The organism is Variovorax paradoxus NBRC 15149, from assembly GCF_001591365.1.
Taxonomy (GTDB): domain Bacteria; phylum Pseudomonadota; class Gammaproteobacteria; order Burkholderiales; family Burkholderiaceae_C; genus Variovorax; species Variovorax paradoxus.
The window spans coordinates 277,772-333,842 of record NZ_BCUT01000001.1 but is presented as its reverse complement, the minus strand read 5'-3'; the positions used below and the strand labels follow the sequence as shown (position 1 = coordinate 333,842).

Annotated in this window: 55 protein-coding genes (2 of these 55 cut by a window edge); 44 read left to right on the top strand and 11 right to left on the bottom strand. The window is 67.1% G+C overall.

The window, feature by feature from the left end; all coding sequences use genetic code 11:
- On the top strand, positions 1-1,609 hold the 3' portion of the coding sequence (gene lpdA / locus VPA02S_RS01565; protein ID WP_062361652.1) for a dihydrolipoyl dehydrogenase. Its footprint begins 218 nt before the window's first position; 1,609 of the gene's 1,827 nt are visible here — the last part of the coding sequence; the start codon falls outside the window, past its left edge; the stop codon is at positions 1,607-1,609.
- Positions 1,610-1,698: 89 nt separating this feature from the next.
- On the opposite strand, the gene VPA02S_RS01560 is transcribed toward lpdA (VPA02S_RS01565), so the two are convergent.
- Positions 1,699-2,283 carry a C40 family peptidase gene (locus VPA02S_RS01560; RefSeq protein ID WP_012747285.1) on the bottom strand — a complete coding sequence of 195 codons (585 nt, stop codon included), beginning with the start codon at positions 2,281-2,283 and terminating at the stop codon, positions 1,699-1,701.
- A 241-nt stretch (positions 2,284-2,524) separates the two neighbouring features.
- Between VPA02S_RS01560 and VPA02S_RS01555 the strand changes: the two genes are divergently transcribed.
- Positions 2,525-3,658 (top strand): PQQ-dependent sugar dehydrogenase, encoded by a 1,134-nt coding sequence (locus VPA02S_RS01555; RefSeq protein ID WP_062361650.1) that lies wholly within the window; start codon positions 2,525-2,527, stop codon positions 3,656-3,658.
- A 16-nt stretch (positions 3,659-3,674) separates the two neighbouring features.
- Here VPA02S_RS01555 and VPA02S_RS01550 read toward each other — a convergent pair whose 3' ends face one another.
- Entirely contained in the window at positions 3,675-4,472 is a 798-nt protein-coding gene (locus VPA02S_RS01550) for an alpha/beta fold hydrolase (RefSeq protein WP_062361647.1), read from the bottom strand.
- Between the two features lie 83 nt (positions 4,473-4,555).
- On the opposite strand from VPA02S_RS01550, the gene VPA02S_RS01545 reads away from it, so the two are divergent.
- The gene (locus tag VPA02S_RS01545) at positions 4,556-5,158 is read left to right on the top strand and encodes an isochorismatase family protein (protein WP_062361644.1); all 603 of its coding nucleotides are present in this window, start codon (positions 4,556-4,558) and stop codon (positions 5,156-5,158) included.
- A 394-nt stretch (positions 5,159-5,552) separates the two neighbouring features.
- Here VPA02S_RS01545 and VPA02S_RS01540 read toward each other — a convergent pair whose 3' ends face one another.
- Positions 5,553-5,864, bottom strand: a complete 312-nt coding sequence (locus VPA02S_RS01540) for a LysR substrate-binding domain-containing protein (protein WP_244883324.1) — start codon at positions 5,862-5,864, stop codon at positions 5,553-5,555.
- A 203-nt stretch (positions 5,865-6,067) separates the two neighbouring features.
- Here VPA02S_RS01540 and VPA02S_RS31630 point away from each other — a divergent pair, with 203 nt between their 5' ends.
- Together VPA02S_RS31630 and VPA02S_RS01525 are read left to right on the top strand one after the other, a co-directional pair.
- Complete coding sequence (locus VPA02S_RS31630; protein ID WP_155247779.1) at positions 6,068-6,406, top strand: hypothetical protein; 339 nt, start codon at positions 6,068-6,070, stop codon at positions 6,404-6,406.
- A gap of 15 nt (positions 6,407-6,421) precedes the next feature.
- Positions 6,422-6,946, top strand: coding sequence for a hypothetical protein (locus VPA02S_RS01525; protein WP_155247778.1), 525 nt, complete (start codon positions 6,422-6,424; stop codon positions 6,944-6,946).
- A gap of 236 nt (positions 6,947-7,182) precedes the next feature.
- Here VPA02S_RS01525 and VPA02S_RS01520 read toward each other — a convergent pair whose 3' ends face one another.
- Positions 7,183-8,064 (bottom strand): LysR substrate-binding domain-containing protein, encoded by an 882-nt coding sequence (locus VPA02S_RS01520; protein ID WP_018902803.1) that lies wholly within the window; start codon positions 8,062-8,064, stop codon positions 7,183-7,185.
- A gap of 288 nt (positions 8,065-8,352) precedes the next feature.
- Between VPA02S_RS01520 and psrA the strand changes: the two genes are divergently transcribed.
- The 10 genes from psrA to VPA02S_RS01470 all read left to right on the top strand — a co-directional run bounded on the left by psrA (position 8,353) and on the right by VPA02S_RS01470 (position 23,308).
- Positions 8,353-9,456 (top strand): iron-containing alcohol dehydrogenase PsrA, encoded by a 1,104-nt coding sequence (psrA, locus tag VPA02S_RS01515; RefSeq protein WP_018902802.1) that lies wholly within the window; start codon positions 8,353-8,355, stop codon positions 9,454-9,456.
- 114 nt (positions 9,457-9,570) lie between these two features.
- Positions 9,571-10,887, top strand: coding sequence for an MFS transporter (locus tag VPA02S_RS01510; protein ID WP_018902801.1), 1,317 nt, complete (start codon positions 9,571-9,573; stop codon positions 10,885-10,887).
- 50 nt (positions 10,888-10,937) lie between these two features.
- Complete coding sequence (gene phnA, locus VPA02S_RS01505) at positions 10,938-12,164, top strand: phosphonoacetate hydrolase (RefSeq protein WP_062361637.1); 1,227 nt, start codon at positions 10,938-10,940, stop codon at positions 12,162-12,164.
- 30 nt (positions 12,165-12,194) lie between these two features.
- On the top strand, positions 12,195-13,643 hold the full coding sequence (gene phnY, locus VPA02S_RS01500; protein WP_062361633.1) for a phosphonoacetaldehyde dehydrogenase: 1,449 nt from the start codon (positions 12,195-12,197) through the stop codon (positions 13,641-13,643).
- A gap of 110 nt (positions 13,644-13,753) precedes the next feature.
- Complete coding sequence (locus tag VPA02S_RS01495) at positions 13,754-15,721, top strand: propionate--CoA ligase (protein ID WP_259347636.1); 1,968 nt, start codon at positions 13,754-13,756, stop codon at positions 15,719-15,721.
- A 177-nt stretch (positions 15,722-15,898) separates the two neighbouring features.
- Positions 15,899-18,775: a 2-oxoglutarate dehydrogenase E1 component gene (locus VPA02S_RS01490; protein WP_062361628.1), complete on the top strand. Its 2,877-nt coding sequence runs from the start codon at positions 15,899-15,901 to the stop codon at positions 18,773-18,775.
- A 55-nt stretch (positions 18,776-18,830) separates the two neighbouring features.
- A complete protein-coding gene (odhB, locus tag VPA02S_RS01485) occupies positions 18,831-20,090 on the top strand; it encodes a 2-oxoglutarate dehydrogenase complex dihydrolipoyllysine-residue succinyltransferase (protein WP_012747291.1) in 1,260 nt (419 codons plus the stop codon).
- Between the two features lie 14 nt (positions 20,091-20,104).
- Positions 20,105-21,535, top strand: coding sequence for a dihydrolipoyl dehydrogenase (lpdA, locus tag VPA02S_RS01480; protein WP_062361626.1), 1,431 nt, complete (start codon positions 20,105-20,107; stop codon positions 21,533-21,535).
- A gap of 4 nt (positions 21,536-21,539) precedes the next feature.
- Positions 21,540-22,640 carry a cell division protein ZapE gene (gene zapE / locus VPA02S_RS01475; RefSeq protein ID WP_012747293.1) on the top strand — a complete coding sequence of 367 codons (1,101 nt, stop codon included), beginning with the start codon at positions 21,540-21,542 and terminating at the stop codon, positions 22,638-22,640.
- Entirely contained in the window at positions 22,637-23,308 is a 672-nt protein-coding gene (locus tag VPA02S_RS01470) for a hypothetical protein (protein WP_062361624.1), read from the top strand. Before zapE ends, VPA02S_RS01470 begins: the two co-directional genes overlap by 4 nt.
- Before the next feature lie 34 nt (positions 23,309-23,342).
- Here the strand turns inward: VPA02S_RS01470 and VPA02S_RS01465 are convergent, their stop codons facing one another.
- Positions 23,343-24,110 (bottom strand): PP2C family protein-serine/threonine phosphatase, encoded by a 768-nt coding sequence (locus tag VPA02S_RS01465; RefSeq protein WP_012747295.1) that lies wholly within the window; start codon positions 24,108-24,110, stop codon positions 23,343-23,345.
- Positions 24,111-24,218: 108 nt separating this feature from the next.
- Between VPA02S_RS01465 and VPA02S_RS01460 the strand changes: the two genes are divergently transcribed.
- Together VPA02S_RS01460 and yoaA are read left to right on the top strand one after the other, a co-directional pair.
- On the top strand, positions 24,219-24,422 hold the full coding sequence (locus VPA02S_RS01460; protein WP_012747296.1) for a YdcH family protein: 204 nt from the start codon (positions 24,219-24,221) through the stop codon (positions 24,420-24,422).
- On the top strand, positions 24,419-26,476 hold the full coding sequence (yoaA, locus tag VPA02S_RS01455) for a DNA repair helicase YoaA (protein WP_018902792.1): 2,058 nt from the start codon (positions 24,419-24,421) through the stop codon (positions 26,474-26,476). The genes VPA02S_RS01460 and yoaA overlap by 4 nt, the downstream gene beginning before the upstream one ends.
- 51 nt (positions 26,477-26,527) lie before the next feature.
- Here the strand turns inward: yoaA and VPA02S_RS01450 are convergent, their stop codons facing one another.
- Complete coding sequence (locus VPA02S_RS01450) at positions 26,528-27,334, bottom strand: outer membrane protein assembly factor BamD (RefSeq protein ID WP_012747298.1); 807 nt, start codon at positions 27,332-27,334, stop codon at positions 26,528-26,530.
- Between the two features lie 56 nt (positions 27,335-27,390).
- Here VPA02S_RS01450 and VPA02S_RS01445 point away from each other — a divergent pair, with 56 nt between their 5' ends.
- From VPA02S_RS01445 to VPA02S_RS01345, 21 genes are all read left to right on the top strand, one after another.
- Entirely contained in the window at positions 27,391-28,374 is a 984-nt protein-coding gene (locus VPA02S_RS01445) for an RluA family pseudouridine synthase (RefSeq protein WP_081247469.1), read from the top strand.
- Positions 28,375-28,501: 127 nt separating this feature from the next.
- A complete protein-coding gene (gene scpB / locus VPA02S_RS01440; RefSeq protein ID WP_062361621.1) occupies positions 28,502-29,344 on the top strand; it encodes an SMC-Scp complex subunit ScpB in 843 nt (280 codons plus the stop codon).
- A complete protein-coding gene (locus tag VPA02S_RS01435) occupies positions 29,341-31,161 on the top strand; it encodes a pseudouridine synthase (protein ID WP_062361619.1) in 1,821 nt (606 codons plus the stop codon). Before scpB ends, VPA02S_RS01435 begins: the two co-directional genes overlap by 4 nt.
- Positions 31,162-31,312: 151 nt before the next feature.
- Positions 31,313-31,738, top strand: coding sequence for a nucleoside-diphosphate kinase (gene ndk / locus VPA02S_RS01430; RefSeq protein WP_012747302.1), 426 nt, complete (start codon positions 31,313-31,315; stop codon positions 31,736-31,738).
- 21 nt (positions 31,739-31,759) lie between these two features.
- Entirely contained in the window at positions 31,760-32,908 is a 1,149-nt protein-coding gene (gene rlmN, locus VPA02S_RS01425; protein WP_062361617.1) for a dual-specificity RNA methyltransferase RlmN, read from the top strand.
- 4 nt (positions 32,909-32,912) lie between these two features.
- The gene (pilW, locus tag VPA02S_RS01420; protein WP_012747304.1) at positions 32,913-33,770 is read left to right on the top strand and encodes a type IV pilus biogenesis/stability protein PilW; all 858 of its coding nucleotides are present in this window, start codon (positions 32,913-32,915) and stop codon (positions 33,768-33,770) included.
- A complete protein-coding gene (locus VPA02S_RS01415) occupies positions 33,763-34,731 on the top strand; it encodes a helix-turn-helix domain-containing protein (protein WP_062361614.1) in 969 nt (322 codons plus the stop codon). The genes pilW and VPA02S_RS01415 overlap by 8 nt, the downstream gene beginning before the upstream one ends.
- Positions 34,728-36,008 (top strand): flavodoxin-dependent (E)-4-hydroxy-3-methylbut-2-enyl-diphosphate synthase, encoded by a 1,281-nt coding sequence (gene ispG / locus VPA02S_RS01410; protein ID WP_062361611.1) that lies wholly within the window; start codon positions 34,728-34,730, stop codon positions 36,006-36,008. The genes VPA02S_RS01415 and ispG overlap by 4 nt, the downstream gene beginning before the upstream one ends.
- Positions 36,009-36,020: 12 nt before the next feature.
- Positions 36,021-37,343 carry a histidine--tRNA ligase gene (hisS, locus tag VPA02S_RS01405; RefSeq protein ID WP_062361609.1) on the top strand — a complete coding sequence of 441 codons (1,323 nt, stop codon included), beginning with the start codon at positions 36,021-36,023 and terminating at the stop codon, positions 37,341-37,343.
- Positions 37,344-37,348: 5 nt separating this feature from the next.
- Positions 37,349-38,041, top strand: a complete 693-nt coding sequence (locus VPA02S_RS01400) for a YfgM family protein (RefSeq protein ID WP_012747308.1) — start codon at positions 37,349-37,351, stop codon at positions 38,039-38,041.
- Positions 38,042-38,048: 7 nt separating this feature from the next.
- Positions 38,049-39,191, top strand: coding sequence for an outer membrane protein assembly factor BamB (gene bamB, locus VPA02S_RS01395; RefSeq protein WP_062361606.1), 1,143 nt, complete (start codon positions 38,049-38,051; stop codon positions 39,189-39,191).
- 48 nt (positions 39,192-39,239) lie between these two features.
- Positions 39,240-40,583 (top strand): ribosome biogenesis GTPase Der, encoded by a 1,344-nt coding sequence (gene der, locus VPA02S_RS01390; protein WP_062361604.1) that lies wholly within the window; start codon positions 39,240-39,242, stop codon positions 40,581-40,583.
- A gap of 164 nt (positions 40,584-40,747) precedes the next feature.
- The gene (hfq, locus tag VPA02S_RS01385; RefSeq protein ID WP_012747311.1) at positions 40,748-40,993 is read left to right on the top strand and encodes an RNA chaperone Hfq; all 246 of its coding nucleotides are present in this window, start codon (positions 40,748-40,750) and stop codon (positions 40,991-40,993) included.
- A gap of 52 nt (positions 40,994-41,045) precedes the next feature.
- Positions 41,046-42,215 carry a GTPase HflX gene (gene hflX / locus VPA02S_RS01380; RefSeq protein ID WP_018902783.1) on the top strand — a complete coding sequence of 390 codons (1,170 nt, stop codon included), beginning with the start codon at positions 41,046-41,048 and terminating at the stop codon, positions 42,213-42,215.
- Positions 42,216-42,289: 74 nt separating this feature from the next.
- Entirely contained in the window at positions 42,290-43,660 is a 1,371-nt protein-coding gene (hflK, locus tag VPA02S_RS01375; RefSeq protein WP_018902782.1) for an FtsH protease activity modulator HflK, read from the top strand.
- A gap of 16 nt (positions 43,661-43,676) precedes the next feature.
- Positions 43,677-44,582: a protease modulator HflC gene (hflC, locus tag VPA02S_RS01370; RefSeq protein ID WP_012747314.1), complete on the top strand. Its 906-nt coding sequence runs from the start codon at positions 43,677-43,679 to the stop codon at positions 44,580-44,582.
- A 20-nt stretch (positions 44,583-44,602) separates the two neighbouring features.
- Positions 44,603-44,791, top strand: a complete 189-nt coding sequence (locus VPA02S_RS01365; protein WP_012747315.1) for a DUF2065 domain-containing protein — start codon at positions 44,603-44,605, stop codon at positions 44,789-44,791.
- 43 nt (positions 44,792-44,834) lie between these two features.
- Positions 44,835-45,995 carry an ATP phosphoribosyltransferase regulatory subunit gene (locus VPA02S_RS01360; protein ID WP_012747316.1) on the top strand — a complete coding sequence of 387 codons (1,161 nt, stop codon included), beginning with the start codon at positions 44,835-44,837 and terminating at the stop codon, positions 45,993-45,995.
- A gap of 23 nt (positions 45,996-46,018) precedes the next feature.
- Positions 46,019-47,350, top strand: a complete 1,332-nt coding sequence (locus tag VPA02S_RS01355) for an adenylosuccinate synthase (RefSeq protein WP_012747317.1) — start codon at positions 46,019-46,021, stop codon at positions 47,348-47,350.
- Between the two features lie 19 nt (positions 47,351-47,369).
- Positions 47,370-47,894, top strand: coding sequence for a phosphoribosyltransferase (locus VPA02S_RS01350; RefSeq protein WP_012747318.1), 525 nt, complete (start codon positions 47,370-47,372; stop codon positions 47,892-47,894).
- Between the two features lie 183 nt (positions 47,895-48,077).
- Positions 48,078-48,632, top strand: coding sequence for a hemerythrin domain-containing protein (locus VPA02S_RS01345; RefSeq protein WP_062361601.1), 555 nt, complete (start codon positions 48,078-48,080; stop codon positions 48,630-48,632).
- Positions 48,633-48,651: 19 nt separating this feature from the next.
- Here the strand turns inward: VPA02S_RS01345 and VPA02S_RS01340 are convergent, their stop codons facing one another.
- Both VPA02S_RS01340 and VPA02S_RS01335 read right to left on the bottom strand, forming a co-directional pair.
- Positions 48,652-49,104, bottom strand: coding sequence for a VOC family protein (locus tag VPA02S_RS01340; RefSeq protein ID WP_012747320.1), 453 nt, complete (start codon positions 49,102-49,104; stop codon positions 48,652-48,654).
- Between the two features lie 65 nt (positions 49,105-49,169).
- Entirely contained in the window at positions 49,170-50,033 is an 864-nt protein-coding gene (locus tag VPA02S_RS01335; RefSeq protein WP_062361598.1) for a helix-turn-helix domain-containing protein, read from the bottom strand.
- 75 nt (positions 50,034-50,108) lie between these two features.
- Here VPA02S_RS01335 and VPA02S_RS01330 point away from each other — a divergent pair, with 75 nt between their 5' ends.
- Together VPA02S_RS01330 and VPA02S_RS01325 are read left to right on the top strand one after the other, a co-directional pair.
- Positions 50,109-51,302, top strand: a complete 1,194-nt coding sequence (locus tag VPA02S_RS01330; protein WP_062361595.1) for a PLP-dependent transferase — start codon at positions 50,109-50,111, stop codon at positions 51,300-51,302.
- A 113-nt stretch (positions 51,303-51,415) separates the two neighbouring features.
- Positions 51,416-51,619, top strand: coding sequence for a hypothetical protein (locus VPA02S_RS01325; RefSeq protein ID WP_012747323.1), 204 nt, complete (start codon positions 51,416-51,418; stop codon positions 51,617-51,619).
- A 75-nt stretch (positions 51,620-51,694) separates the two neighbouring features.
- Here VPA02S_RS01325 and VPA02S_RS01320 read toward each other — a convergent pair whose 3' ends face one another.
- On the bottom strand, positions 51,695-52,375 hold the full coding sequence (locus VPA02S_RS01320; RefSeq protein ID WP_041945476.1) for an arylesterase: 681 nt from the start codon (positions 52,373-52,375) through the stop codon (positions 51,695-51,697).
- On the opposite strand from VPA02S_RS01320, the gene VPA02S_RS01315 reads away from it, so the two are divergent.
- Genes VPA02S_RS01315 through rlmB form a run of 3 tightly spaced genes read left to right on the top strand, consistent with a single transcriptional unit; the run spans position 52,374 to position 54,853 of the window.
- Positions 52,374-53,096 carry an ABC transporter ATP-binding protein gene (locus tag VPA02S_RS01315; RefSeq protein ID WP_012747325.1) on the top strand — a complete coding sequence of 241 codons (723 nt, stop codon included), beginning with the start codon at positions 52,374-52,376 and terminating at the stop codon, positions 53,094-53,096. The two genes, VPA02S_RS01320 and VPA02S_RS01315, sit on opposite strands and share 2 nt — an antisense overlap.
- On the top strand, positions 53,093-54,073 hold the full coding sequence (locus VPA02S_RS01310; RefSeq protein WP_018902778.1) for a hypothetical protein: 981 nt from the start codon (positions 53,093-53,095) through the stop codon (positions 54,071-54,073). Before VPA02S_RS01315 ends, VPA02S_RS01310 begins: the two co-directional genes overlap by 4 nt.
- Positions 54,074-54,106: 33 nt before the next feature.
- Complete coding sequence (gene rlmB, locus VPA02S_RS01305; RefSeq protein WP_012747327.1) at positions 54,107-54,853, top strand: 23S rRNA (guanosine(2251)-2'-O)-methyltransferase RlmB; 747 nt, start codon at positions 54,107-54,109, stop codon at positions 54,851-54,853.
- A gap of 30 nt (positions 54,854-54,883) precedes the next feature.
- On the opposite strand, the gene VPA02S_RS31920 is transcribed toward rlmB, so the two are convergent.
- Both VPA02S_RS31920 and VPA02S_RS01300 read right to left on the bottom strand, forming a co-directional pair.
- Positions 54,884-55,054 (bottom strand): hypothetical protein, encoded by a 171-nt coding sequence (locus VPA02S_RS31920; RefSeq protein WP_018902777.1) that lies wholly within the window; start codon positions 55,052-55,054, stop codon positions 54,884-54,886.
- Positions 55,055-55,164: 110 nt separating this feature from the next.
- The gene (locus VPA02S_RS01300; protein ID WP_062361591.1) at positions 55,165-55,752 is read right to left on the bottom strand and encodes a helix-turn-helix domain-containing protein; all 588 of its coding nucleotides are present in this window, start codon (positions 55,750-55,752) and stop codon (positions 55,165-55,167) included.
- A 61-nt stretch (positions 55,753-55,813) separates the two neighbouring features.
- Between VPA02S_RS01300 and VPA02S_RS01295 the strand changes: the two genes are divergently transcribed.
- Positions 55,814-56,071: the 5' portion of a GNAT family N-acetyltransferase gene (locus VPA02S_RS01295; protein WP_062361589.1), read on the top strand. 264 nt of this gene lie beyond the right edge of the window; 258 of the gene's 522 nt are visible here — the first part of the coding sequence; it begins with the start codon at positions 55,814-55,816; its stop codon lies off the right edge, out of view.

The window sequence follows — 56,071 nt, the reverse complement described above, 5'->3', positions numbered from 1 at the left end:
GCTGACGCTCGAGGTGGACGGCGCCGCGGCGCCCGCACCGGCAGCGGCCGCGCCTGCACCCGCCGCAGCGGCCCCCGCGCCCAAGGCCGCTGCTCCGGCCGCAGCCCCAGTCGCCGCGCCCGCGGCCTCCAGCTACGGCGGCAAGGTCGACGTCGAATGCGACGTGATCGTGCTGGGCGCCGGCCCCGGCGGCTACTCGGCCGCCTTCCGCGCGGCCGACCTGGGCCTGAAGGTCGTGCTGATCGAGCGCTACGCCACGCTCGGCGGCGTGTGCCTGAACGTCGGCTGCATTCCTTCCAAGGCGCTGCTGCACGTCGCCTCCGTCATGGACGAGGTGAAGCACTTCGCCGACCTCGGCGTGAGCTTTGCCGCGCCCACGATCGACCGTGCCAAGCTGCTCGGCCACAAGAACAAGGTGGTGGGCAAGCTCACCGGCGGCCTCACGGCCATGGCCAAGATGCGCAAGGTGACGGTGCTGCGCGGCGTCGGCAACTTCATCGACCCGTACCACCTCGAGGTGGAAGAAACCTCGGGCACCAGTTGGGACACCACCGGCAAGAAGCAGACCGTCAAGTTCCGCAATGCGATCATCGCGGCCGGCTCGCAGTCCGTGAGCCTGCCGTTCATGCCCAAGGACCCGCGCGTGGTCGATTCCACCGGCGCGCTCGAGATGGGCACCGACCCCAAGCGCATGCTGGTCCTGGGCGGCGGCATCATCGGCCTCGAAATGGGCACGGTGTATTCGACGCTGGGCGCGCGCCTGGACGTGGTCGAGATGCTCGACGGCCTGATGCAGGGCGCCGACCGCGACCTGGTGAAGGTCTGGCAGAAGATGAACGCGCCGCGCTTCGACAACATCATGCTCAAGACCAAGACGGTGGGCGCCGAGGCCACGAAGGAGGGCATCAAGGTGACCTTCGAGGGCGAGCAGGCGCCGAAGGAACCGCAGGTCTACGACCTGGTGCTGCAGGCCGTGGGCCGCAGCCCGAACGGCAAGAAGATCGGCGCCGAGAAGGCCGGCGTCGCGGTGAGCGACCGGGGCTTCATTCCGGTCGACATCCAGATGCGCACCAACGTGCCGCACATCTTTGCCATCGGCGACATCGTCGGCCAGCCGATGCTGGCGCACAAGGCAGTGCACGAGGCGCATGTGGCGGCCGAGGTGATTGCCGGCGAACAGAAGGGCGACAAGGAATTGTCGAGCGCCGCCTTCAACGCCCGCGTGATCCCGAGCGTGGCCTACACCGACCCCGAGGTGGCGTGGGTGGGTCTCACCGAAGACCAGGCCAAGGCCGAAGGCATCAAGATCAAGAAGGGCCATTTTCCGTGGACCGCTTCGGGCCGCGCCATTGCCAACGGCCGCGACGAAGGCTTCACCAAGCTGCTGTTCGACGCCCAGACGCACCGCATCCTGGGCGGCGGCATCGTCGGCACGCATGCCGGCGACATGATCGGGGAGATTGCGCTGGCCATCGAGATGGGCGCCGACGAGATCGACATCGGCAAGACCATCCATCCGCATCCGACGCTGGGCGAGAGCATCGGCATGGCGGCCGAGGTGGCGCACGGAACCTGTACCGACCTGCCGCCGGCCAAGAAGGCGGCCTGACCAACGAGGTTCGACCGGCCACAAAAAATCCCGCCGCGGCGGGATTTTTTTCGTCCTGATGGAGGACGCGGGATTCGGGGGGGGCGGGCTCAGTTGCCGGTGTGGGTTGCAGCAGTTGCCGCGGCCTTGATCTCGTCGTTCTGGGCACCGCCGAGCACGCGGCGTGCGCCGTCGAAGCGGCGGCTCCAGTAGCTGCCGTTCATGTCTTCCACACGCACCTGGGCGCCGGTGCGCGGCGAGTGGATGAACTTGCCTTCGCCCACATAGATGCCGACATGGCTGAAGGCGCGGCGCATGGTGTTGAAGAAGACGAGGTCGCCGGGCTTGAGCTGGCTGGGATCGATCTTCTCGGTGGCGGCGGCCTGTTCTTCGGCGCGGCGCGGGAGCACGTGGCCGAGCGTCTGGTTGTACATCGCGCGAACGAAGCCGCTGCAGTCGAAACCGGATTCGGCCGAATTGCCGCCGCGGCGATAGGGAACACCGAGGAAGCCGATGGCGGTCACCACCAGGTCGGAGGTTCGTTCAGCGACGGTTTGGCGAACCTGCCTGAGTTGGCCGATGATGCCCTTGTCGGCCAGCAACCGGGCCAGTTCGTCGTCGGTTCGATCCTGTTGGGGGGCGGCTTGGACTGCGACGGCAAACAGGAGGGACGCGGGTAGGACAAAAAAACGCATGGCGCGTAGGATATTGATGACGCCCGGTTATGTCAACCTCATCCGAATTGGTGAATGTATCTTCAAGTCTTTGATTTGTTTGATTTTTTTTGATTCGACCGAAGAAAAAATGTAACGGCTGATCTTTATGAACCATAAGCGATTGGCCGAAAGCGAACTTTTGTACTCGCATTGAAGAGGCAAACAGCCTGGATTCGGCCCGCATTTCGCGTCAAGATCGCGCCAACTACCCGGAAAAGACATGAACCTGCGAATTCAGGAAGCTGGGCGCCTCCTAGGAAGGGCGGCCATTGTGGCGGGCTTGGCCGTCTGGGGTGCCGCCATGGCGCAGATACGGCCGGAAACCATTTCGACCGGCCTCGAGAACCCATGGGGGGTGGCTTTTCTGCCGGGCGGCCGTTTCGTGGTCACGGAGCGGGCCGGGCGGTTGCGGCTGATCGCTGCGGACGGCAAGATCGGCGCGCCCATCACTGGCCTGCCCCCCATCGCGGCCGGCGGCCAGGGCGGCTTGCTCGACGTGCTGGCCGATTCGGGCTTCGACAAGAACCGCACGCTGTATTTCTGCTTCTCGGAACCCGCAGCCGGTGGTGGTTCGGGCAACGGCACGGCATTGGCCAGCACGCAGCTTTCGGCCGACGGCACGCGGCTGGAGAACCTCAAAATCATCTTCAGCCAGCAGCCCAAGGTGGCCAGCCGCAACCATTTCGGCTGCCGCATCGTCGAGGCGCGCGACGGCACGCTGTTTCTCACGCTGGGCGACCGGTTCAGCCGCAAGGAAGATGCGCAGAAGCTCGACAACCACCTGGGCAAGGTGGTGCGCATCGCCAAGGACGGATCGGCGCCCAAGGACAACCCCTTCGTCGGCCGGGCGGGTGCGCTGCCCGAGATCTGGAGCTATGGCCACCGCAACGGGCAGGGCGCGACGCTCGCGCCCGATGGCCGCTTCTGGATGACCGAGCACGGCCCGCAGGGCGGCGACGAGATCAACATCCCGCAGGCCGGCCGCAACTACGGCTGGCCGGTGATCACCTATGGCGAGAACTACGGCGGCGGAAAAATCGGCGAGGGCATCACCGAAAGGGACGGCATGGAACAGCCGCTGCACTACTGGGTGCCGTCGATCGCGCCCTCGGGCATGGCTTTTCTCACCAGCGACCGCTACGGCGCGGCATGGAAGGGCAACCTGTTCGTGGGTTCGCTCAAGTTCGGCTATCTCGACCGCATCGAGCTGAAGGACGGCAAGGTGGCGGCCGAGCACAAGCTGCTGGCCGACGACCGGGCCCGCATTCGCGATGTGAAGCAAGGGCCGGACGGCCTGCTCTACGTGCTGACCGACGAATCCGACGGCAAGCTGCTGCGCCTGCGTCCGAATTGAGGCCCGCCTTCTGCCTTCAGCCGGGGCAGCCCGGCAGCGGCAATGTCGGCAGCATGCGGCGCCAGAGCCGCGTCCACTCGGGCCAGTCGTGGCCGCCTTCGGTCGTGAAGACACGGCTGGCGGGCAGCGCGGCCGCCAGCAGCCGATGGCTGAAGGCAAAGCGGTCGTCGACGCCATAGCCCAGGTAGAGCGGCGGCCGCGCGCCGAAGGTGGCGGTGGCGCCGACGTAGCCGCGCAGCCACTGCCACAGCTGGGTTTCGTTCGGTATTCGCGGGTCGCTGCCCGGCGGATCGCCCAGCGGGCCGGTCCAGCGGGCGAGGCCGCCGGCATTGGCGATGTCGGCGCCGAGCGCGCGTTCCCCGAGATAGGGCGCAATGGCCACGAGGCCCGCAAGCTCGCCGGGATGGGTCTGCGCGTAGAGCAGTCCACCGAAGCCGCCGACCGAGATGCCGACGATCCAGATGGCCTTGTAGCCCTGGCCGCGCGCCGGCGCGATCACGTCCTGGTGCAGGCGCTCGAGGATGGTCCTGGCGTTGTAGTAGCCCAGGTGGGCGTCGACCCGCATCACGTCCACCGCGAGCCTGTTGTCGTTCAGCGCCTTGACGAAGCCTTCGCGCTCGAATTCGTCGGGGTGCGAGTACGCGCCGGGCAGCATCACGATCAGCGTGTCGGCATTCGGCGTGCAGCTGCTCTTCTCGAGCGTGCGGTCCAGCGGCGCCTTGGCGGTGCGCAGGCCGCCGCATCCGGTCACCACCAGCGCCGCGCCAAGGGCCAGAATCGGCAAATGGCGCCGGGCCGAAAAGAAGATCCGCATCCGCCCGGAGTCTAGAGAGATACGCGCCGTTTCGGTGGTACGGTCTGGCCCCATCAATTCCATCTGAATGAAAGAACCGGTTCATGCTGCTCGATGCCTCGCTTTCCCAACTCGTCCTGGTCGACTACCAGGCGCGGCTGATGCCGTCGATCTTCGAGGGCGAAGCGGTCGCACAGAACGCGGTGCGGCTCGGCAAGATGGCCCAGTTGTTCCAGGTACCGGTGTGGGGTACCGAGCACAACCCCTCCAAGCTCGGCGAGAACATGCCCGAGATCCGCGCGCTGTGCCAGCGCACCCTGTCGAAGATGCACTTCAGCGGCGTGGAAGAGGGCCTCGGCGAATGGCTGCGCGTGCCGGCGAAGGCGCCGCAGGGCAATGCCCGCAGCCTGCCCAAGCACCTGCAGAAGCCCGCGGCGGCTGCCGAAGAGCGCAATTCCATCGTGATCGCCGGCTGCGAAGCCCACGTCTGCCTGCTGCAGACCGCGCTCGACCTGCTGGAGGACGAGTTCGAGGTCTGGGTCGTCACCGACGCCTGCAGCTCGCGCACCGAGCGCAACCGCGACGCCGCCTTCGACCGGCTGGCCGGCGCCGGGGCCGAGCTCGTGACCACCGAGATGGTCGGCTTCGAATGGCTGCGCACCGCGGAGCACCCCGCGTTTTCCGAGCTGCTCGCCCTGGTCCGATAGCCGGATCCTGTGGCGATGGCAGGGCGCGTCCGGATGGTCACGCGAAATGGCGAAACGACGGATTTCCGGCAGCTTTGCGCACCCCTGTCGGAATAGAGCGTAGAAATTTCTATTCGGACGGCGCTATGTTGGATTTGGCTGCGCGAGCGGAGCGACCAGTTGCCGCATGAGCGGCACTGACGCGATCAGGGAGACTGGACAGAGATCGGTGGAGTCCGTCTGACTATCTTGCGAACAGGATTAGGGAATCGCCTCATCCCGCTTGGCTGTGCAACGGGTCTTGGTTAGGGATACTGTGCCGCGCACTCAAGCAGCCCCTTCAGGAACTCGAGCAAATGCTTGGGCTTGTCGGAGTCCAGCGGCAAGAGCGCGAAATAGGTGTCGCCGGGAATCTCTATGTCGGGAAAGACGCGCGCGATGCGGCCAGTCGCTCGTCCGATGACAACGTGGAAAAGGTGCCGATGCCCATGCCCACGCCGTCCACCACCGCCTGTAACGTGACGAAGAAGTGGTCGAAGCGCAACTGCCGCAGGGGGCGCAGGTCACCACATCCGGCCGCGCCCAGCCATGCTTCCCAGTCGCCCGGACGGGTCTCGGTGGAAAGAAGGACGGTCTTCAGCAGCTCGACCGGTCGCCGGGGCTTGTCCTTCGCGAGTAGCGTCGGGCTGGCGATGACGGTGCTCGATTCCGCAAACAGGGGCATCACCTCGAATTGGCTCTGGTCGCCCGGGGCGCGCCGGATGGACAGGTCGAAACCGCCCTGGACATCGGGTCGCTGCTCAAGGCCGTGGACACCCGCACCTCGGTGCCGGGCTTGCGCTCGCGAAACTCGGCGAGACGCGGCGCGGACATCGGCACCAGCCTGGTCGCACTCGCGCTGTCGCTCGACCTGTCGTGGCTGTCGCCGCTTTGCATACTGGTGGGCGTGGTCATGACGGTGGCCGGCGCCAGGGCGAACTGGGCCGCATCTTCGTGGGCCTGGGACTCGTTATGCTGGCGCTCAAGCTGGTGCGCGCCTCGACGATGGAGCTCACGCACATGAGCGCGCTGCAAGGCCTGCTCGCCGGCTTGGGCTGCGACGTGACGCTGGCCGTCACGGTCGGTGCCGCGTTGACGCTGCCGGCCTATTCAAGCCTTGCCGTCGTGCTGCTCACCGCCGTGCTCGCGACCGCCGACCTCCTGCCGGCAAGCGCCGCACTGGGCCTGGTGCTTGTGCCAATGTGGGTAGCGGACTGCTGGGTGTTCTGACCACGGCGTCCAGCGATGCCTGCCTTCTCCCACCGCGCCGCAGGAAGGCGCCCGCACGCCGCACCTCGCCGCCACCGCGCTGTCGACGCCGCACCCGGCGCTTTCGTGCGCGGTCAGGGGGCGGTGTACCAGGCCGATGTGGTGGAGACCATGCTGCGTGGCATCCCAGCGGCGCTGCAGGATAACGACCTCGGCCTGCGGCGGCGCGGAGAAATCCTGGCGTTCGCGATCAATATGGAGCAGGTGGCCGACATCGCAGAACGCGTTCTGCTGGATGTCGAGGAGCGCAAGATCCGACCAGGACGGCGCATGTCCGCCGCTGGCCCCACCGAGATAAGCGAACTGCATGCGAGGCTGATGCCCACCCTGAGCTTGAGCCGGGCGTATTCCCTGGCCGGCAGCAACGCGACGCGCGCGAACTGGTTGATGAGGAAGGCCGCTTCCGGGAACTCGAGCGAACTTTCGCGAACACGCACTTGCTGCCTTACGCGGAGAACACACGTGAAAGCGTGGACAGGAGCGGGCTCCATCTGGACCTGATCAGCGAACTCCAGCGTCCACTCACACCTGTGCGCAATCGGCTATGCCGTACTGAAAGAGAGGGACGCACAGTTCGGCCTCGCCCTGGGCTCCCTGGAGCCATAAATTAAAAGACTTCGAGGTCGGTGAATATTTATTGGAGCGAATCTGGACGGCTGAGCCGATAGCTGTGCGCACGCACTGGTCCGGGAACTCGCTGCTGTATCGACGCAGCCTTTCCTAGACCTCGAACTCGACTATTCAGCGCTTCTCCGTTGGAGTGCCGCCGTAAACAAGGAGCTGATTAACGGCTTATCCCTTCGCACCGAAAGACAGCATAGCGAGTAGCTGATCGACAGCTCCTCGTCATCGATCAGGACCGCCGCGAGTCCGGGCAAGGGAATGAATTCGACCTGTGTCACGAAGCCAATGCCCATGCCGTTGGCTACCGCGTGCAGGATGGCCTCCCGGCTGTTGATTTCCATGACGCAGTGCATGAGCACGTTGTTCTGCCGGCATGCGCGCTCGACGCGCTGGCGGGTCTTCGAGCCGGGCTCTCGAAGGATGACCATTTCGCCTTCGATATCTTGCGTGGCGATTGACGCACGCCGCGTCCATGGATGTTCCGCGGGAACCACTGCAATGATTCGCTCGTTCCGGAAGGGAACACTATGCAAGCCTTTGATGGGCGGCGGCTCGACCACGATGCCGGCATCGATGTCGAAGTCCTGGAGCCCGCGCAGGGTCGATTCTTCCGACCCGATGGAAATCGTCAGCTCAAGTGATGCATGCGCGCGCTTGAAGTTGCGGGCCAGCTCCAGCGCGATCGGCGGGGACACCGCACCGACGCGCACCAGCCCGGCTTCGAGCTTGTGCGCGTTCTGCAGGAACTGGACGGCTTCTTCTTCCTGGCCGAAGAGGCCCTGGGTGATGCCATAGAGCCGCTCGCCGGTCGCAGTCAGCCGCACGGTGCGCCCGCCGCGAACGAACAGCTCCACGTTGAAGCGCTCTTCCAGCGCCTTGACCTGATCGGTCACCGTGGGCTGGCCGATGTGCAGGTAGTGCGCCGCCGAAGTGAAGCCGCCCGTCTTGGCGACGGCGTGAAAGCATCGGATCCACTTGTAGTACTGGTGAAACATGGGCGAGTCTCGAACGAAAGGCGGTGGCGCGTGACCGCACGGAGCCTCTCACATCCGGGCGCGGCGCGGCATGAGCGCTTTCCCCGGGTAACCCGTGAATCATTCCGCCCGCGCGTGAACATGAGGGCGAATGCGATCTATCGGTTTCCGACCATGCCGGCGTCGGAAATGCGATTGGACGGTACACCGGCCGGCCTTGACACTTGCATCCACCCAAGAGAGAGAACGCGCGGTACAGCGCGATGCAAGGACAAACAAGCAAACAAACAACCACGCGAGACAAACCTCATGCCCCAAGCTTTTCACAACCCTGTTTCCATCCATTGCGGACGGGGAAGCCTCGAGCAGCTGCCGTCGATCCTGGCCGGCCGCCGTATCGCCGTCGTCACCTTTCCCGAGGCCCGGGCGCTGGGCCTTGTCGCTCGCCTCGAAGCGCTCCTTGGAGACGCACTGGTGACGGTGATCGACGACGTGTGCCCCAACCCCGATGTCGCGCATCTGTCGGCGCTCTACAACCGCTTCTGGCAGGAAGATGCCCAGAGCCACGCCCGGTGCGACGCCGTCGTCGCGGTGGGCGGCGGTAGCGCCATCGACACCGCCAAGGCCTTGGTAGTGGGCACGGCCAGCGGACAGTTCGATGAACTCGTCGGCCTGCTCGCTACAGGAAAGCCCTTTGCCCCCGCCCGCGTCAAGCCGCTGATCGCGGTGCCGACGACCGCGGGCACGGGCAGCGAGGTGACGCCGTGGGCCACCATTTGGGACACCGCCAACCAGAAGAAGTATTCGCTGCATCTGGATGCCACCTGGCCCGAAGCGGCCATCGTCGACCCCGAACTGATGTTGTCGGTGCCCGCGGCAGTCACGGTGTCGACGGGGCTCGATGCACTTTCCCATGCGCTGGAGTCGGTGTGGAACGTGAACGCGAATCCCATCTCCGACACTTTCGCGGTGTCCGCGGTGCAGGACATCTTCGAGTGCCTGCCGGCCCTGATGGCCGACCTGGGCAGCATCGATCTGCGCGAGCGCATGTCGCTCGCCGCGCTCAAGGCGGGCATGGCGTTCTCCAACACGAAGACGGCGCTGGCCCATTCGATCTCGTACGAGATGACGCTGCGCCACGGATTGCCGCATGGCATTGCGTGCTCCTTCACCCTGCCGCTGGTTCTCGAGAAGGCCTGGGCCCGGTCGCCCGACCGCGACCGCACTCTGCAGCAACTGTTTGGCCCGGACCAGTCGACCGGAACGCGACGCTTGCGTGATTTTCTGCAAGGCCTTGGTGTGAAGACCGAGTTCGCCGACTACGGGGTGGCGGACGGCGAAGCGGCGGCCATGATCGCGCGTGCCATGGACGGTGCGCGCGGCAAGAATTTCATCGGAGCGGTGCACGCCTAGATGACTGGAGTGCCGGGCGCAGTCGGTATGCGGCCGGCCGAGACTTGAAAAACAGATGCCGGCCTTCGAGCCGGTCCCACGGGCCCCACGCCCGTCAAGAAATGGAGACAAACCATGCAAGCGGTCAACCAAACCCTGCCGGCGGGCACCTACGTATCACCTCTCGAAAACTCGTTCAGGAAGGCGCAGTGGCGGATGCTGCTGGCCGCCATGTTCTGCTACTTTTTCTTCTACACGGGGCGGCAGACTTTCGGCTTCGCCATTCCGGGCATCCAGAAGGAATTCGGCCTCTCGAAGGAGTTCCTCGGGTGGGCCTCGACGAGCCTTCTCTGGTGCTATGCCATCGGGCAAGCCATCAACGGCAACCTCGGCGACAAGTTCGGCGGCCGTCGGGTCATGACAGCCGGCGCCATTCTTTCGTGCGCGGCCAACTGGGTGGTGAGCTTCGCTGTCGGGTTCAAGTCGCTGGCGATCCCGTGGGGCATCAACGGCTATTTCCAGGCCTTGGGCTGGGCACCCGGAAGTCGCCTGCTGTCGAACTGGTGGGGCTCGGAAGAGCGCGGAAAAGTCTACGGCTTCTATGTCTTTGCCGCGGGCTGTGCGTCGGTGCTGTCCTTTGTGACTTCCATCCTGGTGGTGAACGTGTTTCACCTCGACTGGCGCTGGATCTTCCGCCTCCCCGTGCTGCTGATGCTGGTGGGTGGCATCACCTTCTATCTGATCGCTCGCGAACGTCCGGAGGATCTTGGCTTCAAGTCGCCCGAGACCGGCGTTGCCGACGAGAAGGATGCGAAAGACGCGAAGCTCGTTCATGCCGGACATGAGCCCGAAGAAAGCTCGTGGTCGCGCTACAAGGCCGTTCTCGGCAACCCCAGGCTGATGATCGCAGCGCTGGCGATCGGCTTCCAGAATGCCGCACGCTATGGGCTGATCGTCTGGGTGCCGGTGCACTTCCTCGGCAAGGACTGGGCAAAGGCCGCCGACGGCATGATCGACCCGGCCTGGATCTCCGTCGCGCTGCCGGTTGGCATGGCCTTCGGCGCGCTCACCAATGGCTGGATCTCCGACAAGGTCTTCGGATCGAAGCGCTACAAGGCCATCGTGCTGTACATGCTGCTCGGCGCGGTCGCCTCGATGGGCATGTACCTGCTGCCCACCAGCATCCTGGGCCTGGCGCTGCTTTTCCTTGCGGGCTTCTTCGTCTACGGACCGGCCTCGTCGTTCTGGGCCCTGTGTCCCGACCTTGTCGGCGCAAAGCGTGCGGGAACGGCCACCGGTGTCATGAACTTCTTTTCGTACCTGCTGGCCGGTCTGGGCGAACCGCTGATTGGCCGGATGCTGGACCACTCGGGCAACACCTCGCTGGTGTTTCCGATCGTTGCGGCCAGCTGCCTGATCAGTGCGTTCATTGCCGTGTTCATCCGTCGCTGAGTCCGTGTCCCGGGCTGTCACACATCAACAAACCAAGGAGTACCCACTTAATGAAAATCGATTCGCTTGAAGTCAATAGTCGCAGCTACCGCTGGATGGTGCGACCCGTCGTGGTCGTCTGTGTGGACGGCTGCGAGCCGGCGTACCTTGACGCAGCCGTGGCGGCCGGCGTGGCCCCGTACCTGGGCCGCATCATGAAGTCGGGCGCCAGCCTGCTCGCCGACTGCGTCGTGCCGTCCTTCACCAACCCCAACAACCTGTCGATCGTCACCGGCGTGCCGCCCGCGGTGCACGGAATCTGCGGCAACTACTTCTTCGACCGCGAGCTGGGCCAGGAAGTGATGATGAACGACCCCAAGTACCTGCGTGCCGGCACCGTGCTGGCTGCGTTCGCCAATGCGGGCGCCAAGCTCGCCGTGGTCACCGCCAAGGACAAGCTGCGCAAGCTGCTGGGCCACCAGATGAAGGGCATCTGCTTCTCGTCAGAGAAGTCGGACCAGGTGACGATGGAAGAGAACGGCATCGACAACGTGCTCGACATGGTCGGTATGCCGGTGCCTTCGGTGTACAGCGCCGAGTTGTCGGAGTTCGTGTTCGCCGCCGGCGTCAAGCTCATGGAGTCGCGCCGTCCCGACCTCATGTACCTGTCGACCACCGACTACGTGCAGCACAAGGCCGCTCCAGGCAGCCCGCAGGCCAACGCCTTCTACGCGATGATGGACCGCTATCTCGCCCAGCTCGACGCGCTGGGCGCCACCATCGTCCTCACGGCCGACCACGGCATGAACGACAAGCACGGCGCCGACGGCTCGCCCAACGTCATCTACCTGCAGGACGTGCTCGACGGCTGGTTCGGCGCCGAAGAAGCCCGCGTGATCCTGCCGATCACCGATCCGTACGTGGTGCACCACGGTGCGCTCGGCTCCTTCGCCACGGTGTACGCCCCCAACGAGGCCAGCGTGCCGGGCTGGATCGACCGCATCAAGGGCATCCCGGGCATGGAACTCGTGCTCTCGCGTGCCGAGGCCGCGAAGCGCTTCGAGCTGCCGCCGGACCGCATCGGCGACATCGTGGTGGTCAGCGAGCAGAGCACGGTCATCGGCACCTCGGCCAGCCGCCATGACCTGTCGGCACTCGAGGTTCCGCTGCGCTCGCACGGCGGTGTGTCGGAGCAGCGCGTGCCGCTGATCTGCAACCGCCCGGTCGCCGGCATCGCCCCCGGCCGGCGCCTGCGCAACTTCGATGCGCTCGATATCGCGCTGAACCACGCCCAGTAACCCCCGACCAGACGTCCCCGGAGCACTCCCATGAGCCAAGCCACCCTGAAGCCAGGCACCGTTCACCGCGAGGCCTTGCGCATCGCCGGAGAAAAAGTCCATCGCGACCGCACGATCGAGGTGACCTACCCCTACACCGGCGAAGTGATCGCCACCGTGCCCAAGGCCACGCTGGACGACGTGCGCCAGGCCCTGCGCATCGCGCGCGACTACAAGCCCACGCTCACGCGCTACGAGCGCTACAAGATCCTGATGCGCGCGGGCGAGCTCATCGCCGCGCGCCTGGACGAGATATCGCGTGTGATCACGATGGAGTCGGGCCTGTGCCGCAAGGACTCGCTGTACGAAGTGGGGCGCGCCTCCGACGTGCTGCTGTTCGCGGCCAACCAGGCGCTGGTGGACGACGGCCAGGTGTTCTCCTGCGACCTCACGCACCACGGCAAGAGCCGCAAGGTCTACACCCTGCGGGAACCCCTGCTGGGCGCCATCACCGCCATCACGCCGTTCAACCATCCGCTGAACCAGGTGATCCACAAGGTGGCGCCGGCCATTGCCACCAACAACCGCATCGTGCTCAAGCCCAGCGAGAAGACGCCGCTGGCGGCCTTCCTGCTGGCCGACATCCTGTACGAAGCGGGACTGCCGCCGCAGATGCTGTCGGTCATCACCGGCGACCCGAAGGAGATCGCCGACGAACTGCTGACCAACGCGGATGTCGACCTTGTCACCTTCACCGGCGGCGTGCCCATCGGCAAGTACATCGCCGGCAAGGCCGCCTACAAGCGCCAGATCCTGGAGCTGGGCGGCAACGACCCGATCATCGTGATGGAAGACGCCGACATCGAGGAGGCGGCCACGCTTGCAGCCAGCGGGTCGTACAAGAACTCGGGCCAGCGCTGCACGGCCGTCAAGCGCATGCTGGTGCACGAGGCGGTCGCCGACCAGTTCGTCGAGTTGCTGGTAGCGAAGACCAAAGCGCTGAAGTACGGCGACCCGATGGACCCCGCCACCGACATGGGCACCGTCATCGACGAGGCGGCGGCCAAGCAGTTCGAGGCGGTGGTCAACGAGGCCATCGCGGCCGGCGCCAAGCTGCTGTACGGCAACGAACGCCAAGGCGCGCTGTACTCGCCGACGGTGCTGGACCATGTGGACCCCGAGATGACGGTGGCCAAGCAGGAGACCTTCGGGCCGGTGTCGCCGGTGATCCGCTTCAAGAACATCGAGGAGGCGATCCGCATCTCCAACGGCACGGCCTACGGCCTGTCGTCGTCGATCTGCACCAACCGGCTGGACTACATCACGCGCTTCATCCGCGAGCTGAACGTGGGCAGCGTCAATGTGCGTGAGGTGCCGGGCTACCGGCTGGAGCTGACGCCTTTCGGCGGCATCAAGGACTCGGGCCTGGGCTATAAGGAAGGCGTGCTGGAGGCCATGAAAAGTTTCACCAACTGCAAGACCTACTCGCTGCCGTGGTAACGCCGGCTCGCCCCAGTTGAATGGTCCGGCCGGCGCGGCCGGATGATATTCGGTGGCATCCAACAGTTCCAGCCGTCAGCTTGCTGCAAGATCAGTCTCCATAATTATGAATTCAGTTTTGGCGATGCCGCCAGGGCCGAACGAATAAACGGAGACATATCCAGATGAGCCGCTACGAAGAGTTCTATCGCCAGTCCGTCGATGCGCCCGAGGCCTTCTGGGCCGAGCAGGCGAAGCTGATCGACTGGCAGGCCCCCGCCAAGCAGATCCTCGACGCCAGCCAGCCGCCTTTTGCGCGCTGGTTCGTGGGCGGCACCACCAACCTGTGCCACAACGCGGTCGACCGGCACCTGGCCGCGCGCGGCGGCCAGCCCGCGCTGATCTTTGTTTCCACCGAAACCGGCGTTGAAAAGAGCTACAGCTTCAGCGAACTGCACGCCGAGGTGCAGCGCACCGCCGCCAGCCTGGTGGAACTGGGCGTGGGGAAGGGCGATCGCGTGCTCATCTACATGCCGATGATTCCCGAGGCCGCCTTCGCGATGCTGGCCTGCGCGCGCATCGGCGCCATCCACTGCGTGGTGTTCGGCGGCTTCGCGAGCGGCTCGCTGGCCACGCGCATCGAGGATGCCGAGCCCAAGGTGGTGGTGAGCGCCGACGCCGGCTCGCGCGGCGGCAAGGTCATTGCGTACAAGCCGCTGCTCGACGAGGCGATCCGGCTGTCGAAGTACAAGCCGGCCGCGGTGCTGCTCACCGACCGCGGCCTCGCGCCCATGGAGCTGACGGCCGGCCGCGACCACCTGGCGGCCGAATTGCGGCAGAAGCACCTCGACGCCGAGGTGCCCTGCACCTGGCTGGCCGCCACCGACATCAGCTACACCATCTACACCAGCGGCACCACCGGCAAGCCCAAGGGCGTGCAGCGCGACGTCGGCGGCTATGCCGTGGCGCTGGCCGCGAGCATGAAGCACATCTTCGACGGCCGCGCCGGCGAAACCTACTTCTCGACCAGCGACATCGGCTGGGTGGTCGGCCACAGCTACATCGTCTACGGCCCGCTGATCGCCGGCATGGCCACCCTCATGTACGAGGGCCTGCCCACGCAAGGCATCGACCGGCAGCCGGACGGCGGCATCTGGTGGCGCCTGGTCGAAAAGTACAAGGTGACGGTGATGTTCAGCGCGCCCACCGCGGTGCGCGTGCTCAAGAAGCAGGACCCGGCGCTGCTGAAGAAATACGACCTGTCGAGCCTGCGCGCGCTGTTCCTGGCGGGCGAGCCGCTCGACGAACCCACCGCGCGCTGGATCAGCGAAGGCCTGGGCGTGCCCATCATCGACAACTACTGGCAGACCGAATCGGGCTGGCCGATGATCACCATTGCCAATGGCGTCGAGGCCAAGCCCAGCAAGTTCGGCAGCCCCGGTGTTCCGATGTACGGCTACCGCATCAAGATCCTGCACGAATCGACCGGCGAGGAATTGACCGCCCCCAATGAAAAGGGCGTGGTTGTGGTCGAAGGCCCGACCCCGCCCGGCTTCATGCAGACCGTATGGAAGGACGACGCGCGCTTCGTCGGCACCTACTGGAAGAGCGTGCCGGGCAAGATGGTCTATTCGACCTTCGACTGGGGCATTCGCGACGAGGACGGCTATTTCTACATCCTCGGGCGCACCGACGACGTGATCAACGTGGCCGGCCACCGCCTGGGCACCCGCGAGATCGAGGAGAGCATCTCGGGCCACGCCAACGTGGCCGAGGTCGCGGTGGTGGGCGTGGCCGATGCGCTCAAGGGCCAGGTGGCAATGGCTTTCGTGGTGCCGAAGGACGGCATCGCCGTGACCGACGCCGACGCGGCGCTGAGGCTCGAAGGCGAGATCATGAAGGTGGTGGCCGACCAGCTCGGCGCCCTGGCGCGGCCTGCCCGGGTGCGCTTCGTCTCGGGCCTGCCCAAAACCCGCAGCGGCAAGCTGCTGCGGCGCGCCATCCAGGCCGTGTGCGAGCAGCGCGATCCGGGCGACCTGACCACCATCGACGACCCCGCCACCCTGCAGCAGATCAGGCAGCTGGTTTCTTCGGCCTGAGTGAGCAAACCGGCCTTGCGAAGCCGCGCCGCGCCGTCATATGTTTGACGTGGCACAATGCGAAGGTACTCAGGCCCTTCCCCAGCCACAGTCGCATCCGCCAACCGGTTCAGCCGTGTCGCGGAAGGTTTCTTAACCAGCTAGTGCTTCCTTCAGGGAAGCGAAGGTCAGCGGATCATGAGCGATTCCTCCAAGCCCACGGCGTATGCCGCGTATCAGGGCAACACGTACCTCTTCGGTGGCAATGCGCCCTATGTCGAAGAGATGTACGAAAACTACCTCTCCAATCCCGGCAGCGTGCCTGACAACTGGCGGTCGTACTTCGACGCCCTGCAGAACGTGCCCGCGGTCGATGGCTCCAACACCCGAGACGTCCCGCACCAGCCGGTGATCAACGCTTTCGCCGAACGCGCGAAGCAGGGCACCACCAAGGTCGTGCAGGCCAGCGGCGCGGATTCGGAGCTCGGCCGCAAGCGCACCGCCGTCCAGCAGCTGATTGCCGCTTACCGCAACGTCGGCGCCCGCTGGGCCGACCTGGACCCCCTCAAGCGCGCCGAGCGCCCGGCCATTCCGGAACTCGAGCCCTCGTTCTACGGCTTCACCGATGCCGACCTCGAGACGGTGTTCAACACCAGCAACACCTTCTTCGGCAAGGAGACCATGTCGCTGCGCGACCTGCTCAATGCCTTGCGCGAAACGTACTGCGGCACCATCGGCGCCGAGTACATGTACACCACCGACCAGAACCACAAGCGCTGGTGGCAGCAGAAGCTCGAAAGCGCCCGCACCAACCCGCAGCTCAATGCGGACCAGAAGAAGCACGTGCTCAACCGCCTGACCGCGGCCGAAGGCCTCGAGCGCTTCCTGCACACCAAGTACGTCGGCCAGAAGCGCTTCTCGCTCGAAGGCGGCGAAAGCTTCATCGTCTCGATGGACGAGCTGATCAACCAGGCGGGCATCAAGGGCGTGCAGGAGATCGTGATCGGCATGGCCCACCGCGGCCGCCTCAACGTGCTGGTCAATTCGCTCGGCAAGATGCCGGCCGACCTGTTCGCCGAGTTCGACCACACCGCGCCTGAAGACCTGCCCAGCGGCGACGTCAAGTACCACCAGGGCTTCAGCTCGGACGTGACCACGCCCGGCGGCCCGGTGCACCTGAGCCTGGCGTTCAACCCCTCGCACCTCGAGATCGTGAACCCCGTGGTCGAAGGCTCGGTGCGCGCCCGCATGGACCGCCGCGCCGACCCGCAGGGCAAGCAGGTGCTGCCCGTGCTGGTGCACGGCGACGCCGCCTTCGCGGGCCAGGGCGTCGTGATGGAAACGCTGGCGCTGGCCGAAACCCGTGGCTACTTCACGGGCGGCACGGTGCACATCGTCATCAACAACCAGATCGGCTTCACCACCAGCGACCCGCGCGACAGCCGCTCGACGCTGTACTGCACGGACATCGTCAAGATGATCGAGGCGCCGGTGCTGCACGTGAACGGCGACGATCCCGAAGCCGTGGTGCTCGCCACCCAGCTCGCCCTTGAATTCCGCATGGAGTTCCAGAAGGACGTGGTGGTCGACATCATCTGCTTCCGCAAGCTGGGCCACAACGAGCAGGACACCCCCTCGCTCACGCAGCCGCTCATGTACAAGAAGATCGCCCAGCACCCCGGCACGCGCAAGCTGTACGCCGACAAGCTGGCGACGCAAGGCCTGGGCGCCACGCTCGGCGACGACATGGTCAAGGCCCAGCGCGCCGCCTTCGACGAAGGCCGCAACACGGTCGACCCGGTGCTCACGAACTTCAAGAGCAAGTACGCCGTCGACTGGAATCCCTACCTCAACAAGAAGTGGACCGACGCCGGCGACACCGCCATTCCGTCCAGCGAGTGGAAGCGCCTGGCCGAGAAGATCACCACGGTGCCGGCCGGCTTCACGGTGCACCCGCTCGTGAAGAAGGTGCTGGACGACCGCGCCGCCATGGGCCGCGGCGACGTCAACGTCGACTGGGGCATGGGCGAGCACATGGCCTTTGCCTCGCTGGTGGCCAGCGGCTACCCGGTGCGCCTGTCGGGCGAAGACTCGGGCCGCGGCACGTTCACGCACCGCCACGCCGTGCTGCACGACCAGAACCGCGAGAAGTTCGACGAAGGCACCTACACGCCGCTGCAGAACGTGGCTGAGAACCAGGCACCGTTCGTCGTCATCGACTCGATCCTGTCGGAAGAAGCGGTGCTCGCGTTCGAATACGGCTACGCCTCGAACGATCCGAACACGCTCGTGATCTGGGAAGCCCAGTTCGGCGACTTCGTGAACGGCGCGCAGGTGGTGATCGACCAGTTCATCGCCTCGGGCGAAGTGAAGTGGGGCCGCGTCAACGGCCTCACGATGATGCTGCCGCACGGCTACGAAGGCCAGGGCCCCGAGCACAGCTCGGCCCGCCTGGAGCGCTTCATGCAGCTGAGCGCCGACACCAACATGCAGGTGGTGCAGCCCACCACGGCCAGCCAGATCTTCCACGTGCTGCGCCGCCAGATGGTGCGCAACCTGCGCAAGCCTTTGATCATCATGACGCCGAAGTCGCTGCTGCGTAACAAGGACGCGACCTCGCCGCTGTCCGAGTTCACCAAGGGCGGCTTCCAGACGGTCATTCCGGACAGCAAGGGCCTGAAGGCCGAGAAGGTCAAGCGCCTGATCGCCTGCTCGGGCAAGGTCTACTACGACCTGGCCAAGAAGCGCGAGGAACAGGGCAGCGACGACGTGGCGATCATCCGCGTCGAGCAGCTCTATCCGTTCCCGCACAAGGCGTTCGCGGCCGAGATCAAGAAGTACCCGAACCTCGCCGACGTGGTGTGGTGCCAGGACGAGCCGCAGAACCAGGGCGCCTGGTTCTTCGTGCAGCACTACATCCACGAGAACATGCAGGAAGGCCAGAAGCTCGGCTACTCCGGCCGTGCCGCTTCGGCATCGCCTGCAGTCGGCTACTCGCACCTGCACCAGGAACAGCAGAAGGCGCTGGTCGATGGCGCATTTGGCAAGCTCAAGGGCTTCGTGCTGACCAAGTAATTCCAAGCCTCTTTTTCACACGAACACCTGAAGAACAAAACGGAGCTCACTCCAAATGTCTATCGTAGAAGTCAAAGTCCCCCAGCTTTCCGAATCCGTGGCCGAAGCCACCATGCTCACCTGGAAGAAGAAGGCCGGCGAAGCCGTCGCCGTCGATGAAATCCTGATCGAGATCGAGACCGACAAGGTCGTGCTCGAGGTGCCCGCGCCCTCGGCTGGCGTGCTGGCCGAGATCGTGCAGCCCGATGGCGCCACCGTGGTGGCCGACCAGCTGATCGCCAAGATCGACACCGAAGGCAAGGCAAGCGCTGCAGCGCCTGCAGCAGCGGCACCCGCCGCCGCGCCGGCCCCGGCAGCTGCGCCCGCAGCGGCTGCGGCCGCCACCGGCGGTTCGAAGTCCGACGTTGCCATGCCCGCCGCCGCCAAGCTGCTGGCCGACAACAACCTGAAGACCAGCGACGTGGCCGGCAGCGGCAAGGACGGCCGCGTCACCAAGGGCGACGTGCTCGGCGCCGTGGCCTCGGGCGCCAAGCCCGCGCCCGCCGTGGCCGCACCGGCTGCCAAGCCGGCGCTGCCGCAAGTCGCCGCGCCTGCGGGTGCGCCCGACCTGGGCGAGCGCCCCGAGCAGCGCGTGCCGATGAGCCGCCTGCGCGCCCGCATCGCCGAGCGCCTGATCCAGTCGCAATCGACCAACGCCATCCTGACGACCTTCAATGAAGTCAACATGGCGCCCGTCATGGAGCTGCGCAAGCGCTTCCAGGACAGCTTTACCAAGGAGCATGGCGTGAAGCTCGGCTTCATGAGCTTCTTCGTGAAGGCCGCGGTGCATGCGCTCAAGAAGTACCCGGTGATCAACGCCTCGGTCGACGGCAACGACATCCTGTACCACGGCTACTTCGACATCGGCATTGCCGTCGGTTCGCCGCGCGGCCTGGTGGTGCCGATCCTGCGCAACGCCGACCAGATGAGCTTTGCCGACATCGAGAAGAAGATCGCCGAATACGGCAAGAAGGCACAGGACGGCAAGCTCGGCATCGAAGAGATGACCGGCGGCACCTTCTCCATCTCGAACGGCGGCACCTTCGGCTCGATGCTCTCGACGCCGATCATCAACCCGCCCCAGTCGGCCATCCTCGGCGTGCACGCCACCAAGGACCGCGCCGTGGTCGAGAACGGCCAGATCGTGGTTCGCCCGATGAACTACCTTGCCATGAGCTACGACCACCGCATCATCGACGGCCGCGAAGCCGTGCTGGGCCTGGTGGCCATGAAGGAAGCGCTCGAAGACCCGTCGCGCCTCCTGTTCGACATCTGAGGAGAAAGAATCAGATGGCCAACAAACAATTCGACGTCATCGTCATCGGCGGCGGCCCCGGCGGCTACATCGCCGCGATCCGCGCAGCGCAGCTGGGCTTCAACGTGGCCTGCATCGACGAGTGGAAGAACAGCAAGGGCGGTCCCGCACCGGGCGGCACCTGCACCAACGTCGGCTGCATTCCGTCGAAGGCGCTGCTGCAATCGTCGGAGCACTTCGACCAGGCCGGCCACCACTTTGCCGACCACGGCATCAAGGTCGAAGGCCTGGGGCTGGACCTCGACAAGATGCTGGCCCGCAAGGACCAGGTCGTGAAGCAGAACAACGACGGCATCCTGTACCTGTTCAAGAAGAACAAGATCACCTTCTTCCATGGCCGCGGCTCGTTCGTGAAGGCGGGCGAAGCCGGCTACGAGATCAAGGTGGCGGGCGCTGCCGAAGAGTCGATCGAGGGCAAGCACATCATCGTGGCCACGGGCTCCAACGCCCGCGCGCTTCCGGGCGCGCCGTTCGACGAGGAGAACATCCTCTCGAACGACGGCGCGCTGCGCATCGGCGCGGTGCCCAAGAAGCTGGGCCTGATCGGCTCGGGCGTCATCGGGCTTGAAATGGGTTCTGTGTGGCGCCGCCTCGGCGCCGAAGTCACGGTGCTCGAAGCGCTGCCGACCTTCCTCGGCGCGGTCGACGAGCAGATCGCCAAGGAAGCCAAGAAGGCCTTCGACAAGCAGAAGCTCAAGATCGAACTCGGCGTGAAGGTCGGCGAGATCAAGTCGTCCAAGAAGGGCGTGAGCGTGGCCTGGACCAACGCCAAGGGCGAAGCCCAGACGCTGGAGGTCGACAAGCTGATCGTCTCGATCGGCCGCGTGCCCAACACCATCGGCCTGAACGCCGAAGCCGTGGGCCTGAAGCTCGACGAGCGCGGCGCCATTGCCGTGGACGACGACTGCAAGACCAGCCTGCCCAACGTCTGGGCCATCGGCGACGTGGTGCGCGGCCCGATGCTCGCGCACAAGGCCGAGGAAGAGGGCGTTGCCGTGGCGGAGCGCATTGCGGGCCAGCACGGCCACGTCAACTTCAACACCGTGCCGTGGGTGATCTACACCAACCCCGAGATCGCGTGGGTCGGCCAGACCGAGCAGCAGCTCAAGGCCGCGGGCCGCGCCTACAAGGCCGGCACCTTCCCGTTCCTCGCGAACGGCCGCGCACGCGCGCTGGGCGACACGACCGGCATGGTCAAGTTCCTGGCCGACGCGGCCACGGACGAGATCCTGGGCGTGCACATCGTGGGCCCGCAGGCCAGCGAGCTGATCTCCGAAGCCGTGGTGGCGATGGAGTTCAAGGCCAGCGCCGAAGACATCGCGCGCATCTGCCATGCGCACCCGTCGCTGTCGGAAGCCACGAAGGAAGCGGCACTTGCCGTGGACAAGCGCACGCTGAACTTCTGATCCTTTGACCAGCGTCAAACAGGCCTATGAGGCGGAACTCGCTGTGCGCGGGTTCCAGAGCGATCCCGCGCAACTGCGCGCCGTGGAAGCGCTGGATCGCTGCGCGCGGGAGTGGGGCGAGTACAAGGCCCAGCGCTCCAACGCGCTGAAGAAGTTCATCAACCGGCCCGAGCTGCCGCGCGGCGTCTACATGTACGGTGGCGTCGGGCGGGGCAAGAGCTTCCTGATGGACCTGTTCTTCAACGCGGTGCCGCTCAGGCGCAAGACCCGGCTGCACTTCCACGAGTTCATGCGCGAGGTGCACCGCGAACTGCGCGAGCTGCAGGGCACGGTCAACCCGCTCGACGAACTCGGGCTGCGCATCTCCAAGCGCTACAAGCTGATCTGCTTCGACGAGTTCCACGTGGCGGACATCACCGACGCGATGATCCTTCACCGCCTGCTGGTGGCGCTGTTCGAGAACGGCGTGGGCTTTGTCACCACCTCCAATTTCAGGCCCGACGACCTCTACCCCGGCGGGCTGCACCGCGACCGCATCCTGCCCGCGATCGCGCTGCTCAACCAGAAGCTCGAGGTGCTGAGCGTGGACAACGGCACCGACTACCGGCGCCGCACGCTCGAGCAGCTGCGCATGTACCTGACGCCCAACGATGCCTCGGCCGAAAAGGAGATGCGCAAGGCCTTCGACAGGTTGGCCGAAACGGCCGACGAGAACCCGGTCCTGCACATCGAGCAGCGCGAGATCCGCGCCAGGCGCAAGGCCGGCGGCGTGGTCTGGTTCGACTTCAAGACGCTGTGCGGCGGACCGCGCTCGCAGAACGACTATCTCGAGATCGCGAGCCAGTTCCACACCGTGCTGCTGTCCGACGTGCCGCACATGCCGGTGCGCATGGCCTCCGAAGCACGCCGTTTCACCTGGCTGGTCGACGTCTTGTACGACCGGCGCGTCAAGCTCATCATGTCGGCCGAGGTACCGCCGGAGGCGTTGTACACCGAGGGGCCGCTCGCGCACGAATTCCCGCGGACGGTTTCCAGGCTCACCGAAATGCAATCGAGCGAGTTCCTCTCCCTGGAACGCCGCATCGTGGACACTCGACTGACATGAAAAAAATTGTTCTCGCCATGCTGATGGCCTTGGGCAGCCTGCCGCTCTGGGCACAGTCCAACGCGGCTGCGGGCAATGCGAACTTCGAAGCGGAGCGCAGCCGGCTGGCCGCCGAGCGCGCGGCCATCGACGCGCGCTTCGAGAAGGAGCGCGCCGCCTGCTACCAGAAGTTCGCGGTCGAGGACTGCCTGCGCGACAGCCGCAAGCGCCGCCGCGTCGAGACCGACCACATCAAGCGCCAGGAAACGGCCATCAACGACATCGAGCGCCAGCGCCGTGGTGCGGCCGAACTCGAGAAGCTCGACCAGAAGGCCGCCACGCGGCGCCCGCAGGACACGCCCGAGAAGCAGGAAGAGGCTAAAAAAGCCCAGCAGGACCGCGAGCAGCGCGCGGCCGATCATGCGGCGAGCCGCGCCGCGACGGCGGCCGAGGCCGACGAGCGCCGGCGCCAGCTCGAAGCCAAGCAGAAGGCCCACGCCGACGAGCAGGCCAAGGCCGCCCAGCGGCGCGCCGAGGCGCCGGCGGCGGTCGAACGCTTCGAGAGCAAGCAGCAAAAGGCGGCCGAGCACCGGGCCAGCCGCGAGCGGCAGAACGCCGAGCGCACCAAGCCGCGCGGGGCGCCCTTGCCCCCGCCGCCGGCATCGCCGGCTTCGGCGCCCAGCCACTGAGCCCACCTCGCCGGGCGAGCGCCAGTGGCAGCGCTCAGTCTTGAGGAAGCGCTTCGAGCTTCAGCACCACGATCGAAATGTTGTCGCCCGTGCCGCGCGCCCGGCGGCGCGCTTCTCCCACCAGGATTTCCACCGCTTCGCGCGGCGGCTCCGCGTACAGCACGCTGGCCAGCTCCTCGGGGCTGAAGTAGTGCCAGAGCCCGTCGCTGCAGGCCATGAGCAGGTCGCCCGGCTGCATCGCGGGGATGTAGTGCGGCTCGATGGGCGGAGGCGTCGTGGTCATGCCCAGGCATCCGAGGAGGATGTTGCCCTTGGGATGGACATTGGCCTCGGCCTCGGTGATTTCGCCGCGGTCGATGAGCACCTGGACATAGGAATGGTCGCGCGTGCGCGTGACGAGCTCGCCGTTCTGGAAGTGGTAGATGCGCGAGTCGCCGGCATGGATCCAGGCGCAGTCGCCCTTGGGGTTCATCAGAAAGGCCGCCAGCGTGCTGTGCGGTTCCTGCTCGCTCGACAGGGCCGTGAGCTTGATGACCGTGTGCGCATCCTCCAGCAGCTGGCGCAGCACGGCCGCGGAGCTGTCGCGGTCGGGGTGGTAGCGCGTGAACAGCTGGCGCGCGGTCATCAGCACCTGGTCGGAGGCCTTGCGCCCGCCGCTGCGCCCGCCCATGCCGTCGGCAATGATGCCCAGCATGCAGCCGGGCACGCGCGGATGGCTCATCATCAGGACCTGGTCCTGCTGATAGGGGCGGTCTCCCTTGTGGAGACCGGTGGCGGCGGCAAGCCGAAAGCCTTGTGTCATGAGCGCAAATGCGCCTGCGGCGCGCCTTCTGTCTTCTCGTGGATTCGTACCAGGACGTATTATCGAGTGAACACGAGCTGCGGGCGGAATACGTTCGCAGCGCCAACGTTGGACTCCAATCTTCACTCCCTTTCCCGCCAATTGATCGAGCTGCGCATCGAACACGCCGACCTCGACGCCACCATCGACCGCCTGGCCGAAGCTTCGCCGCAGGACGAGCTGCTGCTGCGCCGTCTGAAGAAGCGCCGGCTTGCGCTGCGCGACCAGATCACGCGGCTCGAGAACGTGCTCGATCCGAAAGAACCCGCGTGAGCGAAACACTCGAGGACAAGGTGCGCGACGCCTTCGCGCAGGGCGGCGTCCTGTCGCGTGCGGCAGAACAGTTCCGCGAGCGCTCGGGGCAGACCGAAATGGCGCTGGCCGTCGCCCGCACCATCGAGGACGGCGGCGTGCTGGTGGTCGAGGCCGGCACCGGCGTGGGCAAGACTTTCTCGTATCTCGTGCCGGCGTTGCTGAGCGGCGAGCGCGTGCTGCTGTCGACCGCCACCAAGACCCTGCAGGACCAGTTGTTCGGCCGCGACCTGCCGCGGCTGGTCGAGGCGCTCGAGCTGCCGGTGCGCACGGCGCTGCTCAAGGGGCGCGCGAGCTACCTGTGCCTGCACCGGCTCGACCTCGCGCGCCACGATGCCTCGCTGCCCGAACGCGGCAGCCTGCGCACGCTCGCCAAGATCGAGCAGTGGTCCAAGGCCACGCGAACCGGCGACCTGGCCGAGCTGCCCGGGCTGGACGAGCGCTCGCCGCTCATTCCGCTCATCACTTCCACGCGCGAGAACTGCCTGGGCGCGCAGTGCCCGCAGTTCAAGCCCTGCCACGTCAACCTGGCGCGGCGCGAGGCGCTGGCGGCCGATGTGGTGGTCATCAACCATCACCTGTTCTTCGCCGATCTTGCAGTGCGCGAGACCGGCATGGCGGAACTGCTGCCGACCGTGAGCGTGGTGGTGTTCGACGAGGCCCACCAGCTCAACGAAACCGGCGTGCAGTTCCTCGGCGCGCAGCTCGGCAGCGGGCAGGCCCTGGACTTTGCGCGCGACCTGCTCGGAGCCGGCTTGCAGCATGCGCGCGGGCTGGTCGACTGGCAGCAGCTGGTGGCGGCCGTCGAACGCGCCGCGCGCGAGCTGCGCCTTGCGGTCGGCAAGCAGTGGCCCGGCACCAAGCTGCGCTGGGTGGGCCCGTCGCCGGAAGGCATCGACGCGCAGGCCTGGCAGGACGCGCTCGAAGCCCTGCAGCACGCCTTTGAAATGGCTGCCGAAGGGCTCGATACCGTCAGCGAGATATCGCCCGATTTCGTGCGCCTGTATGAGCGGGCGCAGCAGCTCGCCAAGCGCGCGGCACGCTTTGCGCTGCCCTGCGAAACCGACTCGGTGCGCTGGGTGGACGTGGGCACGCAGCTGCGGCTGGTCGAATCGCCGCTCGACATTGCCGAGGCCATGCGCACGCGCGTGCTCAAGATCGGCAGCGGCGCGGCCCCCGACGACGGCGATGAACACGAAGCCCGCGCGGCGCCCGAAGACAGCGGACGCGCCTGGGTCTTCACCTCCGCCACGCTGGGCGACGAACCCACGCTGCGCTGGTTCACCGAGCCGTGCGGCCTGGGCGACGCCGAGGTGCTGCGGGTGCAGAGCCCCTTCGACTATGCCGCGCAGGCCGGGCTCTATGTGCCGCGTGCCTTTCCCAAGCCCAACGACGCCGCCCACAGCGCACGCGTGGCGCAGCTGGCCGCACGCGGCGCCGCCGAACTGGGCGGACGGACCCTGGTGCTGACCACCACGCTGCGCGCGCTGCGCGCCATCGGCGACGAGATGAAGCAGCAGTTCGAACGGCTCGAGGCCGACGTGCGGCCCGAGGTGCTGGTGCAGGGCGAGCTGCCCAAGCGCGTGCTCATGGACCGCTTTCGCGAAGGCGCGGAGGGCGGGCGCGCCGGCTGCGTGCTGGTGGCGTCGGCATCGTTCTGGGAAGGCTTCGATGCGCCCGGCGATGCATTGCAGCTGGTGGTGATCGACAAGCTGCCGTTCCCTCCGCCCAACGATCCGCTGGTCGAGGCGCGCTCGCAGCGCCTCGAAGCCCAGGGCCGCAGCTCGTTCAGCGACTATTCGCTGCCCGAGGCGGCCGTGGCGCTCAAGCAGGGAGCGGGGCGGCTGATTCGCCGCGAAACCGACTGCGGCGTGCTTGCCATTTGCGACACCCGCCTGGTCGCCATGGGCTATGGCCGGCGGCTCCTGGCCGCGCTGCCGCCGATGCGCAGGCTGGAAAGCGAAGCGGACTTCGAGGCGGCGATCGGCGAACTCAGGAACTCGCTCTCGGCCTGAAGGGCGCAGACGAAGAAAAAGCCCCGAAGGGCTTTTTGTCGTTCCAGCGGATTACCAGACCTTCCACCACGGATCGTCCTTGCCCTTGAAGCCGCGCGCGAGGTACTCGCTGTGCGGATAGTTGGTGGTCAGCACGCGCTGGGCGTCGTCGCGCAGGTCCTTCATGCCGAGCGCATCGTAGGAGCGCACGATGATGTACAGGGCTTCTTCGAGCGCGGGCACTTCGCGGTAGTCGGACAGCGCGAGCTGCGCGCGGTTGATGGCCGCCAGATAGGCGCCGCGCGAGTAGTAGTAGCGCGCCACGTGCACTTCGTACTGCGCGAGCGAGTTCACGATGTAGTTCATGCGCTGGCGCGCGTCGGGCGCGTAGCGCGACTCGGGGAAGCGCGTTGCCAGTTCCTTGAACGACTCGAACGATTCCTTGGCGGCCTTCTGGTCGCGCTCGGACAGGTCCTGGCGCGTCAGGAACGCGAACATGCCGAGGTCGTCGTTGAAGTTGATCACGCCCTTGAGGTAGAGCGCGTAGTCGATCGCCGGGCTGGCCGGATGCAGCTTCAGGAAGCGGTCGATGGTGGCGATGGCATTGGCCTTCTCGCCGGACTTGTACTGGGCGTAGGCCTTCTCGAGCTGGGCCTGCTGCGCGAGCGGCGTGCCGGCGGCGCGGCCTTCGAGCTTCTCGTACAGCGGCACGGCCTTGTCGTAGGCGCCGGAGCCCACTTCGTCCTTGGCCTCGGCGTAGATGCGGTTGGGGCTCCAGTTGGCGGTCTTGTCGACGGAGGTGGAGGAGCAGCCGGCTGCAAGCAGCGCTGCCGCGCTGAGGGCGATCCAGGAGGGGACCGATAATTTGGCGCGAAACATCACATACGGCTTTCGTGAAACAGTTGCCCTCAATTATATCGACCGACCCCCTGGACATGGTCCCCGACGCCGCCGAGGCCGACGAGGGCGCCGACCCGGTCGAATCCAGCGAACTGCGGCCCTTCACTGTGGGCCCGGCCGAGCATGGCCAGCGGCTGGACCGCGCGCTGGCCGCCCTGGTGCCGGAATTTTCTCGCAACTATCTGCAACAGCTGATCGAAGCCGGCGCCGTGGAGCTGCAGGGGCGCACCCTGCTGAAGGCTTCCGCCACCGTGCGCGCAGGGCAGACCGGCCATATCGAGCTGCGGCCGACGCCCCAGAGCCAGGCCTTCCGGCCCGAGCCGATGGACATCGTCACGGTGCACGAGGACGAGCACCTGCGCATCATCGACAAGCCGGCCGGCCTGGTGGTGCATCCGGCGCCGGGCCACTGGAGCGGCACGCTGCTGAACGGCCTGCTCGCGCTCGACCCCAAGGCCGCGCTGCTGCCGCGCGCGGGCATCGTGCACCGGCTCGACCGCGACACCAGCGGGCTCATGGTCGTGGCGCGCACCCGGGCCGCGATGGATGCCATGGTGGCGCTGATCGCCGCGCGCGAAGTCAAGCGGCAATACCTCGCGCTCGGACACAAGCCCTGGGCCGGCGCCGCAGCCCGGCAGGTCGACGCGCCCATCGGCCGCGATCCGCGCAACCGTTTGCGCATGGCCGTGGTCGACCTCGAGCGCCATGCCGGCAAGACGGCACGCACGCTCATCGAGCGCCTGGACAGCAACGCGCAGGCTTGTGCCGTGCGGTGCACGCTCGAAACGGGCCGCACGCACCAGATCCGCGTGCACATGGCGTCGATCGGGCATCCGCTCGTTGGCGATGCGCTCTACGGCGGAGCGCCGGCCGCGGGGCTGGGGCGGCAGGCGCTGCACGCCTTCAGGCTCGCTTTCGTGCATCCCGTCACGCAAGCCGCGCTGGAACTGCGTTCACTTCCGCCGGCCGACCTGGTTCAGGCGTTCCAGGCCCTGGGGCTGGATTACAATCGCGCCTGACGGCCCGAGGGCCGCGCCGGCCACCCCGATGCCGGCCTTGCGTTGCACTCGCCGCGTGCCGGCAGCGCCTTCTTTCATCCTTCTGAACAAGCGTCCCCGAGACGCCTTTTCCCGGATAACGCAAACCATGAATACGGCGGATGCCAAGCGCATTCTCGAAACCGCCTTGATCTGTTCGAGCCAGCCGCTGCCAGTGCGCGACATGCGCGTGCTGTTCGACGACGAGCTGGGCGTGGACACCATCAAGGTGCTGTTGCTCGAACTGCAGGAAGACTGGGCGCAGCGCGGCCTGGAACTGGTGAACGTTGCCAGCGGCTGGCGCTTCCAGAGCCGGCCCGAGATGCGCGACCACCTCGACCGCCTGCATCCCGAGAAGCCGCCGCGCTACACCCGCGCCGCCCTCGAGACCCTGGCCATCATTGCCTATCGCCAGCCGGTCACGCGCGGCGACATGGAAGACATCCGCGGCGTCACCATCAATTCCCTCATCCTCAAGCAGCTCGAGGACCGCGGCTGGGTCGAGGTCATCGGCCACCGCGAAACCGTCGGCCGGCCGGCGCTGTACGCCACCACGCGGCAGTTCCTCGACGACCTCGGCCTTGCATCGCTCGACCAGCTGCCGCTGATCGAAACGCCGGCCCAGCAGGCGGCGCTGGTCGACGCGCTCGACCAGGCATCGGGCGATCAGCCCGGGCTGCCGATGGACGTGCCGACCGAATCCGACGCCGATGCCTCGGCCATGCCGGAGGCAGACTCGGAAACGGGCGCGCCCGACGAGCTGGCCGCCGCCGAGGCTCCAGAAGCCGTCGAAGCCGCCGCTGCGCAATTCGCCGAGGACGCGGCGGCTCCCGAGGAGCCCGCCGACATTCCGGCCCCCACGGAAGCCGAGCCATCCGTCGAGCTCGAAACCGAACCCCCGTCGCCCGACGAGACCGATCCCCACGCTGTTCCCCCCGGAAAAACCTCATGAGCTCCTCCGACATCGACGACGCGGCAATCGTGCCGGCCCAGCCCGAATCCAAGAAAAAGAAGGCGAAAGCGGCCGTGTCCGGCCCGTCTGCCGAAGCCGAAGCGGGCGTGCCCGCGGCGGCCGCGGCCGAGGGCGAGGCGCCGAAGAAGCCGCGTGCCCCACGCCGCAAGAAGGTGGTGGAGCCGGCGGCCGGGGAGGGCGAGCCCGCAGCAGCACCTGCCGCACCCGCCGCGGCAACTGAAGCTTCCGAACCCGTGGCCCAGGTGTCCGATGCAGCGCCCGCCGCCGCACCAGTCGCCGACGAACCCGCCGCCGCCGCTGCGCCAGCCACATCCGTCGAACGCGCCGAAGAGAATGCGCGCGCTTCCTCCTCCTACGACGATGAAGAAGAGGATGAAGAGGAAGAAGAGCCCGACGAGGAAGAGGACGATCTCGACCGCGCACGCCGCGCCGCCGAGCGCGAGCAGCGCAACGCACCGCCGCCCGAGCCGATCCGCTTCGCGGACGTCATCTCGGGCCAGTTCGATGCCGACGAAGAGAGCCCCGAAGTCCCGCCCCTCAAGCGCGTGCTGCTGCCGGAAGCCGACTCGCCCAAGCTGCACAAGGTGCTGGCGCAGGCGGGCCTGGGCTCGCGGCTCGAAATGGAAGCGCTCATTCTGCAGGGCCGCATCTCGGTGAACAACGAGCCGGCCCACATCGGCCAGCGCATCCAGTATGGCGACCAGGTCAAGATCAACGGCAAGCCGATCCGCTACCGCATCGCGCCGCCGCCGCCGCGCGTGATTGCCTACCACAAGCCGGTGGGCGAGGTCGTGACGCACGACGATCCGCAGAACCGGCCCACGGTGTTCCGCAAGCTGCCGCGCCTGCAGCAGGGCAAGTGGCAATCGGTCGGCCGGCTCGACCTGAACACCGAGGGCCTGCTGCTGTTCAGCAGCTCCGGCGACCTGGCCAACCAGCTGATGCATCCGCGCTTCGGCCTGGAGCGCGAATACGCCGTGCGCGTGCTCGGCGCGCTCAATGCCGAGGAAAAGAAGAAGCTGCTCGAAGGCGTTCGCCTCGACGACGGCATGGCCCAGTTCGGCACCATCGAGGAGGGCGGCGGCGAGGGCTCCAACCACTGGTACCGCGTCACCATCTCCGAAGGCCGCAACCGCGAAGTGCGGCGCCTGTTCGAATCGGTGGGCCATGCGGTCAGCCGGCTGATCCGCATCCGCTACGGCGCCATGGTGCTGCCGCGCGGCTTGAAGCGCGGCGCCTGGATGGAACTCGACGAGCGCGACATCAACGCGCTGTTCCAGGCCTCGGGCGGCGGCGCGCCGCGTCCGCCGCAGCAGCAGCAGCGCGGGCCGGGGCAGGAAGGTGCCGGCGGCGGTCGCAACGGACGCAACAAGAAGCGGCGCGGCAATCGCAACGCCGGCGGCGGACAGCAGCAGCCGCGCGACATGCGCGACGACGGCCGCGAGGCGCCCATTCCCAATCCGCTCGGCGACGGCCGCCCGCCGCGCGGCGAGCGCGGCGGGCGTGGCAACCGCGGCGGTGGCGGTGGCGGCGGCAACGCTGGCATGCCGCCGCAGGGGCGCCGCGGCAACAGCAACAACAACCGCGGCAACCGCCAGGGCGAGGAGCGTCCGCCGAGCGGCGCGAACCAGCCCGATCCGATGAAGACCTCGCTCGGCTACATCGGCGCCGACAGCTTCTCGCGCCAGCGCAAGGAGCAGCGGCAGGGTCCGGGGCGCCGCGGCGGCGGCCCGGGCGGCGGCGGTGGCTTCGGCGGCCAGGGCGGCCCCGGCGGAAACCGGCGCCGCGGGCGCTGAAAGCCAGCTCTCCAGCGCAGCCTTTCGCGGGGTTTTCACCAATCCCGGGGGCTGCGCCGGTTAAAATCAGAGGCTTTGTCGACTTACGATGCAACATATTCGTTGCAGTTGTGACAAATCACTTCAAAATCAAAGCTCAGGAAGCACTTCAATGGCTATCGAACGTACCCTTTCCATCATCAAGCCCGACGCCGTCGCCAAGAACGTCATCGGCAAGATCGTTTCCCGCTTCGAAGCTGCCGGCCTCAAGATCGTTGCCGCCAAGCTCGTGCATCTGTCGCGCAACGAAGCCGAGCAGTTCTACTCGGTCCACAAGGAACGTCCGTTCTTCAAGGACCTGGTCGATTTCATGATCTCCGGCCCGGTGTTCGTGCAAGTGCTCGAAGGCGAGAACGCCATCGCCAAGAACCGCGACCTGATGGGCGCCACGGACCCCAAGAAGGCGGCCCCGGGCACCATCCGCGCCGACTTCGCCGACAGCATCGATGCCAACGCCGTGCACGGTTCGGACGCCCCCGAAACCGCCGCCAACGAAGTGGCGTTCTTCTTCGCCGGCCTCAACGTCTACGCGCGCTGAAGCCGCACGCCAGCTGATTTCATGACCACGGCCAACCTGCTCGAATTCGATCTCGAGGGGCTGGCTGCGTTCTGCGAAAAGCTCGGCGAGAAACGATTCCGCGCCACGCAGCTGTTCCGCTGGATCCACCAGCGTGGCGCCAGCGACTTCGGCCAGATGACCGATCTGGCCAAGTCGCTGCGCGAGAAGCTCGCCACCACCGCTCGCGTCGAGGCCCTGCCGGTCATCACGCAGCACGAATCCAAGGACGGCACGATCAAGTGGCTGTTCGACGTCGGCGACGGCAATGCCGTCGAAGCCGTATTCATTCCCGAAGACGACCGCGGCACGCTGTGTGTGTCGTCCCAGGCCGGCTGCGCCGTGGGTTGCCGCTTCTGCTCCACGGGGCACCAGGGCTTCAGCCGCAACCTGAGCACGGGCGAGATCGTCGCCCAGCTCTGGTTTGCCGAACACTTCCTGCGCAAGCACCTGAAACGCGACGAGCGCGTCATCTCCAACGTGGTGATGATGGGCATGGGCGAGCCGCTGCAGAACTACACCGCGCTGGTGCCGGCGCTGCGCACCATGCTCGACGACAACGCCTACGGCCTGTCGCGCCGCCGCGTGACCGTGTCGACGTCCGGCGTGGTTCCGATGATCGACCGCCTGGGCACTGACTGCCCGGTGGCGATGGCCGTGTCACTGCATGCGCCCAACGATGCGCTGCGCGACGACCTCGTGCCGCTCAACCGCAAGTACCCGATTGCCGAGCTGCTCGAGGCCTGCAAGCGCTACCTGGCGCATGCGCCGCGCGACTTCATCACCTTCGAGTACTGCATGCTCGATGGCGTCAACGACCAGCCCGAGCATGCGCGGCAGCTGGTTGAACTCGTTCGCACCCATGGCGTGTCGTGCAAGTTCAACCTGATTCCGTTCAATCCGTTTCCGGCCTCGGGCCTCTTGCGTTCGCCGCAGCCGCGGGTGCTGGCCTTTGCCAAGGCACTGAGCGAGGCCGGCCTCGTGACCACCGTGCGCAAGACGCGCGGCGACGACATCGATGCGGCCTGCGGACAGCTGGCCGGCGACGTCAAGGACCGTACCCGCGCGGCCGAACGCATGGCGCAGCGCCGTGTGGGCGAGCGCACCGTTGTTCTGCATCCGGTTCGCAAGACCGCCCCCCAGGAGCATTGACCTAATGAGGATGGCCTTTCCGATGACGACCGCAAGCGCGCAGCGGCTGGTGGCTGCAGGCTTTGGCGGCGTCGCCGTGGCGTTTCTGCTCGCGGGCTGCGTCAACACGCGAACCACCACCACCAGCCTGGCCGACACCAGTTCGTCGAGCAAGGGCGCGGAGATCGTGACCGAGTCCGACGAAAGCAGCCGGCAGCGCCGCGCGCGCCTGCGCATGGAGCTCGCCTCGGGCTACTTCGAGCAGGGCCAGACCACCGTCGCGCTCGACGAGATCAAGCAGGCGCTGGCCGCCGATCCCAACAACGCGGATGCCTACAACCTGCGCGGCCTGGTCTACATGCGGCTCGAAGACGCGGGCCTGGCGGAAGACAGCTTCCGCCGCGCCATTGCCATCAATCCGCGCGATCCCAATGTGCGGCACAACTACGGCTGGCTGCTGTGCCAGCAGAACCGCTATGGCGATGCCACCCAGCAGTTCACCGAGGCACTGGCGGTGCCGAGCTATACCGACCATGCCAAGACGCTCATGACGCAGGGCGTCTGCCAGCTCAGGGCAGGCCAGCGTGCCGAGGCGGAGCGCAGCCTCATGAAGGCCTACGAGATCGACGCCGGAAACCCGGTGGTCGGATTCAACCTGGCTTCGCTGCTGGCGCAGCGCGAAGAGTGGTCGCGTGCGCAGTTCTACATCCGCCGCGTCAACAACAGCCCTTCGGCCAGCGCCGAGACGCTCTGGCTGGGCATCAAGATCGAACGACGGCTCAACAACCGCGAAGCAGTGGCGCAGTTGGGAGGGCAACTGCAACGGCGCTTCCCGCAGTCCCGGGAGGCAATAGCGTACGAGCGCGGGAATTTCAATGACTGAACGGGTTTCGGAGTTCGGCACTTCCGCGGCACTGCCGCTCGAGGAAGGCGACATCACGCACAAGACAGCCGGCGACATGCTCCGCGAAGCGCGCGAGGCGCACGGCCTGCACATCGAAATGGTGGCCGCGGCGCTCAAGGTGCCGCCGCAGAAGCTCATTGCGCTCGAGGCGGACGACATCGCTTCGCTGCCCGACCCGGTCTTTGCGCGGGCCCTGGCCAGCAGTGTCTGCCGCGCCCTGCGCATCGATCCCGCTCCGGTGCTCGCAAAGCTGCCGGGGGCGCAGCGCGCAGCGCTCGCACTGGCCGACCGTACGCTCAAGAGCAACATCGTTTCCGGAACGCCGCGCTGGAATGGCGGGCGCTCCAGCGGGCTGCCGTCGCGCGCGCTGCTCACGGTGGTGGGACTGCTGCTGGTCGGCGCGGCCGTGCTGTTCTGGCTGCCCCAGTCGGTGTTCGACCAGGTCGGGGCCTCGGTGTCGCGCTGGACATCGCGTGGCGATGGCGACACCGCTTCGGTGGCGGAAGCGCCAGCGGCTGCGCCGGCTCCTGGCGGATCGTCCGTCGTGGTCGAGAGTGCGCCGGTGTCGCCGGTGGCCCCCCCAACCTCGGCTGCACCCGCGGCGCTGGGCACGCCCCCCGCGGCAGCCCCGCCGGCGGGCAGCGCGCCCGCTGCGGCGGCGGCTTCGCCTGCTGCTGTTGCTGCGGCACCTGCCGGCAGCCAGCAGCTGGTCTTCGTCGCGCGCGAGGAATGCTGGATCACCGTTACCGAAGCCGGCGGCAAGCAGCTGCTGCGCCGCAGCCTGCAGGCCGGCGAAACGGTGGCATTGTCGGGAACGCTGCCGCTGTCGGTGGTGGTGGGGCGCGCTTCGGCGGTCGATGTGCAGGTGCACGGAAAGCCCTACGATCTGAAGCCTGTCACGCGCGGCGGCGGCGTGGCGCGTTTCGAGGTGAAACCGTGACCGACTGCACTCCCCAACCCATCGAATCGGCGGCGCCCAAGGCGCGCCGTTCGCGCCAGGCCCAGGTGGTCTGGGGGCCACGCACCGTGACGGTGGGCGGCGATGCGCCCGTGCGGGTGCAGTCCATGACCAACACCGACACCGTCGATGCCGTCGGCACGGCCATCCAGGTGAAGGAGCTTGCCATTGCCGGTTCGGAGATGGTGCGCATCACCGTCAACACGCCGGAGGCGGCGGCCCAGGTGCCGTACATCCGCGAGCAGCTCGACCGCATGGGCATCGACGTGCCGCTGATCGGCGACTTCCACTACAACGGCCACCGCCTGCTCACCGACTATCCGGCCTGCGCCGAGGCGCTGAGCAAGTACCGCATCAATCCCGGCAACGTGGGCAAGGGCGACAAGCGCGACCGCCAGTTCGGCCAGATGATCGATGCAGCCATGCGCTGGAACAAGCCGGTGCGCATCGGTGTCAACTGGGGCAGCCTCGACCAGGAACTGCTGGCCAGCCTGATGGACACCAACAGCCAGCGCGCCGAGCCGTGGGATGCCAAGCAGGTGATGTACGAGGCGCTCATCACCTCGGCCATCGAATCCGCCAAGCTCGCCGAATCGATGGGCATGGCTGGCAACCAGGTCATCCTGTCGTGCAAGGTGAGCGGCGTGCAGGACCTGATCTCGGTCTACCGCGAACTCGCCAGGCGCTGCGACTATCCGCTGCACCTGGGGCTCACCGAAGCCGGCATGGGCACCAAGGGCACGGTGGCGTCGGCCACGGCGCTTTCCATCCTGCTGCAGGAGGGCATCGGCGACACCATCCGCGTGTCGCTCACGCCGCAGCCGGGCGAGTCACGCACGCAGGAAGTGCTGATCGCCAACGAGATCCTGCAGGCGCTGGGCCTGCGCGTGTTCGTGCCGAGCGTCACCGCCTGCCCGGGCTGCGGCCGCACCACCAGCACCACCTTCCAGGAACTGGCCAAGCAGATCGACGACTACCTGCGCCTGCAGATGCCGGTCTGGCGCAAGAAGTACCCGGGCGTCGAGAAGCTGAAGGTGGCCGTGATGGGTTGCATCGTCAACGGCCCCGGCGAGAGCAAGCACGCCGACATCGGCATCAGCCTGCCCGGCACCGGCGAGGCGCCCGCCGCCCCGGTCTTCATCGACGGCGAAAAGGCACTCACGCTGCGCGGCGACAATATCGCCAACGAGTTTCACCAGCTCGTCGAAAACTACATTCAAAAGCGCTTCGGCCAGCAACTGGCTGCCGACGTCGCCTGACCACTTTCTCCCATGGCTGACAAGATCAATGCCGTCAAAGGCATGAACGACATATTGCCGGCGAGCGTGCCGCGCATCGACCGCCTGCCCGATTCGGCCCTCTGGTCGTGGTTCGAGCAGACGGTGCGCGGGCTCCTCGCCCGCTACGGCTACCAGTACATGCTGACGCCGGTGGTCGAACCCACGGCGCTGTTCGTGCGCGGACTGGGCGAGGTGACCGATATCGTCGAGAAGGAGATGTACTCCTTCACCGATGCAATGAACGGCGACAAGCTCACGCTTCGCCCCGAGGCCACCGCCGGCATCGTGCGTGCGATGGTCGAGCACAACGCGCTCTACAACGGCCCGCTGCGCCTGTGGACGATGGGACCGATGTTCCGCCACGAGCGTCCCCAGAAGGGCCGCTACCGCCAGTTCCACCAGCTCGACGTCGAGGCGCTGGGCTTTCCCGGCCCGGACGTGGACGCCGAGCTGATCCTCATGGTGCGGGCCCTCTGGCGCGAGCTCGGGCTGGTCGAAGGCGAGCACGTGCGCCTGGAGATCAACAGCCTGGGCCAGCCGGCCGAGCGCCAGGCGCACCGCGAAGCGCTGATCCGCCATTTCGAGGCGCATGCCGGCGTGCTCGATGCCGATGCGCAGCGGCGCCTGCACAGCAATCCGCTGCGCATCCTCGATACCAAGAATCCCGCCATGCAGGCCGTGGTGGAGGCCGCGCCCCAACTGATGGACTTCCTCGGCGACGAGTCGCGCGCGCACTTCGATGCGGTGCGCGCCGTGCTCGATGCCGCAGGGCTGGCCTACCGCGTCAACCCGCGCCTGGTGCGCGGGATGGACTATTACAACCTGACCGTCTTCGAATGGGTCACCGACCAGCTCGGTTCGCAGGGCACCGTCTGCGGGGGAGGGCGCTATGACGGCCTCATCGGCCAGATGGGCGGCAAGCCTGCGCCGGCCGTCGGCTTCGGCCTGGGCATCGAGCGGCTGCTGCTGCTGATCCAGGAACTCCGCCTGCCGGTCCCCGCCGCGGCGCCCGCGGCCTACGCCATCGTGCCCTCGGCCGCCGCGCTGCCGCAGGTCATGGCCGTGCTCGAGCAGCTGCGCGCCGCCGGCGTGAGCGTGCTGCAGCATGCGGGCGGCGGCAGCATGAAGGCGCAGTTCAAGAAAGCCGACGCGAGCGGAGCGCGCTATGCGCTGGTCTTTGGCGAAGACGAACTGTCGCGCGGCGAAGTCACGGTCAAATCGCTGCGCGAGGGCGGTGGCGAACAGGTGGCACGGTCGCTCGCCGAGGTGCCCACCTGGGCGGCCACCCTACAATCCCCGGCTCCCAACATCTGATACGCATGGCAACCCATCTCGATCTCGACGAACAGGAACAGCTCGACCAGCTCAAGCATTTCTGGAACACCTACGGCACCCTGATCACCTGGGTGGTGTTGCTCGTGGCCGGGGCCTTCGTGGCCTGGAACGGCTGGCAATATTTCCAGCGCAACAAGGCGGCGCAGGCCGCGGCCCTCTACGACGAGGTCGAGCGCAGCACGCAGTCCGGCGACGTGGAGCGCATCCAGCGCGTGCTGGGCGACATGAAGGAACGCTTCGCCGGCACCGCCTACGCGCAGCAGGCGGGCCTCCTGGCCGCCAAGGCACTCTATGAGAAGGGCAACGCCGAGGCCTCGCGCGCCGCGCTCGGCTGGGTGGCGCAAAGCGCGGTCGATCCGGGCTACAAGGCCGTTGCCAAGCTGCGGCTGGCGGCCGAACTGCTCGACAGCAAGTCGTACGACGAAGCGCTCAAGCAGCTCTCCGGCGACGTGCCCAAGGAGTTCGAGCCGCTCGTGGCCGACCGCAAGGGCGACATCTACATGGCCCAGGGCAAGCGCGCCGAAGCGCAGGCCGAATACCGCAAGGCCTGGACCGGCCTTGGCCCGGCGTCCGACTACCGGCGCCTGGTCGAATTCAAGCTCAACGCCGCCGGCGTCGATCCGAAGAGCCTGGCACCCGTGATCACGGTCACGCCGGCAGCCCCCAAAAATTCCTGATCGCACTATGAATTTCAAGCGTTTCATGCCTGAGTCGTCCGTCCTGCGTGCAGGTTCGGCCATTGTTCTGGCCGCGATGCTGGCTGCCTGCTCGGGCACCAGCAAGCCCAAGCCGGCCGAACTGCCCGCCAACCCCGCGTTGTTCGGCGTGCGCCAGGCCTGGAGCGTGCGCATCCCGGCCGTGGGCTTCCCGCTGGCCACCGACGTCAGCGGCGACATCGTCACCGTGGCCGGCAGCGACGGCACCGTGGTCGCCATCGACGCCCGTGCCGGCCGCGAAACCTGGCGCGCGAACGCGGGCGCCAAGCTCGCAGCCGGCGTCGGCAGCGACGGCTCGCTGGCCGCGGTGGTCACCACCGACAACGAACTCGTGGCCATCGAAGGCGGCAAGGTCCTGTGGAAGCAGCGGCTCTCGGCCCAGGCCTTCACCGCGCCGCTGGTGGCCGGCCGCCGCGTCTTCGTGCAGACCGCCGACCGCAGCATCAGCGCCTGGGACGGCCAGAGCGGCCGCCGCCTCTGGCTGCAGCAGCGCACGGCCGAAAACCTCGTGCTCAAGAAGTCGGGCGTGCTGATCGCCGTGGGCGATACGCTGATCTCGGGCATCGGTGGCCGGCTGGTCGGCATCAACCCGGCCAACGGCACTTCGCGCTGGGAAGCGCCCATTGCGGCGCCGCGCGGCACCAACGACGTGGAGCGCCTGGTCGACCTGACCGGCAGCGTGAGCCGCGTCGGCGACACCGTGTGCGCCCGTGCCTACTATGCCAACGTCGGCTGCGTCGACACCGCGCGCGGCCAGCTGCTGTGGAGCAAGCCTGCCGTGGGCGCCGAGGGCGTCAGCGGCGACGAGGGCTTCGTCTACGGCACCGAGTCCGACGGCAGCGTCGTGGCCTGGCGCCGCGCCGACGGCGAGCGGGCCTGGCAGTCGACCCGGTTCAAGAACCGCGTCCTGACCGGGCCGCTCGCGGTGGGCCGTTCGCTGGTGATCGGCGAGGACAACGGAACGCTGCACTTCGTCTCGCGCGAAGACGGCGCACTGCTCAATCGCGTCACGCCCGATGGCTCCGCCATTGGCGTCACGCCGGTGATGGCCGGCAACACGGTGGTGGTGGTGACTGCCAACGGCGGTGTGTTTGGATATCGCCCTGAATAACTCTTTGCAAGGCCCGACCATGAAAACCGCGCCCCTGAAAGGCCGGCCATGAAGCCGGTCGTGGCCCTGGTCGGGCGGCCCAACGTCGGCAAGTCGACCCTCTTCAACCGCCTCACGCAGACGCGCGACGCCATCGTCGCCGACTTTGCCGGACTCACGCGCGACCGCCACTATGGCAACGGCCGCCTGGGCAAGCACGAGTTCATCGTGATCGACACCGGGGGCTTCGAGCCCGATGCGGGCAGCGGCATCTACAAGGAAATGGCCAAGCAGACGCGGCAGGCCGTGGCCGAGGCCGATGTCGTGATCTTCGTGGTCGATGCCCGCGAAGGCCTTTCGGCGCAGGACCACGACATTGCGAACGAGCTGCGGCGGCTCGGCAAGCCCTGCGTGCTGGCGGCCAACAAGGCCGAAGGCATGCACGACGGCACCAAGCTGGTCGATTTCTACGAACTCGGCTTTGGCGACGTGCATGGCGTGTCCGCGGCGCACGGGCAGGGCATGCGCGACCTGGTCGAGCTGGCGCTCGCGCCGCTGAACCTGCCCGACCCCGACGACGAGGCGGACGAGGACGACGTCAACAAGCCCATCAAGCTGGCGGTGGCCGGGCGGCCGAACGTCGGCAAGTCCACGCTGATCAACACCTGGCTCGGTGAAGAGCGCCTGGTGGCGTTCGACCTGCCGGGCACCACGCGCGACGCCATCTCGGTGCCGTTCGAGCGCAACGGCCAGCGCTTCGAGCTGATCGACACGGCCGGCCTGCGACGCAAGGGCAAGGTGTTCGAGGCGATCGAGAAGTTCTCGGTGGTCAAGACGCTGCAGGCCATCGAGTCGGCCAACGTCGTGCTGCTGCTGCTCGATGCCACGCAGGGCGTGACCGACCAGGACGCGCACATCGCCGGCTACATCCTCGAAAGCGGCCGCGCGGTGGTGATTGCCATCAACAAGTGGGACGCGGTCGACAGCTACCAGCGCGAGCAGATCCAGCGCCAGATCGAAACCCGGCTGCCGTTCCTCAAGTTCGCATCGCTGCATTTCATCTCGGCCATCAAGCGCCAGGGCCTGGGTCCGGTGTGGCAGGCCATTGCGCAGGCCCACAAGTCGGCCACGCGGAAGATGTCCACGCCGGTGCTGACCCGGCTGCTGCTGGAGGCGGTGCAGTTCCAGTCGCCCAAGCGCGCGGGCATGTTCCGCCCCAAGCTGCGCTATGCGCACCAGGGCGGCATGAATCCGCCGGTGATCATCATCCACGGCAATTCGCTGGAGCATGTCACCGAGGCCTACAAGCGCTTTCTCGAAGGGCGCTTCCGCAAGGAGTTCGATCTGGTGGGCACGCCCTTGCGCATCCAGTTCAAAAGCTCGCAAAATCCCTTTGCGGACAAGGACGAATGAGCACGCTTGGCTGCCGATGGCGGCCGATGAGCCATGGCCGGGTCGAAAGTTCCGCCTTTTGAGAGACGTTATTTTTCAAAGGCTTTTGACCCTGATTGCTGCAGCGCAGAAACCCTGTGTTAAGGTCATCTCTCCAACAACTACTCTTGAACACGGAGAATATCGTGAGCAATAAAGGGCAACTTCTACAAGACCCGTTTCTGAACACCCTGCGTCGCGAGCATGTGCCGGTCTCCATTTACCTGGTGAACGGTATCAAGCTGCAGGGCCAGATCGAGTCTTTCGACCAGTATGTCGTGCTGCTTCGCAACACGGTGACGCAAATGGTCTACAAGCACGCCATCTCCACCATCGTGCCAGGTCGTGCCGTCAACTTCTCGGCTGCCGAGAACGACGACGCCGCAGCCTGATCGCGCGGAGCGCGGCGGTAACCCCGCCGCGCTTTTTCCATATTGATCCCGCTTGTCTGAATTGAACTCCCGCCAGGAAGGCGCCGCCGTTCTCGTCGGCGTCGATTTCGGGCTGCCCCATTTCGACAGCGAACTCGAGGAACTCGGCCTGCTCGCGCAGACCGCGGGCCTTTCGCCTGTCGCGCGCCTCGTCTGCAAGCGCAAGGCGCCCGACGCGGCACTTTTCGTTGGCAGCGGCAAGGCCGAAGAAATCAAGGAACTGGCCGCCATGCACCAGGCCAGCGAGGTCATCTTCGACCAGTCGCTGAGCCCGGCGCAGCAGCGCAACCTCGAGCGCCAGCTCGACGTGGCGGTGTACGACCGCACCTTCCTCATCCTCGAGATCTTTGCCCAGCGCGCCCGCTCCCATGAGGGCAAGCTGCAGGTCGAGCTGGCTCGCCTGCAGTACCTGAGCACGCGCCTGGTTCGCCGCTGGTCCCACCTGGAGCGCCAGACGGGCGGTGCCGGCGTGCGCGGCGGTCCCGGCGAAAAGCAGATCGAGCTCGACCGCCGGATGATCAGCGAATCGATCAAGCGCACGCGCGAGCGCCTGGCCAAGGTGCAGAAGCAGCGCGGCACGCAGCGCCGCCAGCGCGAGCGCCGCGAGACCTTCAACATCTCGCTCGTGGGCTACACCAACGCCGGCAAGTCGTCGCTGTTCAATGCGCTGGTCAAGGCTCGCGCGTATGCGGCCGACCAGCTCTTTGCCACGCTCGACACCACCACGCGCAACCTCTACCTGGGCGACGCCCGCAGGCAGGTCTCGATTTCCGACACCGTCGGCTTCATCCGCGACCTGCCGCACGGGCTGGTCGACGCCTTCAAGGCCACGCTGCAGGAGGCCGTCGATGCCGACTTGCTGCTGCACGTGGTCGATGCCTCCAATCCGCACTACCCGGAGCAGATGGCCGAGGTGCAGTCCGTGCTCCGCGACATCGGCGCCGACACCGTTCCGCAGCTTCTGGTGTTCAACAAGCTCGATGCCCTTGAAACTGCGCAGCACCCGCTGCATCTGCAGGACGACATGGAAATCGACGGCGTGCGGGTTCCGCGCATCTTCCTCAGCGCCCGCAGCGGCGAGGGACTGCCCCTGCTGCGCGCCGAGCTGGCCCGCCGGTCGGGCTCACTGGGCGACACGATGACCCCAGAGGCCGACACTGAATTGCACGACACCGCCAATTGATTGGGCACAATCCCGCCACTGACAAGAGAACGAAGCGAATGAATGCAAAGCCAGCGTGGAGAGGGTTTCTGGGCATGTTCAACCTGAACGATGGCCGATGGGGCCGTGGCGACGAGCCGTCGTCCAACGGCGACCGCCCAACCGGCAACCGGCCTCCCGACGCGGACCCGCCGGGCGCCCCGACGCCACCGCCCTCGGGCAACAACAACGGCAACGGCAACCGCCCCCGCGGCCAGGGCCCGAACCAGGGCCCGCCCGACCTCGATGAACTCTGGCGCGACCTCAACCGCAAGCTGGGCGGCTTCTTCGGCGGCAAGGGCGGCGGCAATCGCCCCACCGGCGGCGGCAATGGCGGTGGCGGCAACGGCTATCGACCGGACATGAAGAATGCCGGCTTCGGCCTCGGCTTGGTGGCGGCGGTGGCCGTTCTCATCTGGCTCGGGACCGGCTTCTTCATCGTGAACGAAGGCCAGCAGGCCGTGGTGACGCAGTTCGGCCGCTACAAGACGACGGTGAATGCCGGCTTCAACTGGCGCCTGCCGTATCCCATCCAGCGCCACGAGGTGGTGGTGGTCACGCAGATCCGCTCGACCGACGTGGGCCGCGACGCCATCGTGCGCTCCACCGGCCTGCGCGAATCGGCCATGCTGACCGAAGACGAGAACATCGTCGAAATCAAGTTCGCCGTGCAGTACCGCCTGAGCAATGCGCAGGCCTGGCTCTACGAGAGCAAGTCGCCGGCCGAAACCATCGTGCAGGTGGCCGAGAGCTCCGTGCGCGAGGTGGTCGGCAAGATGAAGATGGATGCCGCGCTGGCCGAGGAGCGCGACCAGATCGCCCCGCGCGTGCGGCAATTGATGCAAACCATCCTCGACCGCTACAAGATCGGTGTCGAAGTGGTCGGCATCAACCTGCAGCAGGGAGGAGTGCGTCCCCCCGAGCAGGTGCAGGCCGCGTTCGACGACGTGCTCAAGGCCGGCCAGGAGCGCGAGCGCACCAAGAACGATGCGCAGGCCTATGCCAACCAGGTCGTGCCGCTTGCCGCCGGTACGTCCTCGCGTCTCAAGGAAGAGTCCGAAGCCTACAAGGCGCGCATCGTCGCACAGGCACAGGGCGATGCCGGCCGCTTCAGCGCGGTGCTGGCCGAGTACCAGAAGGCGCCGCAGGTCACCCGCGACCGCATGTACACCGACGCCATGCAGCAGATCTATGCCAGCACCACCAAGGTACTGGTCGATACCAAGCAAGGCTCCAACCTGCTGTACCTGCCGCTGGACAAGCTCATGCAGCTGAGCGGCAGCAACCCGGCCGCAACGCCGGTCGATGCGGCCAGCCCCAGCGTGGCGGGTACCGCGCCCGCCCAGTCGTCGGTAATTCCGGTGGTGCCGCCATCGAGCGAGAGCCGCGCCCGCGATGGCCGTTCGCGTGATCGCGACGTGCGTTGAAAAGGCCAGGAAGAACATGAACAGAATCGGATTCATCGCCTCGTCGATCCTCGTCTTGCTCGTGCTGCTGAGCTCGACCCTCTTCGTGGTCGACCAGCGCCAGTTCGGCGTGGTCTATGCCCTTGGCCAGATCAAGAGCGTCATCACCGAGCCGGGCCTCAACTTCAAGCTGCCGCCGCCGTTCCAGAACGTGTCGTACATCGACAAGCGGCTGCTTACGCTCTCCAGCCTCGACACCGAGCCGATGCTCACGGCCGAGAAGCAGCGCGTGGTGATCGACTGGTACGTGCGCTGGCGCATCACCGATCCGCAGGCCTACATCCGCAACGTCGGCCTCGACGAAAACGCGGGCGCCACGCAGCTCAACCGCGTGGTGCGCAACGCCTTCCAGGAAAACATCAACAAGCGCACCGTGCGCGACCTGATCTCGGTGCGCCGCGAAGCGCTGATGGCCGACGTGCAGCGAGAAGTGCTGGCCGTGGTGAAGGGCTCCAAGCCCTGGGGCGTGGACGTGGTCGACGTGCGCATCACGCGTGTGGACTATGTGGAAGCCATCACCGAATCGGTCTACCGCCGCATGGAGGCCGAGCGCAAGCGCGTGGCCAACGAACTGCGTTCGACCGGTACGGCCGAAGGTGAAAAGATCCGCGCCGACGCCGACCGCCAGCGCGAAGTGATCGTGGCGAACGCCTACCGCGATGCCCAGAAGATCAAGGGCGAGGGCGATGCCCAGGCTGCCGCTGCGTACAGCGAGGCCTTCGGCCGCGACCCGCAGTTCGCGCAGTTCTATCGCAGCCTCGAGGCCTACAAGCAAAGCTTCAACAAGAAGAGCGACGTGATGGTGCTCGACCCGTCGTCGGACTTCTTCCGGGCCATGCAGAGCTCGGGCACGCCGGCAGGCAACGCTCCTCCGCGCCGCTGATCCTGCGCCGGGCTGCCGCCGTGAGCGCCGAAATCTTCTGGAGTGCGCTGGCGCTGGTCCTGGTGATCGAGGGCATCCTGCCTTTCGTCTCGCCGGGCGGGTGGCGGCGCGGCTTCGGGCAGCTCATGCAGCTGCGCGACGGCCAGCTGCGCTTCTTCGGACTTTGCAGCATCTTGCTGGGTTTGGCCCTTCTTTGGCTGCTGGGGTAGCGCGGCCCGGTAGAATCCCGGTTTAACCACGCCCCCGATCCCCATGTCCGCCTGGGTCCTCCCGGATCACATTGCCGATGTGCTGCCTTCCGAGGCGCGCCACATCGAAGAACTTCGACGCCAGCTGCTCGATACCGCCCGTGGCTATGGCTACGAGCTGGTGATGCCGCCGCTGCTCGAGCACCTCGAGTCGCTGCTGTCCGGCACCGGCGAGGCGCTCGACCTCCAAACCTTCAAGCTGGTCGACCAGCTCTCCGGCCGCAGCATGGGCCTGAGGGCCGACACCACGCCCCAGGTGGCGCGCATCGACGCCCACCTGCTGAACCGCGAAGGCGTGGCACGGCTGTGCTACTGCGGACCGGTGCTGCACACCCGCCCCGATCGGCCGCATGCCACGCGCGAGCCGCTGCAGTTCGGGGCCGAGATCTACGGCCATGCGGGGCTCGAGGCCGACACCGAAGTGCTGCTGCTGGCGCTCGACTGCCTGCATGCGTCGGGCCTGAGCGACGGCGTGATCGTCGACCTGGCGGATGCGCGCATCGTGCGGGCGCTGTTCGCCGGCGTGCCGGTCGACGCCGCCGTGCTGGCGCGCGTGCACGCGGCGCTGGTTGCCAAGGATGCGAGCGAGCTGCATGCGCTCACGCGCAGTTTCCCGGCCGCGTCGCGCGACGGCCTGCGCGCGCTGGTCCAGCTGTATGGCGATGCGTCGGTGCTCGACGAGGCCGCCAAGGCCCTCAAGGGCACGCCGGCCGTGAGCGCGGCGCTGGCCGGATTGAAGCAGCTGGCCGCGAGCCTCGGTGCCGATCCGGCGCGGCAGATCAGCTTCGACCTGGCCGACCTGCGCGGCTATGCCTACTACAGCGGCATGCGCTTCGGCATCTACGTGCCGGGCGCGGCCGATGCGCTGGTGCGCGGCGGGCGCTACGACGAAGTCGGCGCCGTGTTCGGCCGCAACCGGCCGGCGGTCGGCTTCAGCCTGGACGTGCGCGAACTGGTCGGCGTGCTGCCGGCCCGTCCGCTGCGCGCGGCCATCCGCGCGCCCTGGAGCGACGCGGCCGGCCTGCGCGAGGCCATTGCCGGGCTGCGCAAGGCCGGCGAGATCGTGGTCTGCGTACTGCCGGGCCACGGCAGCGAAATCGATGAATTCCACTGCGACCGCGAGCTCGTCGAGCACGCAGGGCAGTGGCAAGTCCGAGCCCTCTGATTTTTTGAAGTAATGGAACGAGCATGAGCGTAACCACCGGAAGAAACGTGGTCGTCGTCGGCACCCAGTGGGGCGATGAAGGCAAGGGCAAGCTGGTCGACTGGCTGACGGAAAGCGCCCAGGGCGTGGTCCGCTTCCAGGGCGGCCACAACGCGGGCCACACGCTGGTCATCAACGGCGTGAAGACCGCGCTGCACCTGATCCCGAGCGGCATCATGCGGCCCGGCGTCAAGTGCTATATCGGCAATGGCGTGGTGCTTTCGGCTGCCAAGCTGTTCGAGGAAATCGAAGGGCTCGAAAAGGCCGGCGTCGAAGTGCGTTCGCGCCTGCGCATCAGCGAGGCCTGCCCGCTGATCCTGCCTTTCCACGCGGCGCTCGACATCGCGCGGGAAACGTATCGCGAAAAAGGCGGCGTCGAGAAGATCGGCACCACCGGCCGCGGCATCGGCCCGGCCTACGAGGACAAGATCGCGCGCCGTGCGCTGCGCGTGCAGGACCTGAAGCACCCCGAGCGTTTCGCCACCAAGCTGCGCGTGCTGCTCGACCTGCACAACCATGTGCTGACGCAGGTGCTCGGCGCGCCCGCCATCGACTTCGACCTGGTCTTCGACGAAGCCATGCGCCATGCCGCGCTGCTCAAGCCGATGATGGCCGACGTGTCGCGCGAGCTGAACGACGCGCACAAGGCCGGCGCCAACCTGCTGTTCGAAGGCGCGCAGGGCACGCTGCTCGACGTCGACCACGGCACCTATCCCTACGTCACCTCGAGCAACTGCGTGGCCGGCAATGCCGCCGCGGGCTCGGGCGTGGGCCCGGGCATGCTGCACTACATCCTGGGCATCACCAAGGCCTACTGCACGCGCGTGGGCGGCGGTCCGTTCCCGACCGAACTCGACTGGGCCACGCCGGGCACGCCGGGCTACCACATGAGCACCGTGGGCGCCGAAAAGGGCGTCACCACGGGCCGCAGCCGCCGCTGCGGCTGGTTCGACGCCGCGCTGCTCAAGCGCTCGGCGCAGGTCAACGGCCTGTCGGGCCTGTGCATTACCAAGCTCGACGTGCTCGACGGGCTCGAGAAGCTCGAGCTGTGCACCGGCTACGAGCTCGACGGCGAGACCACCGACATCCTGCCCATGGGCGCCGACGAGATCGAGCGCTGCACGCCCATCTACGAGACCCTCGAAGGCTGGAGCGAGAGCACCGTCGGCGTCACGCAGTACGACAAGCTGCCCGTGAATGCACGGCTCTACCTGCAGCGCATCGAGCAGATCACGGGCGTGCCGATCCACATGGTTTCCACGAGCCCTGATCGCGACCACACGATCATGATGCGCCACCCCTATCTCGCGGACTGAACAGGAACGAACCCCCACCATGTTGACCGAAGACGGCAAGCATCTCTACGTCAGCTACGACGAGTACAACAACCTGATCGAGAAGCTCGCGATCAAGATCCACCAGTCGGGCTGGCAGTTCGACACCATCCTGTGCCTCGCGCGCGGCGGCATGCGGCCCGGCGACGTGCTTTCGCGCATCTTCGACAAGCCGCTGGCGATCATGTCGACCAGCTCCTACCGCGCCGACGCCGGCACGGTGCAGGGGCACCTGGACATCGCGCGCTTCATCACCACGCCCAAGGGCGAGATCGCCGGCAGGGTGCTGCTGGTGGACGACCTGGCCGACTCGGGCCACACGCTGCATGCGGTGATGGACATGCTGCGCAACAACTACAAGCCGATCACTGAACTGCGCAGCGCGGTGATCTGGACCAAGGCGTTGTCGACCTTCACGCCCGACTACTCGGTCGAGTACCTGCCGACCAACCCATGGATCCACCAGCCCTTCGAAGGCTACGACTCGCTCGGCGCCGAGAAGCTGCTGGAGAAGTGGTCGGTCTGACCGACCCCGCTGCTGCGCCTGCGGCAGCGCCTCATCGGCATTCGGGCCGCCACGCTGTAGGCGCAGCGCGCATCTGCGCCGGCGCGGCTTGCAGCAGCCCCCGCAACGGCGTAGAACCATAGCGTTAAAGCCTCAAGTTCACAGGCAAGCTTGGAGCCGTTCGCGGCTTCGAAGGAGTGAAGCATGTTGGCGGCCGAATGCGCGTGGGCCATCTTGCGCGCCGAGCACGTTCGCACCCGGGAGCTGCTGGCTCGCCTTGAAACGGCGATGAAGGCAGGGGGCGAAGCGGGCGTCCGGCAGCGGGCAAGGTCGGCCATCGAAGCCATCGAGCGCCTTCAGGCCTTCGAAGAAACAACGCACCGCCCCAAGGGCGTTGTCATGCTGAACATGCTGCGAGGCAGGTCAAGCGAGGCCGACGGGCTTCTCGACCAGCTCGATTCGGAGAGCGAGCGCTGCAGCGGCCTCCTTGCACAGGCAAAGATCCTCCTCGAGCGCGGCGAATCCGGCGACATGGCCGCAGCCGCGGAGGCCAATGCGCTGCTGCGGCAGCACCGGCAATTGATGTCCGCGCATCTGGACAAGGAAGACACGCTGTTGCATTCGCACACGGCGCTGCTGCTCAGTCCGGAGGAATGGGCCACCGTGGTCTCGTCGATCTCGAAGGAGGTGGGAGCGGCCAGGAAGCGGGGGCATCGCCGTTCGCCGCTGCGCGGACAAGTCCCGAAGCCCGCAGGCTGACATTCCGTGCGACGGGTGCCTAGGCGCCTTCGGAATCGAACATCGCGGTGTAGCGCCGCTGCATTTCCTCCGGCGTCAGCTTCTCGATGCTGTGGCCCACGTTCCAGCGATGGCCGAAGGGATCGCGGAACACGCCCGATCGCTCGCCGTAGAACTGGTCCTGCGGCGCCATGTCGAGCGTGGCGCCGGCCGCCACGGCACGCGCCACCACGGCGTCGGCATCGTCCACGTGCAGGTGCAGCGTCACCGCGGTGCCGCCCAGCGTCCTGGCGCTGGGAATGCCGTATTCGGCGAACTCGTCCGAGATCATCAGGATTGCGCCGTTGTGGAAGTCGAGTTCCGCATGGCCGATGCGGCCGCTCGGCTCGGTGAGGCGGAAGATCTCCTTGACTTCGAAGACCTTGCAATAGAAGTCGATGGCCGCGCCGGCATCGTCGACACAGAGATACGGAAACAGTTCGTGGATTGCCATGAGGGTTGTCTTTCGGAAGGAAGGAAGAAGCCATGTCCCGGCGCCGATTCTGCGGCGCCGCCCCGCTAGCGTCTTGAACGAATTTGACCTGCGGCCGCCGGCACGTGCCGCGGCGACACGGCCCCGGACTGCCGCCAGGCCTCTGGCGGCATGCCCGCCAGCGCCGAGAACTCGCGGCTCAGGTGCGCTTGGTCGCTGTAGCCCGCGGTGAGCGCGATCTCGGCCCAGCTCTGCGCCGGGCCGCCGGCCAGCGCCAGCGCGCGGTCGAAGCGCATCACCCGTGCATATTCCTTCGGGCCGAGGCCGATGCCGCTGCGAAAAAGAGCGATGAAACGGCGGTGGCTGTAGCCGCTGCGTGCCACCAGCGCGGCGATCGGCGGGTTCTCGCGCGCCAGCGGACCGAGCGCTGCGGCGACGGCCGGGTGCAGGCCGCGCAGGCCGGCGCCTTGCGAATCGATGGCGCGCTGGGCGAGCAAGGCTTCGAAGGCCGCCAGCTGCGCTTCGAGGCTGCCCGCCGCGTGGATCCGTTCGAGCGCGGCGTTGGCCTGCTGCGCACCCCAGAGCGCATCGAGCGGCGTGTGCTGGCCGGCCAGCGCGTCTTCGGGTGCGCCGAGCAGCGCGCGGGCGGCCCCTGGCTGGAGCTGCGCGCCGACCGAGCGCGTGGCCACCGAAACGTCGCGCATGTAGGGGGCGGCACGTGCACCGCCGACGATCGCATGGCCGCAGGTCTGGCCGCGCACGTCGCCCGGGCCGCCGAACAGCTTCAGCGGCGGCCCCGAGAGCCGGAACACCAGGTGCATGCCCCCGGTGGGCAGCACGTGTTCGCGCGCGCCCGGCTGCCCGGCGGCCGCGCCCGTGGGGGCCGAGGCCCACATCAGCCGCACGTAGGGACGCAGGCAGGGGGCGGGGAGTCTTGTCAGCTGCGGCATGCTGCAGCCCTGGGGAAAAACCGGCTGTTGCCCATCGGCGCATTGTGCGGCGGATTGCCGCGCTAGCATCGGGCCATGAGCAAGCCTTCCACGACCCTGATCCACCACCCCTACACGCCGCCCGCCAACTTCGCCGCGCCGCAGCCGGGCATCTACAAGGCATCGACCGTGTTCTTTGCCGACGTGGCCGCGATGCGCGCGCGCGACTGGAAGACCAAGGCCGGCTACACCTACGGCCTGCATGGCACGCCAACCACCTTCACGCTCGAGGAGCGCCTGGCCACGCTCGAAGGCGGCACCGAGTGCCTGCTGGTGCCGAGCGGCCTGGCCGCCATTTCGCTGGTTTCCTTCGCCTTCCTGAAGAGCGGCGACGAAGTGCTGATTCCCGACAACGCCTACGGCCCCAACAAGGCGCTGGCGACCGGCGAGCTGGCCAACTTCGGCATCACGCACCGCCTGTACGACGCGATGAATCCTGCCGACCTGGCCGCCAAGCTCTCGGACCGCACGCGGCTGGTGTGGCTCGAGGCGGCGGGCTCGGTGACGATGGAGTTTCCGGACCTGCCGGCGCTCGTGAAAGCCTGCCGTGCGCGCGGCGTGGTGACGGCGCTGGACAACACCTGGGGCGCGGGCCTCGCGTTCACGCCTTTCGATTTCAATGGCAGCGGGCAGGGCGTGGACATCTCGGTGCATGCGCTCACCAAATATCCGAGCGGCGGCGGCGACGTGCTGATGGGCAGCGTGGTCACGCGCGACGAGCGGCTGCACCGCGCGCTCAAGCTCACGCACATGCGCACGGGCTTCGGCGTGGGCGTCGGCGACGTGGAAACACTGCTGCGGTCGCTGCCGAGCATCGGGCTGCGCTATGCCGCGCACGACCGTTCGGCGCGCGAACTGGCGCGCTGGCTTGCCGGCCGCGAAGAGATCGCGCAGGTGCTCCATCCGGCACTCGAAGGATCGCCCGGCCATGCCAACTGGCGTGCGCTGTGCGGCGGCACGGACCTGGCAGCGGGCCTGTTCTCGGTCGTGTTCGACGAAAGCTTCAGCACCGAGCAGGTCGACCGCTTCTGCGACAGCCTGAACCTGTTCCGCCTCGGCTATTCATGGGGCGGCCCGGTGAGCCTGGTGGTGCCCTACGACATAGGCCTGATGCGCGATGCCAGCGTGGCGCGCTGGCCGCACAAGGGCACGCTGGTGCGCTTCTCGGTCGGGCTGGAAGATGTGGAAGACCTGCGGGCCGACCTGCAGCAGGCGCTCGCGCGGATGTAAGAGAAGTTTTCCGGATGCCGGGGCCCGCCGCTCCACGGGCTTTGGGTGCACCGTTATCGCTTACAGTTGGATGACACGCAGTCGCTTTGACTGCCTCGTTCAAGGAGAGAACAGTGGCAACACCCAATTACGGCTACGAAAAGCGCCAGAAGGAGCTGGCCAAGAAGAAGAAAAAGGAAGAGAAGCTCCGCGAAAAGGCCAATCGCAAGCTCTCCCCGAGCAGCGACGGCCTGGCCCCGGGTGACCCGGAAACCGACGTGGCCTCGCTCGAGCGCGATCCGCCGACGGTGCCCGATCTGCCGACCAAGAACGGCTGATCCCGGATCAAGGCTCTCGACAAAAAAGCCGCTGCCGGCCCTCGGGCCTGGAGCGGCTTTTTTGTTTCGGCAGGCCTACTTGGCGGCGAGCAGCTTGCGCAATTCCGGCCAGACGTTGTCGAGCAGCTGCGGCTGCGCGGCGGCCGTGGGATGGATGCGGTCGGCCTGGAACAGCGCCAGCGCGTCGGGCGCATCGGCCACGCCCTTGAGCAGGAAGGGCACCAGCGCCGCCTTGGTGGTGCTGGCCACCTTGCCGAACACGGCCTCGAAGCGCCGCGTGTAGTCGCCGCCGTAGTTGGGCGGCACCTGGATGCCGACGATCAGCACCTTGGCGCCGGCCGCCTGCGCCGCTTTGGTGATCTGCAGCAGGTTGTCCTCGGTGTTCTGCAGCGGCAGGCCGCGCAGCGCATCGTTGGCGCCGAGTTCGACCACCACGTGGGTGGGCTTGTGCTGCGCCAGCAGCGAGGCAAACCGGGCCCGTCCGCCCGAGCTGGTGTCGCCGCTGATGCTGGCATTGACCACCGTGGCCGGGATCTTCTGCTGGGCGAGGCGCTTCTCGAGCAGGGGCACCCAGCCTTCGCCGCGCTTGAGGCCGTATTCGGCGCTCAGCGAATCGCCAAGCACCAGGATCACGGGCTGGCGGGGCGCCGCGGCCTGCGCGCCCTGGGCATGGGCTGCCGTCCATGTCCCTGCGCTGCCGAGTGCGGCAGCGCTCAAGATAAAGTCACGTCGTTTCAAAACGAAAAGCCTTTCCATGTCCCAACCCCCGTCTGATGCCATTGTCGCAGTCGAGCATGTGTTCAAGTCCGTGACCGATTCGACCGGTACGCTCGACATTCTGCAGAACATCGATTTCACCCTGGGCGCGCGGGAGACCGCCGCCATCGTGGGTGCCTCGGGTTCGGGCAAGAGCACCTTGCTGTCGATCATTGCCGGCCTCGACACGCCCACGCGCGGCACCGTCAGGCTCGCGGGCGATGACATCTTCGCCATCGACGAGGACGAGCGCGCCGCGCTGCGCGCCCAGCGCGTGGGCTTCGTGTTCCAGAGCTTCCAGTTGCTGGGCAACCTGAGCGCGCTCGAGAACGTGATGCTGCCGCTCGAACTGGCCGACCGCAAGGACGCGCGCAAGGCCGCCACCGAGATGCTCGGGCGCGTGGGCCTCGGCCAGCGGCTCGGCCACTATCCCAAGGTGCTCTCGGGCGGCGAGCAGCAGCGCGTGGCGCTGGCCAGGGCCTTCGTGGTGCAGCCGGCGCTGCTGCTGGCCGACGAGCCCACCGGCAGCCTCGACTTTGCGACCGGCGAGCAGGTCATGCGGCTGATGTTCGACCTGAACCGCGAGCTCGGCACCACGCTCGTGCTGGTCACGCACGACCGCGGCATAGCGGCCCAGTGCGAGCGCCGCATCACCATCGAGGCCGGGCGCATGGCGCTCAACGAGTCGACGCCTGTGCTGGTGGCCTCGCTGCAGGCATGATCGTTCCCCGGTTCTGGGCCGAAGGCCGCATCCAGGAACACGTCGCCGGCAAGCAGATCACGGTGCGGCGCTACGGCTGGTCCGACGAGAGCCCGATCGCCGCGCAGGCGCATGCCGACCAGCGCACGCAAGAGGCGTTCGAGCGCATCGCCGCGGGCGAGGCGCTCAACCGCCGCGAGCGCAAGCTGGCCTACAACGGCGCCGAAGGCGTGCCCATCCGCGAAGAGATCGTCGAGCGGCAGGGCGATACCGTCATCACGCGCAACAGCTATGGCGCGCGCTGCCTCAACACGCCCGACGTGCTGTTCGTCGACATCGACTTCGACGAACCCCTGCGCGGCAGCGTCTTCGGCTTTGCACTGGCGCCCGCGCTGATCGCCGGCATCGTCGGCGGCTGGACCGCCAAGACCTGGCTGGGCGGGCTGATCGCGGCCATCGTGGTCTTTGCCGTCGCCTACCGCATCGGCCTGGCCAGGAAGCGCGGCGAGGCCAGCGGCAACCCCGCGCCCGAAAAGCGCGCGGCCGAGCGCATCGGGCGCTTCGTCCACCAGCACCCCGACTGGCACCTGCGCCTGTACCGCACGCCGGCCGGCTTCCGCGTGCTGGCGATGCACGATGTCTTCAGCCCGGCCGACATGGCGGTGGCCGACTGCTTCCATGCGCTGGGCGTCGACAAGGTCTACGCACGCATGTGCCGCAACCAGAACTGCTTTCGCGCCCGCCTGAGCGCCAAGCCCTGGCGCATCGGCATCGGCGAGCACCTGCGGCCGCGGCCGGGCGTGTGGCCCGTGTCGCCCGAGAAGCTGCCGCTGCGCGATGCCTGGGTCGCGCGTTACGAAAAGGCGGCCGAAGGCCATGCCGCCTGCCAGTACCTGGAAAGCGCCGGCAACAGCGCACGGGTGCATCCGAACGCGCTGGCCGTGCAGCAGCTGCACGACGAACGCACCCGCGCGCACAGCGGATTGCCCATGGCCTGAAGGACGGGGCGCGCAGGCCTCGATAATCGGGGGATGTCTTCCCCCAAAGTGATCTTCGGCTTCCATGCCGTGGGCGTGCGCATCAAGACCGCGCCCAAATCGGTGCTCGAAGTGATGTTCGACACCAGCCGGCGCGATGCGCGCATGAAACAGTTCATCGCCCGCGCACAGGAGGCCGGCGTGCGGCTGGTCGAGGCCGACGGGCTGCGGCTGGCCAAGCTCAGCGGCAGCCATGGTCACCAGGGCGTGGTCGCGCGGGTCGAGCCCATTGCGCAGGTGCGTTCGCTCGACGAATTGCTCGAAGGCCTGGAGGAGGCCGGCACCGTGCCGCTCCTGCTGGTGCTCGACGGCGTGACCGATCCGCACAACCTGGGCGCCTGCCTGCGCGTGGCCGACGGTGCCGGGGCCCATGCGGTGATCGCGCCCAAGGACCATGCGGCCGGCATCAACGCGACCGTGGCCAAGGTGGCAAGCGGTGCGGCCGAGACGGTGCCCTACTTCATGGTGACCAACCTCGCGCGCACGCTGAACGAACTCAAGGAACGCAGCATCTGGTGCGTCGGCACCAGCGACGATGCGCCCGGCACCCTCTACCAGAGCGACCTCAAGCGGCCGCTGGCGCTGGTGCTCGGCGCCGAAGGCGAGGGCATGCGCCAGCTCACCCGCAAGACCTGCGACGAACTCGTGAGCATTCCCATGGCGGGCGCGGTCGAGAGCCTGAACGTTTCCGTGGCCAGCGGCGTGTGCCTCTACGAGGCCATGCGGCAGCGCAGCGCCTGAGGCGGCGCTGCGACCGGGGCGCGGTTCGAATCAGGAAGGGTCTTTGCTGCGTGTGCGGCCCACCGCGCTGAAGATGCCGATGCCCAGGATGATCAGCGCACCGATGCCGATGTAGAGCGTCGGCACGCCGGCCACCGAGGCGCCCCAGGCGAGGCCGGCAAGGAAGATCAGAAAACCGATCATGTAGAGCACAAAGGACATGCGTGTTCCCCCGGAAGCTTTGATGCCTTGCAGTATCCCGGCCGGTCCCGGGGCGGGCACAGGCCGGTGTCTCCAGTCGCTGTGGGAACTTGCCTACTACTTTCGCGCCTCTATGCCGGGGAGGCGACCAGCAGGTAGCGGCAGCCCGCGCGGCCGAGCGCCTTGAAGACCAGCGGCCGGTCGACGCCGAAATCCAGGCAGTCGCCGGGCGCGAGTTCGAAGCGCTCGTCGCCGTAGTCCACCCGCAGCGCGCCTTCGAGCATCCACAGGCATTGCCGGTACGGCTTGCCGCTCCAGCGCGGATAGGCGACCTGCGCCGAACGCGGCAATTCGATCTCGACCATCTCCACGCCGCCGCTCGCGCCGCGCTCGGCGACCTGGCGCCGCAGGTAGCCTGCCTCGGGATCGCGCCAGACTTCCTGTTCGGCCCGGGGGCGCAGCCGGCGCGGCGAAGCCTTCTCCTCCGTCAGCAGCTGCGCGAGCGGCACGCCCAGGCCGGCGGCCAGCCGGCCCAGCAGCACGGCCGTCGGGCTGCTCTCCGCGCGCTCCACCTTCGAGATCATGGCCTTGCTGACGCCGGAAAGCTCGGCCAGCTCGGCCAGGCTCAGCGCCTTGGCCTGGCGCAGCGCGAGCAGCCGGGCGGCAATGAGCGCGTCGATGCCGGAGGGCTCGGCAGGCGGAGATGAATTGTTTCTCATATGAGATTATTATTCTCCTATATTGGACGAATTGAAATTGGACAGCCTGAAAGGAACGAACATGCGCCTGGTCCCCTGCACCGAGGAAGCCCACGCGGGCGCCATCCTTGCCATCCTCAACGAGGCCATTGCCAATTCGACGGCGCTGTACGACTACAAGCCGCGCACGCCCGAGAGCATGGTGGCGTGGTTCGCCACCAAGCGCGCCAACGGCTTTCCGGTGATCGGCGCGGAAGACGAGAGCGGCAAGCTGCTGGGTTTTGCGAGCTACGGCACGTTCCGCGCCTTTCCGGCCTACAAGTACACGGTGGAGCACTCG

Excerpts from the sequence above, each read along its gene's own strand:
- VPA02S_RS01560 (WP_012747285.1), bottom strand. The coding sequence starts at position 2,283 with ATGCGTTTTTTTGTCCTACCCGCGTCCCTCCTGTTTGCCGTCGCAGTC.
- VPA02S_RS01555 (WP_062361650.1), top strand. The coding sequence starts at position 2,525 with ATGAACCTGCGAATTCAGGAAGCTGGGCGCCTCCTAGGAAGGGCGGCC.
- VPA02S_RS01550 (WP_062361647.1), bottom strand. The coding sequence starts at position 4,472 with ATGCGGATCTTCTTTTCGGCCCGGCGCCATTTGCCGATTCTGGCCCTT.
- VPA02S_RS01545 (WP_062361644.1), top strand. The coding sequence starts at position 4,556 with ATGCTGCTCGATGCCTCGCTTTCCCAACTCGTCCTGGTCGACTACCAG.
- VPA02S_RS01525 (WP_155247778.1), top strand. The coding sequence starts at position 6,422 with ATGCCTGCCTTCTCCCACCGCGCCGCAGGAAGGCGCCCGCACGCCGCA.
- VPA02S_RS01520 (WP_018902803.1), bottom strand. The coding sequence starts at position 8,064 with ATGTTTCACCAGTACTACAAGTGGATCCGATGCTTTCACGCCGTCGCC.
- psrA (WP_018902802.1), top strand. The coding sequence starts at position 8,353 with ATGCCCCAAGCTTTTCACAACCCTGTTTCCATCCATTGCGGACGGGGA.
- VPA02S_RS01510 (WP_018902801.1), top strand. The coding sequence starts at position 9,571 with ATGCAAGCGGTCAACCAAACCCTGCCGGCGGGCACCTACGTATCACCT.
- phnA (WP_062361637.1), top strand. The coding sequence starts at position 10,938 with ATGAAAATCGATTCGCTTGAAGTCAATAGTCGCAGCTACCGCTGGATG.
- phnY (WP_062361633.1), top strand. The coding sequence starts at position 12,195 with ATGAGCCAAGCCACCCTGAAGCCAGGCACCGTTCACCGCGAGGCCTTG.
- VPA02S_RS01490 (WP_062361628.1), top strand. The coding sequence starts at position 15,899 with ATGAGCGATTCCTCCAAGCCCACGGCGTATGCCGCGTATCAGGGCAAC.
- odhB (WP_012747291.1), top strand. The coding sequence starts at position 18,831 with ATGTCTATCGTAGAAGTCAAAGTCCCCCAGCTTTCCGAATCCGTGGCC.
- lpdA (WP_062361626.1), top strand. The coding sequence starts at position 20,105 with ATGGCCAACAAACAATTCGACGTCATCGTCATCGGCGGCGGCCCCGGC.
- VPA02S_RS01470 (WP_062361624.1), top strand. The coding sequence starts at position 22,637 with ATGAAAAAAATTGTTCTCGCCATGCTGATGGCCTTGGGCAGCCTGCCG.
- VPA02S_RS01465 (WP_012747295.1), bottom strand. The coding sequence starts at position 24,110 with ATGACACAAGGCTTTCGGCTTGCCGCCGCCACCGGTCTCCACAAGGGA.
- VPA02S_RS01450 (WP_012747298.1), bottom strand. The coding sequence starts at position 27,334 with ATGTTTCGCGCCAAATTATCGGTCCCCTCCTGGATCGCCCTCAGCGCG.
- VPA02S_RS01445 (WP_081247469.1), top strand. The coding sequence starts at position 27,391 with ATGGTCCCCGACGCCGCCGAGGCCGACGAGGGCGCCGACCCGGTCGAA.
- scpB (WP_062361621.1), top strand. The coding sequence starts at position 28,502 with ATGAATACGGCGGATGCCAAGCGCATTCTCGAAACCGCCTTGATCTGT.
- VPA02S_RS01435 (WP_062361619.1), top strand. The coding sequence starts at position 29,341 with ATGAGCTCCTCCGACATCGACGACGCGGCAATCGTGCCGGCCCAGCCC.
- ndk (WP_012747302.1), top strand. The coding sequence starts at position 31,313 with ATGGCTATCGAACGTACCCTTTCCATCATCAAGCCCGACGCCGTCGCC.
- rlmN (WP_062361617.1), top strand. The coding sequence starts at position 31,760 with ATGACCACGGCCAACCTGCTCGAATTCGATCTCGAGGGGCTGGCTGCG.
- pilW (WP_012747304.1), top strand. The coding sequence starts at position 32,913 with ATGAGGATGGCCTTTCCGATGACGACCGCAAGCGCGCAGCGGCTGGTG.
- VPA02S_RS01415 (WP_062361614.1), top strand. The coding sequence starts at position 33,763 with ATGACTGAACGGGTTTCGGAGTTCGGCACTTCCGCGGCACTGCCGCTC.
- hisS (WP_062361609.1), top strand. The coding sequence starts at position 36,021 with ATGGCTGACAAGATCAATGCCGTCAAAGGCATGAACGACATATTGCCG.
- VPA02S_RS01400 (WP_012747308.1), top strand. The coding sequence starts at position 37,349 with ATGGCAACCCATCTCGATCTCGACGAACAGGAACAGCTCGACCAGCTC.
- bamB (WP_062361606.1), top strand. The coding sequence starts at position 38,049 with ATGAATTTCAAGCGTTTCATGCCTGAGTCGTCCGTCCTGCGTGCAGGT.
- der (WP_062361604.1), top strand. The coding sequence starts at position 39,240 with ATGAAGCCGGTCGTGGCCCTGGTCGGGCGGCCCAACGTCGGCAAGTCG.
- hflK (WP_018902782.1), top strand. The coding sequence starts at position 42,290 with ATGTTCAACCTGAACGATGGCCGATGGGGCCGTGGCGACGAGCCGTCG.
- hflC (WP_012747314.1), top strand. The coding sequence starts at position 43,677 with ATGAACAGAATCGGATTCATCGCCTCGTCGATCCTCGTCTTGCTCGTG.
- VPA02S_RS01360 (WP_012747316.1), top strand. The coding sequence starts at position 44,835 with ATGTCCGCCTGGGTCCTCCCGGATCACATTGCCGATGTGCTGCCTTCC.
- VPA02S_RS01355 (WP_012747317.1), top strand. The coding sequence starts at position 46,019 with ATGAGCGTAACCACCGGAAGAAACGTGGTCGTCGTCGGCACCCAGTGG.
- VPA02S_RS01350 (WP_012747318.1), top strand. The coding sequence starts at position 47,370 with ATGTTGACCGAAGACGGCAAGCATCTCTACGTCAGCTACGACGAGTAC.
- VPA02S_RS01345 (WP_062361601.1), top strand. The coding sequence starts at position 48,078 with ATGTTGGCGGCCGAATGCGCGTGGGCCATCTTGCGCGCCGAGCACGTT.
- VPA02S_RS01340 (WP_012747320.1), bottom strand. The coding sequence starts at position 49,104 with ATGGCAATCCACGAACTGTTTCCGTATCTCTGTGTCGACGATGCCGGC.
- VPA02S_RS01335 (WP_062361598.1), bottom strand. The coding sequence starts at position 50,033 with ATGCCGCAGCTGACAAGACTCCCCGCCCCCTGCCTGCGTCCCTACGTG.
- VPA02S_RS01330 (WP_062361595.1), top strand. The coding sequence starts at position 50,109 with ATGAGCAAGCCTTCCACGACCCTGATCCACCACCCCTACACGCCGCCC.
- VPA02S_RS01315 (WP_012747325.1), top strand. The coding sequence starts at position 52,374 with ATGTCCCAACCCCCGTCTGATGCCATTGTCGCAGTCGAGCATGTGTTC.
- VPA02S_RS01320 (WP_041945476.1), bottom strand. The coding sequence starts at position 52,375 with ATGGAAAGGCTTTTCGTTTTGAAACGACGTGACTTTATCTTGAGCGCT.
- VPA02S_RS01310 (WP_018902778.1), top strand. The coding sequence starts at position 53,093 with ATGATCGTTCCCCGGTTCTGGGCCGAAGGCCGCATCCAGGAACACGTC.
- rlmB (WP_012747327.1), top strand. The coding sequence starts at position 54,107 with ATGTCTTCCCCCAAAGTGATCTTCGGCTTCCATGCCGTGGGCGTGCGC.
- VPA02S_RS31920 (WP_018902777.1), bottom strand. The coding sequence starts at position 55,054 with ATGTCCTTTGTGCTCTACATGATCGGTTTTCTGATCTTCCTTGCCGGC.
- VPA02S_RS01300 (WP_062361591.1), bottom strand. The coding sequence starts at position 55,752 with ATGAGAAACAATTCATCTCCGCCTGCCGAGCCCTCCGGCATCGACGCG.